The 50,697-nt window shown below is 69.1% G+C and carries 40 protein-coding genes; 27 read left to right on the top strand and 13 right to left on the bottom strand.

Features of this window, described 5'->3' with window-relative positions; all coding sequences use genetic code 11:
* Positions 1-335 precede the first annotated feature (335 nt).
* Positions 336-629 (bottom strand): GIY-YIG nuclease family protein, encoded by a 294-nt coding sequence (locus AC1DCG_RS16740; RefSeq protein WP_477028660.1) that lies wholly within the window; start codon positions 627-629, stop codon positions 336-338.
* Positions 630-1,281: 652 nt separating this feature from the next.
* On the opposite strand from AC1DCG_RS16740, the gene AC1DCG_RS16735 reads away from it, so the two are divergent.
* Positions 1,282-2,091, top strand: a complete 810-nt coding sequence (locus AC1DCG_RS16735; RefSeq protein WP_477028658.1) for a hypothetical protein — start codon at positions 1,282-1,284, stop codon at positions 2,089-2,091.
* 78 nt (positions 2,092-2,169) lie between these two features.
* On the opposite strand, the gene lpdA is transcribed toward AC1DCG_RS16735, so the two are convergent.
* Entirely contained in the window at positions 2,170-3,573 is a 1,404-nt protein-coding gene (lpdA, locus tag AC1DCG_RS16730) for a dihydrolipoyl dehydrogenase (RefSeq protein WP_477036753.1), read from the bottom strand.
* Between the two features lie 431 nt (positions 3,574-4,004).
* On the opposite strand from lpdA, the gene AC1DCG_RS16725 reads away from it, so the two are divergent.
* Both AC1DCG_RS16725 and AC1DCG_RS16720 read left to right on the top strand, forming a co-directional pair.
* Positions 4,005-5,450: a S10 family peptidase gene (locus AC1DCG_RS16725; RefSeq protein ID WP_165262659.1), complete on the top strand. Its 1,446-nt coding sequence runs from the start codon at positions 4,005-4,007 to the stop codon at positions 5,448-5,450.
* A 206-nt stretch (positions 5,451-5,656) separates the two neighbouring features.
* Positions 5,657-8,059: a TonB-dependent receptor gene (locus AC1DCG_RS16720; protein ID WP_477028656.1), complete on the top strand. Its 2,403-nt coding sequence runs from the start codon at positions 5,657-5,659 to the stop codon at positions 8,057-8,059.
* 64 nt (positions 8,060-8,123) lie between these two features.
* Here AC1DCG_RS16720 and AC1DCG_RS16715 read toward each other — a convergent pair whose 3' ends face one another.
* Together AC1DCG_RS16715 and AC1DCG_RS16710 are read right to left on the bottom strand one after the other, a co-directional pair.
* Positions 8,124-8,873, bottom strand: a complete 750-nt coding sequence (locus tag AC1DCG_RS16715) for an SDR family oxidoreductase (protein ID WP_477036752.1) — start codon at positions 8,871-8,873, stop codon at positions 8,124-8,126.
* Positions 8,874-8,947: 74 nt separating this feature from the next.
* Entirely contained in the window at positions 8,948-9,574 is a 627-nt protein-coding gene (locus AC1DCG_RS16710; RefSeq protein ID WP_477028654.1) for a helix-turn-helix domain-containing protein, read from the bottom strand.
* A 233-nt stretch (positions 9,575-9,807) separates the two neighbouring features.
* Between AC1DCG_RS16710 and AC1DCG_RS16705 the strand changes: the two genes are divergently transcribed.
* Complete coding sequence (locus AC1DCG_RS16705; RefSeq protein WP_477041569.1) at positions 9,808-10,362, top strand: redoxin family protein; 555 nt, start codon at positions 9,808-9,810, stop codon at positions 10,360-10,362.
* 172 nt (positions 10,363-10,534) lie between these two features.
* Here the strand turns inward: AC1DCG_RS16705 and ppk2 are convergent, their stop codons facing one another.
* Positions 10,535-11,311, bottom strand: a complete 777-nt coding sequence (gene ppk2, locus AC1DCG_RS16700) for a polyphosphate kinase 2 (protein WP_477028652.1) — start codon at positions 11,309-11,311, stop codon at positions 10,535-10,537.
* Between the two features lie 63 nt (positions 11,312-11,374).
* Between ppk2 and AC1DCG_RS16695 the strand changes: the two genes are divergently transcribed.
* Both AC1DCG_RS16695 and AC1DCG_RS16690 read left to right on the top strand, forming a co-directional pair.
* Positions 11,375-12,091: a 16S rRNA (uracil(1498)-N(3))-methyltransferase gene (locus AC1DCG_RS16695; RefSeq protein WP_477028651.1), complete on the top strand. Its 717-nt coding sequence runs from the start codon at positions 11,375-11,377 to the stop codon at positions 12,089-12,091.
* 158 nt (positions 12,092-12,249) lie between these two features.
* Positions 12,250-13,611, top strand: coding sequence for a glutamate--cysteine ligase (locus tag AC1DCG_RS16690; RefSeq protein ID WP_165262591.1), 1,362 nt, complete (start codon positions 12,250-12,252; stop codon positions 13,609-13,611).
* Between the two features lie 37 nt (positions 13,612-13,648).
* Here the strand turns inward: AC1DCG_RS16690 and AC1DCG_RS16685 are convergent, their stop codons facing one another.
* Both AC1DCG_RS16685 and gloB read right to left on the bottom strand, forming a co-directional pair.
* Positions 13,649-14,101, bottom strand: a complete 453-nt coding sequence (locus tag AC1DCG_RS16685; protein ID WP_477028650.1) for a cupin domain-containing protein — start codon at positions 14,099-14,101, stop codon at positions 13,649-13,651.
* 5 nt (positions 14,102-14,106) lie between these two features.
* Positions 14,107-14,853, bottom strand: coding sequence for a hydroxyacylglutathione hydrolase (gloB, locus tag AC1DCG_RS16680; RefSeq protein WP_477028649.1), 747 nt, complete (start codon positions 14,851-14,853; stop codon positions 14,107-14,109).
* A 90-nt stretch (positions 14,854-14,943) separates the two neighbouring features.
* Here gloB and AC1DCG_RS16675 point away from each other — a divergent pair, with 90 nt between their 5' ends.
* From AC1DCG_RS16675 to AC1DCG_RS16660, 4 genes are all read left to right on the top strand, one after another.
* Positions 14,944-15,759 carry a class I SAM-dependent methyltransferase gene (locus AC1DCG_RS16675; RefSeq protein WP_165262597.1) on the top strand — a complete coding sequence of 272 codons (816 nt, stop codon included), beginning with the start codon at positions 14,944-14,946 and terminating at the stop codon, positions 15,757-15,759.
* A 28-nt stretch (positions 15,760-15,787) separates the two neighbouring features.
* On the top strand, positions 15,788-16,132 hold the full coding sequence (locus AC1DCG_RS16670) for a P-II family nitrogen regulator (protein ID WP_058348648.1): 345 nt from the start codon (positions 15,788-15,790) through the stop codon (positions 16,130-16,132).
* Between the two features lie 103 nt (positions 16,133-16,235).
* Entirely contained in the window at positions 16,236-17,744 is a 1,509-nt protein-coding gene (locus tag AC1DCG_RS16665; RefSeq protein ID WP_477028648.1) for a phospholipase D-like domain-containing protein, read from the top strand.
* A 102-nt stretch (positions 17,745-17,846) separates the two neighbouring features.
* Entirely contained in the window at positions 17,847-19,214 is a 1,368-nt protein-coding gene (locus AC1DCG_RS16660; protein ID WP_477041568.1) for a hypothetical protein, read from the top strand.
* Between the two features lie 16 nt (positions 19,215-19,230).
* Here AC1DCG_RS16660 and AC1DCG_RS16655 read toward each other — a convergent pair whose 3' ends face one another.
* From AC1DCG_RS16655 to metX, 3 genes are all read right to left on the bottom strand, one after another.
* Positions 19,231-19,977 (bottom strand): endonuclease/exonuclease/phosphatase family protein, encoded by a 747-nt coding sequence (locus tag AC1DCG_RS16655; RefSeq protein ID WP_165262603.1) that lies wholly within the window; start codon positions 19,975-19,977, stop codon positions 19,231-19,233.
* Positions 19,974-20,636, bottom strand: coding sequence for a methionine biosynthesis protein MetW (gene metW / locus AC1DCG_RS16650; RefSeq protein WP_477028646.1), 663 nt, complete (start codon positions 20,634-20,636; stop codon positions 19,974-19,976). The genes AC1DCG_RS16655 and metW overlap by 4 nt, the downstream gene beginning before the upstream one ends.
* A 148-nt stretch (positions 20,637-20,784) precedes the next feature.
* Positions 20,785-21,942 (bottom strand): homoserine O-acetyltransferase MetX, encoded by a 1,158-nt coding sequence (metX, locus tag AC1DCG_RS16645; protein WP_477028645.1) that lies wholly within the window; start codon positions 21,940-21,942, stop codon positions 20,785-20,787.
* Positions 21,943-22,077: 135 nt separating this feature from the next.
* On the opposite strand from metX, the gene AC1DCG_RS16640 reads away from it, so the two are divergent.
* From AC1DCG_RS16640 to AC1DCG_RS16620, 5 genes are read left to right on the top strand one after another with little or no spacing between them, the layout of a single operon-like run.
* The gene (locus AC1DCG_RS16640; protein WP_477028644.1) at positions 22,078-22,590 is read left to right on the top strand and encodes a SixA phosphatase family protein; all 513 of its coding nucleotides are present in this window, start codon (positions 22,078-22,080) and stop codon (positions 22,588-22,590) included.
* Positions 22,587-22,925 carry a DUF952 domain-containing protein gene (locus AC1DCG_RS16635; protein WP_477028643.1) on the top strand — a complete coding sequence of 113 codons (339 nt, stop codon included), beginning with the start codon at positions 22,587-22,589 and terminating at the stop codon, positions 22,923-22,925. The genes AC1DCG_RS16640 and AC1DCG_RS16635 overlap by 4 nt, the downstream gene beginning before the upstream one ends.
* Positions 22,925-23,992 (top strand): quinone-dependent dihydroorotate dehydrogenase, encoded by a 1,068-nt coding sequence (locus AC1DCG_RS16630; protein ID WP_477028642.1) that lies wholly within the window; start codon positions 22,925-22,927, stop codon positions 23,990-23,992. Before AC1DCG_RS16635 ends, AC1DCG_RS16630 begins: the two co-directional genes overlap by 1 nt.
* A complete protein-coding gene (locus tag AC1DCG_RS16625; RefSeq protein WP_477041567.1) occupies positions 23,989-24,723 on the top strand; it encodes a TVP38/TMEM64 family protein in 735 nt (244 codons plus the stop codon). The genes AC1DCG_RS16630 and AC1DCG_RS16625 overlap by 4 nt, the downstream gene beginning before the upstream one ends.
* Positions 24,724-24,732: 9 nt before the next feature.
* A complete protein-coding gene (locus AC1DCG_RS16620) occupies positions 24,733-26,232 on the top strand; it encodes a sensor histidine kinase (protein ID WP_165262617.1) in 1,500 nt (499 codons plus the stop codon).
* 341 nt (positions 26,233-26,573) lie between these two features.
* On the opposite strand, the gene AC1DCG_RS16615 is transcribed toward AC1DCG_RS16620, so the two are convergent.
* Positions 26,574-26,768 carry a hypothetical protein gene (locus tag AC1DCG_RS16615; protein ID WP_165262619.1) on the bottom strand — a complete coding sequence of 65 codons (195 nt, stop codon included), beginning with the start codon at positions 26,766-26,768 and terminating at the stop codon, positions 26,574-26,576.
* Positions 26,769-27,071: 303 nt separating this feature from the next.
* Between AC1DCG_RS16615 and polA the strand changes: the two genes are divergently transcribed.
* Together polA and AC1DCG_RS16605 are read left to right on the top strand one after the other, a co-directional pair.
* On the top strand, positions 27,072-29,978 hold the full coding sequence (polA, locus tag AC1DCG_RS16610; RefSeq protein ID WP_477028688.1) for a DNA polymerase I: 2,907 nt from the start codon (positions 27,072-27,074) through the stop codon (positions 29,976-29,978).
* A 315-nt stretch (positions 29,979-30,293) separates the two neighbouring features.
* Complete coding sequence (locus AC1DCG_RS16605) at positions 30,294-32,234, top strand: methyl-accepting chemotaxis protein (protein ID WP_477028640.1); 1,941 nt, start codon at positions 30,294-30,296, stop codon at positions 32,232-32,234.
* Between the two features lie 103 nt (positions 32,235-32,337).
* Here the strand turns inward: AC1DCG_RS16605 and AC1DCG_RS16600 are convergent, their stop codons facing one another.
* Positions 32,338-33,078 carry a LytTR family DNA-binding domain-containing protein gene (locus AC1DCG_RS16600; RefSeq protein ID WP_477028639.1) on the bottom strand — a complete coding sequence of 247 codons (741 nt, stop codon included), beginning with the start codon at positions 33,076-33,078 and terminating at the stop codon, positions 32,338-32,340.
* Positions 33,079-33,216: 138 nt separating this feature from the next.
* Here AC1DCG_RS16600 and AC1DCG_RS16595 point away from each other — a divergent pair, with 138 nt between their 5' ends.
* From AC1DCG_RS16595 to AC1DCG_RS16570, 6 genes are all read left to right on the top strand, one after another.
* Positions 33,217-33,741, top strand: a complete 525-nt coding sequence (locus AC1DCG_RS16595) for a DUF2306 domain-containing protein (protein WP_477028638.1) — start codon at positions 33,217-33,219, stop codon at positions 33,739-33,741.
* Between the two features lie 53 nt (positions 33,742-33,794).
* The gene (locus AC1DCG_RS16590) at positions 33,795-34,262 is read left to right on the top strand and encodes a DUF2141 domain-containing protein (protein WP_477028637.1); all 468 of its coding nucleotides are present in this window, start codon (positions 33,795-33,797) and stop codon (positions 34,260-34,262) included.
* A gap of 89 nt (positions 34,263-34,351) precedes the next feature.
* Complete coding sequence (locus AC1DCG_RS16585; RefSeq protein WP_477028636.1) at positions 34,352-35,050, top strand: TetR/AcrR family transcriptional regulator; 699 nt, start codon at positions 34,352-34,354, stop codon at positions 35,048-35,050.
* A 185-nt stretch (positions 35,051-35,235) separates the two neighbouring features.
* The gene (locus AC1DCG_RS16580) at positions 35,236-37,476 is read left to right on the top strand and encodes a TonB-dependent receptor (protein ID WP_165262629.1); all 2,241 of its coding nucleotides are present in this window, start codon (positions 35,236-35,238) and stop codon (positions 37,474-37,476) included.
* A gap of 89 nt (positions 37,477-37,565) precedes the next feature.
* The gene (locus AC1DCG_RS16575; RefSeq protein ID WP_477028635.1) at positions 37,566-38,900 is read left to right on the top strand and encodes a spinster family MFS transporter; all 1,335 of its coding nucleotides are present in this window, start codon (positions 37,566-37,568) and stop codon (positions 38,898-38,900) included.
* A gap of 288 nt (positions 38,901-39,188) precedes the next feature.
* A complete protein-coding gene (locus tag AC1DCG_RS16570; RefSeq protein ID WP_477036748.1) occupies positions 39,189-42,545 on the top strand; it encodes a trifunctional glycoside hydrolase family 18/polysaccharide deacetylase/glycosyltransferase family 2 protein in 3,357 nt (1,118 codons plus the stop codon).
* A gap of 180 nt (positions 42,546-42,725) precedes the next feature.
* On the opposite strand, the gene AC1DCG_RS16565 is transcribed toward AC1DCG_RS16570, so the two are convergent.
* Positions 42,726-44,408, bottom strand: a complete 1,683-nt coding sequence (locus AC1DCG_RS16565) for a methyl-accepting chemotaxis protein (protein ID WP_477028633.1) — start codon at positions 44,406-44,408, stop codon at positions 42,726-42,728.
* Positions 44,409-44,950: 542 nt separating this feature from the next.
* Here AC1DCG_RS16565 and sucC point away from each other — a divergent pair.
* The 4 genes from sucC to AC1DCG_RS16545 all read left to right on the top strand — a co-directional run.
* Positions 44,951-46,150 carry an ADP-forming succinate--CoA ligase subunit beta gene (sucC, locus tag AC1DCG_RS16560; protein ID WP_165262637.1) on the top strand — a complete coding sequence of 400 codons (1,200 nt, stop codon included), beginning with the start codon at positions 44,951-44,953 and terminating at the stop codon, positions 46,148-46,150.
* 2 nt (positions 46,151-46,152) lie between these two features.
* A complete protein-coding gene (sucD, locus tag AC1DCG_RS16555; RefSeq protein WP_058348626.1) occupies positions 46,153-47,037 on the top strand; it encodes a succinate--CoA ligase subunit alpha in 885 nt (294 codons plus the stop codon).
* A 274-nt stretch (positions 47,038-47,311) separates the two neighbouring features.
* Complete coding sequence (locus AC1DCG_RS16550; RefSeq protein ID WP_477028632.1) at positions 47,312-50,275, top strand: 2-oxoglutarate dehydrogenase E1 component; 2,964 nt, start codon at positions 47,312-47,314, stop codon at positions 50,273-50,275.
* 107 nt (positions 50,276-50,382) lie between these two features.
* Positions 50,383-50,697 (top strand): biotin/lipoyl-containing protein (locus AC1DCG_RS16545; protein ID WP_477041566.1); only part of this gene is annotated, 315 nt, incomplete at its 3' end.

Below are 50,697 nucleotides of genomic sequence, written 5' to 3'. Positions count from 1 at the left end.
CGCCGCCCCCGGTGTCGCGTCCGGCTCCGGCCGCCGCCAAGCCGGCCGTGTCGCTGGCCGGCGCCGACAGCCGCCCGGGCGTCAATCCGGTCCGCTCGGCCCAGGCCAAGCTCGCCGCCTTCGCCTCGTCGGCCCCGGCCGCCAGCAGCGACGACTGGGAAGAATTCTGATCGCGTAACACGCCCCGCGTATCGGGGGCGTATCCTCCCTGAACTTAAGACCCCGCCGGTGAAAGCCGGCGGGGTTTTTGTTTGCTCAAGCTCGCACACCTAGTCTCGTCATCCCGGCCGAAGCGCAGCGTAGAGCCGGGACCCAGGGGCCAGGCGCAGGACCGTTCAGCAGTTCAGAGTCTCGTACAGATCAAGCCATTGCGGGTTCATCGCCTCGATCAGCTCCAGCTTCCATGCCCGCCGCCAGCGCTTGATCAGCTTTTCGCGCCGGATCGCCGCGCCGATCTCGTCGTGAACCTCGTACCAGACGAGCCGGGTCACCCCGTACTTGCGGGTGAAGCCCGACGCCAGCATCTCGCGATGCTCCCAGATCCGGCGCGACAGGTCGTTGGTGACGCCCACATAGAGCGTGCCGTTGCGATCGCTAGCCAGGATGTAGACATAGGAAACGCGCTCCATTTCGCCCCCTAAATTTGGAACAAAACAGAAATACGGAGGCGTTGCGGGCGCAATGCCGGCGGCCCCTGGGTCCCGGCTCTCCGCGCTTCGCGCTCCGGCCGGGATGACGAACTAAATTAGCTTGGGAACGAGCCTATCGGCTCGCCTTCATCGGCGCGTCCACCGCGCAGCCGTCAATGGTCCGCAGGACGGCGTAGCGGCCCTTGGGGCGGGGCTCCCTGGCCAGCGGACGGAGGGGATCGACCCGTTCCTTCTTTTCCAGCGTGAAGGTCGTCTCGCCGCCAGGGCAGCCGCGTTTCACGACGGGGAGCGCATTAGCCCCGACCGCGCGGGGCGGATCGACGGGCGCCGCCTGCACCGCAGCGGCCAGCAGCGGGTGGACAAGAGCATGGCGGGTCTCCGTTGCCGAACTCCGCCACTCTACGTCCGATTGCCTGGATGCGTCTTCAACTTACCGGATCGGCTGACGGCGAGACGCGGCGGTGTGCGGCCTGATTTCGACCAGGCGTCTCAAACTGAGCCGTCCCCCGCCGATGCTGTTGCGTCGCTAAGGCCGTGGCGCAATTTGAGATTGATTGGAGGGCCGACACACGCTGGCCGCCCGCCGATCCGCGCCATTCACTGACCACGCCATGCACTGGGGGAAACGCCAATGACGACCGGGACCACGACCGACAACCTCTTCGCCGACATCGCCGCCATCAGTTACGTTCTGAGCGACACCTGGATGGGCAACGCCCAGGTCGGGGTCTGGAACTCCGAAATCTCGGTCATGGGCAAGTCGATATCGGTTCAGCAGCCGAACAGCACCGACATCTACGACTACTTCCTGATCGAGCTGGTCGGCCAGAGCTCGCTGACCGTCAACCAGGGCAACCGCCCGCCCGCCGGCTACGGCCTCAACATCGACTTCATCACGCCCAACGAACCGCCGCCGCCCGTGGAACTGATCCTCAGCTCGCCCGACACGACGGTGACCACGACGACCTACACCGACGGCATCAGCTACACCTTCAACGGAAGCATCGGCTTCTCGCCGTCCGGCCCCAGCGTCTCGATCGGCAGCTCGCAGACGATTACCAACACCACCACCAGCTCGATCGCCAGCCTCGAGGTTCTCAACCTCTCGGGCGTGGCCGGCAGCGTCGCCGGTTCCTGGGAATACATCATCGCGGCGAAGTCGCTGGAGTCGCAGGGCGCGACGCCTCTGCTGGGCCAGGTGCTGGTGCGCCGGCCGCACTCGTCGGAGCCGCTCAGGGTCAACGTCGAGGTCTCTGTCTTTTTCAGCAACAAGCACCTGCCCACCGGCCTGGACTGGAGCGGCGTCAGCCAATACTTCACCGGCTACCAGGGCGACCACATGTCGCCGCTGACGAAGGGCAACGCCAGCGTCGCCATGCTGTACACCCGCATGCTCGACGCCCCGCCGCTGCCGCTTGCGGTCGCCCAGGCCGTCGGCTGAACAACAAAAAGCCCCGCCGTCGCCGGCGGGGCTTTCCGATCTCCAGGGCGATGCCTGGCCTGTCAGGCCTGCCCGTCCTTAGGCCTGCATCGTCCAGCCTTCGACGCCCATGGCCGCCTGGCGCAGGGCTTCCGAGCGGGTCGGGTGCGGGTGGCAGGTGCGGGCGACGTCTTCCGACGAACCGCCGAACTCCATGGCCACGCAGATTTCGGCGATCATGTCGCCGACGTTGGGACCCACGGCGTGGGCGCCCAGGATGCGGTCGGTCTTGGCGTCGGCCAGCACCTTCACGAAGCCGTCGGTCTCGTGGTTGATCTTGGCGCGGCTGTTGGCCAGGAACGGGAACTTGCCGACCTTGTAGGCGACGCCCGCGGCCTTCAGTTCGTCTTCCGTCTTACCGACGGTGGCGACTTCCGGCTTGGTGTAGATGACGCCCGGGATGATGTCGTAGTTCACGTGGCCGGCCTTGCCAGCGATCAGCTCGATACAGGCCACGGCCTCGTCCTCGGCCTTGTGGGCCAGCATCGGACCCGAGGTCACGTCGCCGATCACCCAGATGCCGTCGACGCCGGTCTTGTAGTGGTCGTTGGCGATGATCCCGCGCTTGTCGGGGGTGATGCCCACGGTTTCCAGGCCCAGGCCTTGCGTGAACGGGCGACGGCCGATGGCCACCAGCACGTAGTCGGCCTGCAGGGTCTCGGCGGGACCGCCGGCGACCGGCTCCAGCGTCAGTTCGGCCTGCTTGCCCTTGTCGGCCGCGCCGGTGACCTTGGCGCCCAGCTTGAACTTAAAGCCCTGCTTGGTGAGGATCTTCTGGAAGGCGGTGGCCACTTCAGTGTCGGTGCCCGGGACGATGCGGTCCAGGTACTCGACGACGGTGACTTCGGCGCCCAGGCGACGCCACACCGAACCCAGCTCCAGGCCGATGACGCCGGCGCCGACCACGATCAGGCTCTTGGGAACCGACGGCAGCGACAGGGCGCCGGTCGAGTCGACGATGCGGCCGGCGTTGTCGATGGTCACGCCCGGCAGCGGGGTGGGCTCCGAACCCGTGGCGATGACGATGTTCTTGGTCTCGAGAACGCGTTCGCTGCCGTCTTCGGCCTTCACGACGACCTTGCCCGGCCCGTCGATGCGGCCCCAGCCCTTCACGTACTCGACCTTGTTCTTCTTCATGATGAACTCGACGCCCTTGGTCAGGGCTTCGACGCTCTCGGCCTTCTGGGCCATCATCTGGTCGAGGTTCAGCTTCGGCTTCACTTCGATGCCGAGCTTGGCGAACTCGCCGCCGGCGGCGGCTTCATAGTATTCCGAGGCGTGCAGCAGGGCCTTCGAGGGCATGCAGCCGACGTTCAGGCAGGTGCCGCCGAGCTTGCCGCGACCTTCGACAATGGCCGTCTTCAGGCCCAGCTGGCCGGCGCGGGTCGCCGCGTTGTAGCCGCCGGGGCCGCCCCCGATGATGACGACGTCGTATTGGGCCATGGGATCTTCGCCTTGCAGCAACGCGCCAGGAACGGCGCCGGACAGAATATGGTGTCGGCAAGACGCTTTGGCAGGCCTTGCCGAGGCGGGGCTACTCCTAGTGCGGCGGGGGACAAAACGGAACCCGTTTTTCGCCCTTATGCGTGATCCAGAAAGGGAAATTCCGCCTTGCAGCCCGCGTCTTGCACAGGCGCGCCCTGCTCGGCCGGCGGGCACGTTCTTGCCGCCCGCCCACTTTTCCGCGTCGTCCTTGCCGACAGCTTGGCCATGCTCTAGCCATTTCGTCCTTCACCGGAGCCCGCCATGCCGCGCGCGCTCCAAATTCAAGACGGCAAGGCGCCCCGGTTCAGGTCGAACCGGGCGGCGCTCGGGAGGCGACATTGCTCAGCACTTGGAAGTCGTGGACCGCGGGGGCGGCCCTCGCGATCGGCATGATGGCCGGCGGAAACGTCATGGCCCAGGAAGCCAAGCCCGCGCCTGAAAAGGCCCCGGCCGCCGAACTGCCGGCCTTCCCGGCCGACAAGTCGGTCAAGCAGACCACCGTCCTGGCCGGCAAGACGCTGTCCTACACCGCCACCGTCGGCTCGCTGCCGGTGCGCGACGAGAAGGGCAAGAAGATCGCCGAGGTGGTGTTCACCGCCTACACGCTGGACGGCCCGCGCGATCCCAACCGTCCGGTGACCTTCGGCTTCAACGGCGGCCCCGGCGCGGCCTCGGTCTATCTGAACTTCGCGCTGGGTCCCAAGCGCGTGCAGTTCGGCGCCGAGGGCGACAGCCCCTCGGCCCCCACCCGCCTGCAGGACAATCCGGCCAGCTGGATGGACTTCACCGACATGGTGTTCATCGACGCCGTCGGCACCGGCTTCTCGCGCAGCCTGACGACGCCCGAAGAGACCAAGAAGCGCTTCTACGGCGTCAAGCAGGACATCGACTACCTGTCGCGCATCGTCTTCGACTGGCTGGTCAAGAACGAGCGCCTGCAGTCGCCCAAGTACATCGTCGGCGAAAGCTACGGCGGCTTCCGCGGCCCGCGCCTGACCTACACCCTGCAGACCGACTACGGCGTCGGGATCAACGGCCTGGTTCTCGTCTCGCCGCTGCTGTCGAGCGCCGGCCGCACCGCCCAGGAGATCTCGCCCCTGCCGTCGATGTGGACCCTGCCGTCGATCGCCGCCGCCAAGCTGGAGCGCGACGGCAAGCTGACCCCGGCCGCCATCAAGGAGGTCGAGGACTACACCCGCGGCGAATACATGGTCGACCTGATGAAGGGCAGCGACCCGGCCGCGCTGGACCGCCTGACCACCAAGGTCTCGGCCATGACGGGCCTGGACCCCACCTATGTGCGCCGCGCCGGCGGGCGTCTGGAGACCCAGTCGTTCCTGCGCGAGGTGTTCCGCCAGACCGGCCGCCTGGGCAGCCGCTACGACAGCAACGTCACCTCGCTGGACCCCTTCCCGTTCGCCCCCGAACAGGAAATCAACGACCCGATCCTCGACTCGATCATCGCGCCGACCACCAGCGCCATCGTCGACTTCACCACCCGCACCGTCGGCTGGAAGGTCGAGGGTCGCTACGACGCGCTGTCGGGCGAGGTGAACCAGGCCTGGGACCGCGGCCGCGGCCCCGACACCGAGTCGGTCACTGACCTGCGCAAGTCGGTCTCGGTCGACCCCAAGCTGAAGGTGCTGATCGTCCACGGCTACAACGACCTGTCGTGCCCGTTCTTCGCCTCGCGCCTGGTGGTCGACGCCATGCCGGCCACGGCCAACGGCCGCGTGACGCTGTCGAACTATCCCGGCGGCCACATGTTCTACAGCCGCCCCGACAGCGGCGCGGCCTTCCGCGCCGACGTCAAGAAGCTGTACGGCGCCAACTAAGGCAACGATTTCTCACGACTTCGGAAGGCCGTCCCGGGAAACCGGGGCGGCCTTTTGCTTGTCCGCTCCGCGAGCAGGCCCGCATCCCGCCCCGCAGAAAAACTGGCCGGTCGCGGAGCCATTCTCCATTTCACCGATAGGAATAGGTAGATATCACCGCAGCCCAATCGCCGAATGGCGTTATCTCGAATTGAGGGGGCTCTCTGATGATCGCACTTTCGGCCAAGCGGCTCGGCCGCGCCGCCCTGCTGGGCGCGCTTCTGTCCACCACCGCGGGCCTGGCCCTGGCGGCCGAGGCGCCCGCCGCGCCGCTCGCCGCGCCCCCGGCCGATCCGGCGGCCGACCCGAGCGCCAACGACGACGCCAGCCTGGTCGGGCAGATCTTCGTCACCGCCCGCCGCCGTGAGGAAAGCGCCCAGGAGGTGCCGATCGCCCTGACGGTGACCTCGGCCGAGACCCTGACCCAGACCGGCGTCAACAGCATCGTCGCCCTGACCCAGCTGGTGCCGACCCTGCAGGTGCTGTCGCCCAACCCCCGCAACACCGCCCTGACCATCCGCGGCCTGGGCGCGTCCTACGGCCTGGCCAACGACGGCCTGGAGCAGGGCGTCGGCATCTATGTCGACCAGGTCTACAACTCGCGTCCGGGCGCTGCGACGCTCGACTTCATCGACATCCGCCAGATCGAGGTGCTGCGCGGCCCGCAGGGCACGCTGTTCGGCAAGAACACCACCGCCGGCGCGCTGAACATCACCACCCTGGACGCCACCCAGGACTTCGAGGCCGACGTCGAGGCCAGCTACGGCAGCCTCAACTTCCGCCAGTTCAAGGCCACGGTCGCCGGCGGCCTGATCAACGACAAGCTGGCCGCCCGCCTGTCGTTCGTCGGCACCTGGCGCGACGGCGACCTCTACAATCCCAAGAGCAACAGCTACCAGAACGCCCGGGCCAGCACCGGCTATCGCGGCCAGCTGAAGTTCACGCCGAACGACAAGCTGACGGTCAGGGTCTACGGCGACTACGCCGTCCAGCAGCCCGAGTGCTGCACCCAGGTCTACGTCACCGTCGGCACGACCCTGAAGCCCGTCGCCCAGCAGTACGCGGCCCTGGCCGCCGGCAAGAACTACACGGTCGCCAGCAAGAACCCCTACGACCGCATCTCCGACATCGACGACCCGATCCAGGCCGACCAGTGGGTCAACGGCCTGTCGGCCGTCGCCGACTACGACTTCGGCCCGGTCACCCTGACCTCGGTCACCGCCCACCGCGAATGGGACTGGGAGCCGCGCAACGACCGCGACTACACCGCGCTGGACGTCACCCGCCGCTCCAACAACCCCTCGCACCAGAAGCAGTTCAGCCAGGAGTTCCGCCTGTCCAACAACGGCGGCGGCCCGATCGACTGGACGGCCGGCCTCTACTATTTCGACCAGAACGTCACGACCCACGGCGTCACCGAGTACGGTTCGGACGCCTCCTACTGGCTGCTGCCCGCCACCAACACCCCGGCCTCGCTGCTCGAGGGCTACACGGTGTTCAACGACAGCACGATCGACACCACCAGCTACGCCGCCTTCGGCCAGCCGACCTGGAAGGTCAACGACCGCCTCAGCGTCACGCCCGGCGTTCGCTACACCCAGGAAAAGAAGGACGGGACCTACATCCAGACCACCACGGGCGGCTCGGTCACGACCGACACCGTGCTGCTCAACCGTCGCCTGGGCATCGCCCGGCCGCAGAACTTCACCGCCAAGACCGACGACGGCGCGTGGTCGGGCCAGATCGCCGTGGTCTACAAGCTGACCAAGGACGTCAACGCCTACGCCACCGTCTCCAGCGGCAACAAGTCGGGCGGCATCAACATGACGGCCCTGCCGCTGACCAGCGCCGGCACGCCCTCGCTGGCGGCCGCGGTGATCCGTCCCGAAAAGGTCACCACCGTCGACGTCGGCCTGAAGACCCAGTGGTTCGAGAACCTGGTCACCGCCAACCTCGCCGCCTTCGCCACCGACGTGAAGGACTTCCAGGCCAACGTCGTCGACAGCGGCCCCGGGGCCCTGCGCGGCTACCTGGCCAATGTCGAGAAGGTGGAGGTGCGCGGCGTCGAGCTGGACGCCTCGACCCGCTCGATCGGCGGCTTCAAGTTCTACGGCAACCTGGCCTACACCGACGGCAAGTACGCCAGCTTCAAGAACGGCCCCTGCCCGCTGGAGAAGATCGGCACGTCCACCGCCGCCTGCGACCTGTCGGGCAAGGAACTGCCGGGCCTGTCGAAGTGGGCCGGTTCGGCCGGCGCCGAGTACCGCACCAAGACCAGCCTCGGCCGCCTGACCGGCGAGGCCTATGCCGGCGTCGACGCCAGCTTCCGCTCGGCCTACTACGCCGACAGCTCGGACTCGCAGTACACCCGCATCAAGGCCTACGAGATCGTCAACCTGCGCGCCGGCTTCCAGTCGGACAGCGGCTGGGAGGCCTTCGTGTCGGTGCGCAACGCCTTCGACGCCGAGTACCTGCAGAACATCACCGTGGTCTCGGGCAATTCGGGCCTGGTCGTCGGCACCCCGGGCGACGCCCGCGCGGTCGCCTTCACCCTGCGCGCCAGCTACTAGGCGCCAGGCGCGAAACCGGAACAGGGGGCGGCCTCTCGCGAGGTCGCCCCTTTTTCTTTGGCCCCTACTTCACCGCCGCATTGCCGCCGTCGGCATAGAGGGCCGAGCCGGCGACGAAGCTGGCCATGGGGCTGGCCAGGAACAGCGCGGCGCTGGCGATCTCGTCGGGGTCGGCGATGCGCTTGAGGGCATGCAGGCCCGCGGCCCATTCCTTCTGCGCCGCATCGCCGCCCATCGGCGTATCGGTTCCGCCCGGCAGCAGGGCGTTGGCGCGGATCCCCTGCGCGGCGTAGTCGGCGGTCAGCCCCTTCACCAGGCCCATCAGCCCGGCCTTGGAGGCGCCGTAGGCGGCCATGCCGGGAATGCCGACGCTGGTCCCCACGAAGGTCGAGACGAAAACCAAGCTGCCGCCGCCGCGCGCCAGCATGGCCGGAACCTGGGCGCGCGCGCCCAGGAATGCCGAGGTCAGGTTGGCGGCCAGCACGGCGTTCCAGTCGTCCAGCGCGATGTCGGCGAGCGACGCGTAGGGGCCGACGGCCCCGGCGTTGTTGATGGCGATATCCAGGCCGCCGAACCGCTCGACGGCGGCGGCGACCAGGGCCTCGTGGGTGGCGGGGTCGACGACGTCGCCGGCGACCGCATGGACCTGTCCGCCGCGACCGCGGATCTCTTCGGCGACGACCTCCAGGGCGTGGCCGCCCCGGGCGTTGATCACCACCGCCGCGCCCTCGGCGGCCAGCCGCAGGGCGGTGGCCCGACCGATCCCCGACGACGCGCCGGTGACGATCGCGACCTTGCTGTTCAACATCGACATGCTTGCCTCCTGATTGGGAGGCCAAGGTCTAGGAAAAGGCGGCGCGGGGCGGCCACCCGGATCCTGCTGTCGCCTCAGGCGTAGGCCGGATCGGCGGCATTGATGTCGGCCGGCGCCGCGCCGCGCAGGTTCTGGCGGCGCCAGGCATTGGGGCTGATGTCGAAGGCCCGGCGGAAGCGGTTCGACAGGTGGGCCTGGTCGGAGAAACCGCAAGCAATGGCGATCCGGCCCAGCGGCTCGGCCGAGTCCAGCATCATGGTGCGGGCCTGCTCCAGGCGCAGATTGAGGATGTGGTCGCGCGGGGCCATGCCGTAGCTGGCGGCGAAGGCGCGCGAGAAGTGGCTGACGCTGAGCTTGGCGATGGCGGCCAGATCCGTCACCCGCACCGAGCCGTCGAGATTGGCGGCCAGGTGGGCGTCGATGCGGCGCATCTGCCAGGGCGCCAGGCCCCCGCGGTCCAGCTCGCCTGGCGCGGCGGCTTCCAAGAGGCGCAGGCCCTCGTGCTGGACCAGGGCCATGGCTTCCTGGATGCGGCGCTCGGCCTGGCCGCGGTCCTCGCGGGCGGTGCGCTGGGCGTCGCGCAGCAGGTCGGCGATGCGCTTGGGCAGGGCGCTGGCCTGAACGTCCTCGCGAGGGGCGAAGCTGCGCGAGGTTTCACCGATCTGGGCGGCGCGGGCGGTCATCGTCTGGGTGGCGAACATGGTCTGAAATCTCCCCTGGCGGGCCCGGCGGCCGCGGCGTCGAAGGAGAGAATGGCGGGGCTTGAATGATCGCGAAATGGAAATGATGGAAAGCTATCTTTTCCGATTACTGCATCATAATCGTGAGGTCTTGGACATTCCGGTCGTCGATTTCACAGCCGGCTTGTCCCAATCGCGGCCTGGGCCGGCGCGGCGGGGCGCCCATCTATCGGCGGCAAGCCACGAGGCCATCCATGACGCCCCCGATGACGACCAAGCCCCCGCCCCTGACCACCAGCCGCTGGTTCAACAGCAGGACCCCGCTCGACCTGCCCGCCCTCGCCGGCCGGGTGGTGGCGGTCTACGCCTTCCAGATGCTGTGCCCCGGCTGCGTGGCCAACGCCCTGCCCCAGGCCCAGCGCCTGCGCGAAGCCTTCGCCGAGGCAGACCTGGCGGTGATCGGCCTGCACACGGTGTTCGAGCACCACGAGGCCAGCACCCCGGCGGCGCTGGAGGCCTTCCTGCACGAGTACCGCATCAAGTTCCCGGTCGGGATCGACGCCCCCGACCCTAACGGCGGCCCGATCCCGCAGACCATGRCCGCCTACGCCCTGCAGGGCACGCCCAGCCTGCTGCTGTTCGACCGCCAGGGCCGCCTCGTGCACAAGCTGTTCGGCCATCCGCCCGACCTGACCCTGGGCGCGGCCGTCCAGGCCCTGGTGCAGTCGGGGGCGGTCGCGACGCCCGCAGGATCGGCCGATGCGGCGGATGGCTGCGCGGACGGCGTCTGCGCCGCGCCGGTGGGCTGAGCCGGTTTCCGCTTCATCGTTTTCATTGTCATCCCGGTCGCAGCGAAGCGGAGCGCCGGGATCTCCCACAGCTGATGAACCCGCGGGCGTGGGAGGTCCCGGCTCTACGGACCGCTGGCGCGCTCCTCCGGCCGGGATGACACATTCCTCGCGGTCCCCAAGGAAGCGCCCCCTACCGCGCCAGCCGCCCGTCGCTCAGCGCCGCCGGCTCGAAGCGGAAGATCACCTCGGGATCGGGCTCGGGCACGCCCTTGAGGATCTTCTTGCCCGCCGCGCCCGACGGCGCGGCCGCGTGCAGCAGCCAGCGGATGATGTTCAGCCGGGCGGCCTTCTTGTGGTCGGCGCGCACGCACACCCAGGGCGCGGCCTCGGTGTGGGTGCGGGTCAGCATGTCGTCGCGGGCGGCGGTGTAGTCGTCCCACTTCTCCTGGGCGACGGCGTCCAGCGAGCTGGTCTTGAAGGCCTTCAGCGGATCATCGCGCCGGGCCTTCAGCCGCAGGCCTTGCGTCTCCTTGTCGATGTCGAGCCAGAACTTCGACAGCCGCATGCCGTTCTCGACCAGCATCCGTTCGAAGCCGGGCACGTCGCGCAGGAACTGCTCCTGCTGGGCCGGCGTCGAAAAGCCCATCACCCGCTCGACCCCGGCGCGGTTGTACCAGGAGCGGTTGAAGATCACCGCCTCGCCGCAGGCCGGCAGCCATTCCACATAGCGCTGGAAGTACCACTCGCTGGCCTCGCGGTCGCTGGGCTTGGGCAGGGCCGCCACGATGGTCTGGCGGCGGTGCAGGTGCTCGGTGATGCGGGCGATGGCCCCGTCCTTGCCCGCCGCGTCGCGGCCTTCGAAGATCGCCAGAAGCTTCCACTGCTTGTCGATGGCGTGCTTCTGCAGGGCGATCAGCGCCACCTGCAGGTCGCGCAGTTCCTCGTCGTAGTCGCGGGTCCTGGTCATGCCCACTCCTTGCTGCTGGCCGGAGCCTACCCCCGAAACCGAAACCTGGGCTAGAAGGAGCGCATGATCCGTCTTTTCGTGCCCCAGCCGCTGTCCAAGGACGCCGGAATCGCTCCGACCCAGGAGCAGTCGCGCTATCTCGTCCAGGTCATGCGCCTTGGCGTCGGCGACGTGATCCTGGTGTTCAACGGGACCGACGGCGAGTGGCGCGCCAGCCTGGTCGACGCCGGCAAGCGCGGCTGCCTCCTGAAGGCCGAGGAACAGACCCGCGAGCAGACCACCCCGCCCGACCTTGATCTGGTCGTCGCCATGGTCAAGCGCGGCCGGGTCGAGACCATCGTCGAGAAGGCCGCCGAGCTGGGCGCCCGCCGCGTGCGCCTGACGGTCACCCGCCGCACCAATGTCGACTACATGAAGCTGGCCCGCCTGGACGCCATCGCCATGGAGGCCGCCGAGCAGACCGGACGCCTGGACGTGCCGGCGATCCTGGATCCCGAGAAGCTCGACAAGATCCTCGACGGCTGGGACGAGAGCCGGCGCCTGGTGTTCTGCGACGAGGGCGGCGACGCCAGACCCGCCATCGAGGCCCTGGCCGGCACGGGCGGCCCCGCCGCCATCCTGATCGGCCCCGAAGGCGGCTTCGCCCCCGAGGAGCGCGAACGCCTGCGCTCCCTGCCCTTCGTCACCCCCGTGTCGCTGGGCCCGCGCATCCTGCGCGCCGACACCGCCGCCATCAGCGCCATGACCCTGTGGCAGGCCGCGGCGGGGGACTGGCGCTAGGTCTCCCTCTCCCCTGAGACCGAACGGTAACGCTAATTGTAGCGGACCCTCTTGAGGTCGGCTAAGACAGCGCCCAACTGCGCTCCACGCGTTTCGTGGCGGTCGGGGGGAATTGGGCCCCTCCCCTCCTGTGGCGTTCGATTTTAGGGGAGACGGCGATGGCCGACACCGCCAGCCTGGATCAGCGCCCGCTGACCCTCGAAGACCTGACCGCCTATTTCGCCAAGGGTTGCAAGCCGAGATCGGCCTTCCGCGTCGGCGCCGAGCACGAGAAGTTCGGCTTCTATCTCGGCTCCCATGCGCCGGTGCCCTACGAGGGCGACAAGGGCGTGCACGCCCTGCTCGTGGGCCTGCAGCGCTTCGGCTGGAAGCCGGTGATGGAGGGCGATGTGATCATCGGCCTCGAGCGCAACGGCGCCAATGTCAGCCTGGAGCCCGGCGGCCAGTTCGAGCTTTCCGGCGCCCCGCTGCTGACCATGCACGACATCTGCGAGGAGACCGGCGGCCACCTCGACGAGGTCAAGGCCGTGGCCGACGAGCTGGGCCTGGGCTTCCTGGGGGTAGGCTTCTCGCCGCAGTGGAAGCGCGAGGAGGTGCCGGTCATGCCCAAGGGCCGGTACGTGATCATGCGCAACTACATGCCCAAGGTCGGCAATCTGGGCCTCGACATGATGCTGCGCACCTGCACGGTGCAGGCCAATCTCGACTTCGAGAGCGAAGCCGACATGGTCGCCAAGTTCCGCATGAGCCTGGCCCTGCAGCCGATCGCCACGGCGCTGTTCGCCAATTCTCCGTTCACGGAAGGCAAGCCCAACGGCTTCCTCTCCGCCCGCGCCAACGTCTGGACCGACACCGATCCCAACCGCACGGGCCTGCTCGACTTCGTGTTCCAGGACGGCTTCGGCTTCGAGCGCTACGCCCAGTACATGCTGGACGTGCCGATGTACTTCGCCAAGCGCGGCGATCGCTACATCGACCTGGCCGGCCGCTCGTTCCGTGACTTCATCGACGGCAAGATCGAGGAAGTCGGCGGCGAGCGCGCCAGCCTCAAGGACTGGGCCGACCACGCCACCACGGCGTTCCCCGAGGTGCGCCTGAAGACCTATCTGGAAATGCGCGGCGCCGACGCGGGTCCGTGGAGCCGCCTGTGCGCCCTGCCGGCCCTGTGGACCGGCGTGTTCTACGACGACGCGGCCCTGGCTGCGGCCTGGGACCTGGCCAAGGACTGGACGGTCGAAGACCGCGAGGGCCTGCGCCGCGACGTGCCCAAGCTGGGCCTCAAGGCGCAGGTCGCCGGCCGCAGCGTGCAGGACGTCGCCAAGGACTTCGTCGCCATCGCCAAGCAGGGCCTGAAGGCCCGCGCCCAGCTGAACGGCGGCTTCCTGGACGAGACGATCTATCTGGGCGAACTGGAAGAGATCGCCGACAGCGGCGTCACCCCCGCCGAACGCCTGCTGGAGAAGTTCCACGGCCCGTGGGGCGGCGACATCGGCAAACTGTTCGACGAAGGCGCCTACTGAGAAGGAAGGCCCCCTCCCCCGAGGGGGGGTCTCTAGCCTAGACCTTGGGCCGCCAGTCTTCCGGCGCCAGTTCGAAGCCCTCGAACCGGAAGCCCGGCGCGACGGTGCAGCCAACCAGGGTCCAGGCCCCCAGCGACACGGCCGTCTGCCACCAGCCGACCGGCACCACCACCTGCGGGCGGCAGCCGGCGCGCAGGTCCGGACCCAGGGTGTGGGGCGTCGCGCCGACGCCGTCGGGCGGCGACAGGGTCAGGCGGATCGGGGCGCCGGCGTACCAGTGCCAGACCTCGACCGCGTCGATGCGATGCCAAGCCGACATCTGCTCGGCTTCCAGGAGGTAGTAGATCGCCGTCGAGGCCGGGCGGCCTTCGGCGTTCGGCGCGTCCTCGAACATGCGCACGTACCAGCCGCCCTCGGGGTGGGGCTGCATGCCCAGCAGTCGCACGATCTCCTTCGCGCCCAGATCGCCCGAAATCCCCGCAACGCTCATCGAACTCATCCCTTGAAACTGTCCTTGGCCGCGCGGATCTCGGCGAACGCCTGGGCGGGCGCAAGGCCCGGCCGCAACGCCGGGGCGCGCAGGAACGGATTGGTGGCCTTCTCCAGGCCGATGGTGGTGGGCACGGTGGCCTCGCCGCGCTCGCGGGCGGCGAACACCTGGTCGGCCCGCGCCCTCAACGCCGGATCGTCGTCGACCGACAGGGCGAAGCGGGCGTTGGAGGCGGTGTACTCGTGGGCGCAGTAGACGACGGTGTCGTCGGGCAGGGCCGCCAGCCGCGACAGCGAGGCCCACATCTGCTCGGGATCGCCCTCGAACATCCGGCCGCAGCCGAGGGCGAACAGGGTGTCGCCGACAAAGGCCACGCCGCCCTCGGCGTCGTAATAGGCAAGATGGCCCAAGGTGTGGCCCCCGCTGTCGATCACCGTCAGCTGGGTCTCGCCCAGCAGAACGGTCTCGCCCGGGCGCGCCTCGTGGTGCACTGGCGCGATGCGCGTCACCTCCTGCGGACCGATGATGGTCGCGCCGGTGGCGGCGTAGAGCTTCTCGTTGCCGCCCGCGTGGTCGGGGTGCCAGTGGGTGTTGAGGATGAAGTCGAGCTCCCAGCCCAACTTTTCCAGCTGCAGCAGGATGGCGTCGGCGTCCGGCGTGTCGATGCAGGCGGTCTTGCCGCTCGCCAGGTCGCGCACGAGAAAGCCGTAATTGTCGGAGAGGCAGGGAAACTGGTGGATTTGCAGCGGCATGCGATCGGCCTCGGTCACGGACTGGGTCGGCGGGCGTGACGCGGAGGATTCGCCCGCCTACATAGATGGCCTCGACGCCACGGAGAGACAATGCGCCGCGACGTGCTCGACCTCAGAGCCTTCTACGCCGCCCCGCTGGGCCGGGTGGCGCGGGAGATGCTCGGCCGCAAGGTGGCCGAGGCCTGGGGCGACGCCAACGGCCTGGACGTGCTGGGCCTGGGCTACGCCACGCCCTTCCTCGACGAGTGCCGCGCCAAGGCCCGCCGGGTGGTGGCCGCCATGCCGGCCACCCAAGGGGTAGAAGTCTGGCCCGTGGGCGAGCGCAACCAGGCCGCCCTGGTCGAAGAGACCGCCCTGCCCTTTCCCAACGCCATGTTCGACCGGATCCTGGCCGTCCACGCGCTGGAAGAGGCCGACGATCCGCTGGCCGTGCTGCGCGAGCTGTGGCGGGTGATGGCCCCGTCCGGCCGCCTGATCGTCGCCGTGGCCTCGCGCGACGGCGTCTGGGCCCGCGCCGAGGGCACCCCGTTCGGCCACGGCCGCCCGTTCAGCCGCGGCCAGCTGGAAAGCCTGCTGCGCGAAGCCGACCTGGAGCCCGCCGGCTGGACCCGGGCGCTCTATGCGCCGCCCGCCGGCTTCACCGTCGGCTGGGCCGAGGGCTTCGAGCAGGTCGGCGCGCGCCTCTGGCCGCGCTTCGCCGGCCTGATCCTGATGGAAGCGGTCAAGCAGACCTTCGCGGTCAAGCCGCGCGGCAGCCGGGCTCGCGCCCGGGTGTTCGCCCCGGTCATGCCGCCCGCGCCGGCCGGCGTGGCGCCTGTTCGAAAGGCGCCGGGAACCGTAAGGACCGGAATACTATTGGAAGCTGTGGCGCCAGGGCCTAGCCTTGAGTCGCCGACACAGCCGTAAACCGGCCGCGTAAAGGGGAATTCGCGCCATGAAGATGATCGTCGCCGTTATCAAGCCCAGCCGCCTGGACGCCGTGCTGGAGGCGGTCACCGAGGCGGGCGCGTCGGGCCTGACGGTGACCGAGGTGCGCGGCTACGGCCGCCAGAAGGGCAAGACCGAAGTCTATCGCGGCGCCGAGTACGAGGTGAAGCTGCTGCCGAAGGTGAAGCTGGAGATCGCCGTGCCCACCGACGTGGCCGACGCGGTCATCGAGGCCCTGCAGCGCACCGCCAACACCGGCAAGATCGGCGACGGCAAGGTGTTCGTCCTCGACCTGGAACAGGCCCTGCGCATCCGCACGGGCGAGCGCGACGCGGCCGCCATCGCCGGCTGATCCGCCGCGACGCGCGGTCGGATGATTTGGGACAAGCCGCGGCCACAAGCGGAGCCTTACACTGCCCCGTGCGTTTCAGTGGCAGTACGGGCGTAGGGGCGACATGGCCGAGATCGAAACCGTCTTCACGCCCGGCTCGACCTGCTGGCGGGTCGAGACCGCCGAACGCCTGGCGCTGTTCATCGACAACGACGAGGCCTTCGACGCCCTGAAGGCCCTGCTGCTGTCGGCCAAGCACTCGATCTGGATCCTGGCCTGGGTGTTCGATCCGCTCACGCGGCTGGACCCCGACCGGGTGAAGAGGAGCCGCGACCCCGTCCACGCCGACCGCATCGGCCTGTTGCTGCGGCGGCAGGCGGCGCTGAACCCGGCGCTGGACGTGCGGGTGCTGGCCTGGGACATGCCGTTCCCGATCGCCGCCTCGCAGCTGTTCGGCCCGCAGCGGGGCGCGGCCTTCTTCGCCGGCTCCAAGGTCAAGTACCGGCTGGACAACACCCTGCCGGCCAGCGCCAGCCACCACCAGAAGGTGGTCGTGGTCGACGGCGTCACGGCCCTGGTCAGCGGCGGCGACATCGGCGTCGACCGCTGGGACACCACCGCCCACCTCGACAACGACCCGCGCCGGCGCCTGCCGACCGGCCACCATTATCCGGCCCGCCACGAGGTCGCCGCCCTGGTCGACGGGCCGGTCGCCGGCGCCTTGGCGCAGCTGTTCGCCGAGCGCTGGCGCAAGGCCACCGGCGAGACCCTGGATCCGCCCGAGCGCCCGCTGACCACGCCCTGGCCCGAACACCTGGCGCCGCTGCTGCGCCGCCTGCCGGTGGCCATCGCCCGCACCCAGCCGCACTGGCGCCGCGACGCCGAGATCAACGAGTGCCTGCTGCTGCACCTGGAGATGATCCGCACGGCCCAGTGGCTGATCTATATCGAAAACCAGTACCTGACCTCGCCGATCGTGGTCGAAGCCCTGGCCGAGCGCCTGGCCGAACCCGACGGCCCCGAGGTGGTGACGGTGGGCCCCGCGCGCAGCCCCAGCTATTTCGACCAGGTCACCATGGACAGCGCCCGCACCGCGGCGATCAACCGCCTGCGCGAGGTCGACGTCCACGGCCGCTTCTTCGCCTTCAGCGCCCGCACGCCCAAGGGCGCGCCGATCATCGTCCATTCCAAGGTGGCGGTCGCCGACGACCGGGTGCTGCGCCTGGGCTCGGCCAACCTCAACAACCGCTCGATCGGCCTCGACACCGAGTGCGACATCGGCTTCGAGTCCCGCGACGAGGACCAGCGCCTGGCCATCGCCGCGTTCCTGGGCCGGCTGATCGGCCACTTCCTGGGGGTCGAGACGGAAAGCGTGCTGGAGGCCTTCATCGAGCACGGCGGCCTTGGCCCCGCCATCGAGGCCCTGGACGGCAAGTCCGGCCCGCGCCGGCTGGAGCCGGTGGGCGTCATGCCGCTGAAGGGGATGAAGAAGTTCGTCGCCGACTGGAGCCTGGGCGACGCGATCGCCCCCGACGACGCCTGGCGCCCCTGGGGCCGCCGCAAGCGCCTCAAGCACGACCTGGCCAGGCTGACGGCGCCGCCGCCGGAGCCGCCAGAGCACCTGCAGCTTTAGGCGGCGCCGCCGCAAATGCCCTCATGGGTGCATAATTAGTTCAATTCAACCCTTCCGGGACCATGTAAGCTCAAGCTTGCAAAATCTGCCAGGGAGGGACCGATGCGACTGTCGGCTAGTGCCTGTGGCGTTCTGGTTGCGGCCTCGATTTCCGGCTGCACCACTGTTCCGGACAAGCCTTATCACCCCGTGGCCTGCGGCTCTAAGGACTGCACGCCCGAGGAACTGGATCTGGCTACCGGCTCCAGGACCGTTCAAGTCCGGGGCGACGGCTGGCTCACCCAGCCTTGCGCTCGCTCGGCCTACTTTCCGATGACCTACGACCAGGCATGGCTCGAGGTGAAGGAAGACGGCTATCTCGCCGTGCCGGCCCAGTTGCGGGCGATCGAGCGACGTATCCAGAGGGCCCATGCGAGCGGTGTTCCCGTGCTGCTTGCGGCCTATGTGCACGGCTGGAACGGCAACGCCGACGAGCGCCCCTTGAAGGACTGCCAGGCGCAGTCCGGACAGGTGAACCTGTTCTACGCCCAGATGGGACGCGTGACCGACACGGTCCAACGCCTGCACGACTCCAAGCTGATCGCTCGCAAGCCGCTGGTTATCGGCGTCTGGGTCGGCTGGCGAGGCCGCGATTATCGCGACCCGATCGGGCTGTCGGCGCYCGCGTCGCTTCTAAGCCGGGGCCGGACGGCAAACGCCATCGGCGTCCAGCGCGGCTACGACGGAGAGGGCCGCCCGTCCCTGCACGCCGCCCTGGACGAGCTTTCGAAGACGCTCAACGACCCCGCCTATCCCGAAGACAGGATGATGCTGTCGGGCCTTTCCTTCGGCGGCAGGATCATCACGCGTCTCTACCGAGATCGCCTCGAAGCCGGCGACACCACGCCTTTGGGCAAGAACAGCCTGATCGTGACGTTCAACGCGGCGGTGGGATCTGACTGCTACGAAAAGGCCCTCCAGGCCGACGCCAGCAAGGTTCCCGTCACGCCCCCGCGCTGGATCAACGTCACCAGCCGCGCCGACAGGGCTCGCCGGATCTACTACCGCATCGGCACCCTGCTGATGAAGGATGGGGATTTCTGCGATCCGTCGAGCCGGCTTCGCCGGGTCGCCATCGGCTTCGACGACGCCCAGAAGACCCACGAACTCACCTTCGTGAGCTACGCCAAGGACGTCGACGCCCCGCTCGCCAATCAGGGACCCGTGAACTGGTCGTCGACCGAGCCCGCGCACGCGCCGATCTATTACAGCCGGTGGGACGGCGTGAGCTACAGCCTCAAAAGTCGCATGTACGACATGCGCTTCCAGCGCAAAGCGCTGAACGCCGGCGCCCTGTGGGTGGTCGATACCGACCACACGGCGATCGCCAGCGCCGGGTCGCACTACAGCATCAACGACCTGCACAGCAACGTGTTCGCCACCAACCTCACGCGGCTCCTGATCACCTCGCTCTACGACCCCGGACGCTGAGCACGGGGCCTGCGCTTCACTCCCCCTCGATCTCCAGGTCGACCACTAGCGGCAGGTGGTCCGACGCCACCCTGGCCAGGGCGTCGTAGGGGGAGAACACGTTCACCGTGCGCAGGCCCTTGGTCAGGAACACGTGGTCGATGCGCATGAACGGGAAGGTCGAGGGGAAGGTCGCGGTCGGGGCCTTGCCCCAGCCGGCGGAGACGCTCTGGGCGTCGCGGGCGGCGGCCTTCAGCAGGCGGTAGGTGGCCGAATAGGGCGTGGCGTTGAAGTCGCCCAGCAGCACGCCGGGCGCCTTCCAGCGGTCGGACGACATCCAGCCCTCGCCGACCAGGGCGGCGGCCTGGCGCTTCTGCTCCTGCGGGATCAGGCCAAGGTGGGTGTTGATGATCTGCACCGGCGTGCCGCCGACCATCACCTCGATCCACAGCGCCCCGCGCGGCTCCAGCCCCGGCACGGCGCGGTAGAACGGCAGCGGGCCCGACTTGATCAGCTTCTCGGGCAGGTGGGTGAGGATGGCGTCGCCATAGAGCTCTTCCTCCACCGTCATGGCCGGGTGGAAGTGGAAGCCCATCTTCAGGAGTTCGGCCAAGCGATGGGCCTGGTCGACATGGCCGGTGCGCAGCCGGCCGACGTCGAGTTCCTGCAGGGCCACGACGTCGGGCTCGTGGGCAGAGATCACCTCGGCCACGCGTTCCACGTCGAGCCTGCGGTCGCCGCCCACGCAACGGTGGACGTTGTAGGTCATCAGCCGCAGCTTCATGGGATCAGAAGATCGCCTGAAACGGCGCTGGGTTCCACACGCTCTGCGGGCGCCCCGCGGCTGAGCAGGAAAAGACAGGTCTCCGAGCGCCAGTTCTCCAGCGCCCTGGTCGGGTCGATCGGGCGCGCCGGGCCGCTTCCGGCGAAGGCGGCGCTGGAATCCACCCGCACGCCCAGGTCCTGCGTCAGGGCCATGAAGTCGGCCAGGGTGCACAGGTGGATGTTGGGCGTCGACCACCAGGGCATGGGCAGGGCCTTGGTCTCAGGCATCCGCCCCCGGCTGATCAGCGACCAGCGCACCCGCCAGTGGCCGAAATTGGGGAACGAGACGATGGCGCGGTCGGCGATGCGCAAGAGCTCGTCCAGCACGTGGCGCGGATTGCGGGTGGCCTGAAGGGTCTGCGACAGCACCGCGTAGTCGAAGGTCTTGTCGGGGAAGTGGTCGAGGTCCTGGTCGGCGTCGCCCTGCACCACCGACAGCCCCCGCGCCATGCAGGCGGCCACGCCGTGGGCGCTGATCTCCAGCCCCCGGCCGTCGACCTCCTTCTCGCGGGTCAGCAGCTCCAGCAGCGCGCCCTCGCCGCAGCCCACGTCGAGCACGCGCGCGCCGGGACGCACCAGGCGCAGAATCTCGCGGAAGTCCTCGCGGATGAGGGTCAAAGGAACCTCCCCTTCTGGGGGAGGCGGCCGAAGGCCGGAGGGGGGCCGTTTTCAGCGTCCGAGGCGGCGGATCGCCCTTGCGGCTCTCCCCCCACCGATCGCTGCGCGATCGCCTCCCCCACAGGGGGAGGTCCCTTGAAAAACGTCCTCATCGCCCGATCCCCCTCTCGCGCTCCACCGAGGCCATGAACCCCGTCAGGGCCGCGTCCATGACCGGCTCGTCCAGCAGGAAGGCGTCGTGGCCCTTGTCGCTGTCGATCTCGGCGAAGGCCGCGCGGCAGCCGGCGGCGGTCAGGGCGCGGACGATGTGGCGGCTCTCGGCGGTCGGATAAAGCCAGTCGCTGGTGAAGCTCAGAACGCAGAACCGCACGTCGCGCGCGGCCTTGAAGGCGTTGGCCAGCACCCCGCCGTGCGGCGCGGCCAGGTCGAAATAGTCCATGGCCCGGGTGATGTAGAGATAGGAGTTGGCGTCGAACCGGTCGACGAAGGCCGCCCCCTGGTGGCGCAGGTAGCTCTCGACCTGGAAGTCGGCGTCGAAGCCCCAGGACAGGCCGTCGCGCTGCAGTTCGCGCCCGAACTTGCGCTGCAGGGCCGGCTCGGAAACATAGGTGATGTGAGCGGCCATGCGGGCCACGGCCAGGCCCTTCTCCGGCCGCGCGCCCTGGGCCGCGTAGGCCCCGCCGCGCCACTCCGGATCGGCCATGATCGCCTGGCGCCCCACCTCGTGGAAGGCGATGTTCTGGGCCGAGTGACGCGAGGTCGAGGCCACGACGACGGCGCTGAACACCCGCTGGGGGTAGTCGACAGCCCACTGCTGCACCTGCATGCCGCCCATCGAGCCGCCGACCACCGCCAGCAGGGTGTCGACCCCCAGGGCGTCGATCAGCATGGCCTGGGCCCGCACCATGTCGGCGATGGTGATGATCGGGAACGACAGGCCCCAGGCCTGCCCGGTGGCCGGATTTATCGAGGCCGGCCCCGTCGAGCCCATGCAGCCGCCGATGACGTTGGAGCAGATGATGAAGTGCCGGGCCGGATCGATCGGCTTGCCGTGGCCCACGAGGCGCGTCCACCAGCCGGGCTTGCCGGTGGCCGGATGGGTCGAGGCCACATACTGGTCGCCGGTCAGGGCGTGGCAGATCAGGACGGCGTTGGTCCCGTCCTCGTTCAGCGAGCCGTAGGTCTGGTAGGCCACCTCCAGCCCGCTGATCTTCGCGCCGGAATCCAGCACCAGCGGCCGGTCGGCGGGGAAGCGCCAGACACCGCCGCCGAGCGGCGCGGAAACGTCCAGATCAAGGTCGGCCATGTCGCCTTGGACCGCCTGTCGACGAAGGTGTCAACCATGCGCTTTGCGCCCGGCCCCGCGCCCCTTAAGAGGAGATCGTCGCCACGGCGTTTCTCGCCATTTGCCCAGCTTTAAAACCGCTTTATGGAGTGCGCCATGGACCGTCTGATCCTGATGCGCCACGGCAAGGCCGAGCGGCACGCCGCCCAGGGCGGCGACTTCGAGCGCGCGCTCGCCGAGCGCGGCCGCCAGGACGTGGCGCTGATCGCCTCGGCGCTGGCCGCCGAAGGCCTCGCGCCCGACCTCGTCCTGGTCTCGGCCGCCCGCCGCACCCGCGAGACCTGGGAGGCCGCCGCCGGCGCCTTTCCGGGCGCGACCGCCGAGGTGCTGCGCAACCTCTATCACGCCGAGGCCCAGGAGGTTCTGGCCGCCGTGCGGGAGGCCGACGCTCCGGCCGGCACGGTGATGGTGGTGGGCCACAATCCGGGCCTGCACGACCTGTCGCTGCGCCTGGCCATGGGAGCGCCCGCCGACGCCGGCGAAATGACCAAGCTGCGCGGCCGCTTCCCCACCGCCACGGCGGCGGTCTTCGACATCGATGCGTCCGGCGCCCCGCGGCTGGCGCGCGTCTTCTACGCATCCGAACACGGCGGGCACGGCGGCGAATGACCCTGGTCTACAAGATCCTTCCGAAGACGCTCTGGGACGAGGCCAAGGCGGCCGGCCGCTTTACCGGCGCCCCCATCGACCACGCCGACGGCTACATCCACCTTTCCGGCGCCGACCAGGCCCAGGAGACCGCCGCGCTCTATTTCAGGAGCCAGGAAGACCTGCTGCTGGTCGGCTTCGACGCCGACGCGCTCGGCCCCGAGCTGAAGTGGGAGGCCTCGCGCGGCGGGGCGTTGTTCCCGCACCTCTTCCGCAGCCTCGATCCGTCCGAAGCGGTGTCGGAAAAGCCTCTGTCCCTAGACGCCGACGGCGTTCCCCAACTGGGTCTCGCCTGATGAGCCTGCACGACATCGCCGCCCGCGCCCTGCACGCGCTGGATCCCGAGGACGCCCACGGCTGGGCGATCCGCGGCCTGAAGTGGGGCCTGGGCCCGCGCGACGGCGGCGTCGACGACCCGATCCTGGCCACCAGCGTCGCGGGCCTGCAACTGGCCAACTGCGTGGGCCTGGCCGCCGGTTTCGACAAGAACGCCGAGGTTCCCGACGCCATGCTGGCCGCCGGCTTCGGCTTCGTGGAGGCCGGCACGGTCACGCCGCTGGCCCAGGCCGGCAACCCGCGCCCGCGTCTGTTCCGCCTGGCCGACGACCAGGCGGTGGTCAACCGCATGGGCTTCAACAACGAGGGGCTGGAGCCCTTCGCCGCGCGCCTGGCCGCCCGCAAGCACGCCCACGCCGACCGCCTGGGCGTGTTCGGCGCCAATATCGGGGCCAACAAGGACGCCGAAGACCGCATCGGCGACTACGTCACGGGCCTGACCCGCCTGTGGGGCCTGTCGGACTACTTCACCGTCAACATCTCCTCGCCCAACACGCCGGGCCTGCGCGCCCTGCAGACCAAGGCGGCGCTGGAGGAACTGCTGGGCCGCCTGGCGCAGGCCCGCGCCGAGCTGAAGAAGGGCGGCGCCGACTATCCGATCTTCCTCAAGGTCGCCCCCGACCTGGAAGAGGGCGAGGTCGAGGCCATCGTCGAGACCGTGCTGGCCTGCGGCCTGAACGGCGTCATCGTCTCCAACACCACCATCGCCCGCCCCGACAGCCTGAAGTCGGCGCAGAAGGCCGAGGGCGGCGGCCTGTCGGGCGCGCCGCTGCTGGTCGCCTCGACCCGCGTGCTGGCCGAGTTCCACGCCGCCGCCAAGGGCCGCGTGGCGCTGATCGGGGCCGGCGGGGTGGCCAGCGGCGCCGACGCCCTGGCCAAGATCAAGGCCGGCGCCTGCGCGGTGCAGCTCTATTCGGCCCTGGTCTATGGCGGCCCGGGTCTGGTGGTCCGCATCAAGAAGGAGCTGGCCGCCCGCCTGCGCGCCGAGGGCTTCGCCAGCGTTTCGGACGCGATCGGGACCGCATGAACCCTGACCAGAGCCTGGCCTGGCTGCGACGCTTCGGACCGCTGGCGGTCCTGGCGCTGCTGCTCGTGGCGGCTCTGGCCTCGGGCCTGACCGGCAAGCTGTCGCTCGAGACCCTGCAGGCCCAGGGCGAGGCCCTGCAGGCCTTCGCCCACCATCATCCGCTGCAGTGCGCGGTGCTGTTCGTGCTGCTGTACGTGCTGGTGGTGTCGATCTCGCTGCCCGGGGCGCTGATCCTGTCGCTGAGCTCGGGCTTCCTGTTCGGGCCGTGGGGCGGGTTCCTGGCCCTGACCGGCGTGACCGGCGGCTCGACCGTTGTCTACGCGGCCTGCCGCACGGCCTTCGGCGACTTCCTGCGCCGCCGGCCCGGCGCGCTGCTGACCCGCATCGAGGAAGGGTTCAAGGCCGACGCCTTCTCCTACCTTCTGACCCTGCGGCTGATCCCGGCCTTCCCGCTGMTGCTGGTCAACGTGGCCTCGGGCCTGATGAAGATCCCGCTGCGMACCTACCTGCTGGCCTCGGTGCTGGGCATGGCGCCCAGCTCGTTCGTCTATGCCGGGATCGGTTCGGGCCTGGGCCATCTGTTCGCCGAGGGCGATCCGGTGACCATCGCCACCCTGGCCTCGCCGCGCATCTACCTGCCGATCATCGGCCTGGGCGTCCTGGCCCTGTTGCCCCCGCTTTGGAAGGCCGCGCGCAGGCGCCGCGTTGCCCCCGCCGCCGACGTGAAGTAACCCAGACGAATGGCCGAACCGGTCACGCCGCCCGCCGCTCCCGACAAGCCGCCCGGAAGACGCCTTCCGTGGCCCGGCGGCCTCTCGGCGCGCCTGCTGCTGCTGACCGCCCTGTTCGTGTTCCTGGCCGGCGCCTTCATCCTGCCGCCGGCCCTGGCCGACCTCGAAAAGCAGTGGCTGCTCGACCGGGTGCGGGCCGCCGAACTGGCCTCGACCATCGCCGACGCCGACCCCGAGCGCCGGGTCACCGACCAGGTCTCCCAGCGCCTGCTCGACCAGGCGGGCGTCGTGATCGTGGCCCTGCAGGTCGACGGCGCCCGGCGCCTGGTGCTGCCCACCGAGCCGCGCGCCATCGAACAGCCCTACCTCGTCGACCTGCGCGGCCAGAACCCCGGCTCGTGGCTGGCCGCCCCGTTCTTCACCCTGAAGAGCAAGCCCGGCAGCCTGGTGCGGGTGATGGCCGAGCCGCGCTTCCGCCAGGAAGCCGAGTTCGTCGAGATCGTGCTGCCCGACGCCCCGCTGAAGGCCCACCTGATCTCCAACTTCTGGCGGCTGGCGGGCGTGACCCTGTTCGCCGCCGGCCTGGCCGGGGGTCTGATCTATCTGTCGCTGAACTTCCTGCTGGTGCGGCCGATGCAGCGCATCACCAAGGCCATGGAGCGTTTCCGCGCCGATCCCGAGGATCCCGAGGCCCGGGTGGTGGTGTCGCGCCGCCGCGACGAGATCGGCCGCGCCGAGGCCGAGCTCGACGCCATGCAGACCGACCTGCGCACCGCCCTGCAGGCCAAGGCCCGCCTGGCCGCGCTGGGCGAGGCGGTGGCCAAGATCAATCACGACCTGCGCAACATGCTGACCAGCGCCCAGATGGCTTCGGACCGCCTGGCCGCGCTGGGCGATCCCAAGGTGGCCCAGGCCCTGCCGCGCCTGGAACGGGCGCTGGACCGCGCCATCACCCTGGCCAGCGACGTCATGGCCTACGGCAAGTCCAAGGAGCCGGCCCCGGTGGTCCGCACGGTGGGCCTGCGCGCGGCCCTGGAGATGGCGGCCGAGGATTCCGGCCTCACCCCGCAGGGCGTGGCGCTGGAGACGGTGATCGATCCGCGCGAGCAGATCCAGGCCGACCCCGACCAGTTGCACCGCATCCTGACCAACCTGCTGCGCAACGCCCGCGAGGCCATCGAGGGCGCGCCCGACCGCAGCGGCAAGGGCCGGGTGTTCGTGGAACTGCGCCGCGCCGACGGCATGAGCCATCTGCGGCTTTCGGACGACGGCCCCGGCGTGCCGGCGCGGGCGCGGGCCAACCTGTTCCAGCCGTTCGTGGGCTCGGTGCGTCGCGGCGGCACGGGCCTTGGCCTGGCCATCGCCCGCGAACTGGCCCAGGGCCACGGCGGGGATCTTGCGCTGGTGGAGACCGGCCCCGGCGGCTCGGTGTTCGACCTGACCCTGGCGGGCGCCCCCGAACCCGCGCCGGCGCCCGAAGAGAACGAGCCGGCGAAGTCGAAGCCTTAGGCCGGATCGACATTCAATCGCTTGCCCCGATTTTTCACCGAGCCTCCCCGCGAAGGCGGGGACCCAAGCCGAGGTCGCCGATAGTCCACGGCCGCGCCCAAGCCCGAACGTCAGCTTGGATCCCCGCCTTCGCGGGGAAAATCGGCCTATTGGGGGCCGCAGTTGGATGAATGTCGATCCGCCCTAGGGCTCCACGCCCCTATCCGCCCGTCATTCCCGCCCTTGTGGCGGGAAGCCCTGGTTCCGCTCGCACGTGACGCTCGAAGCGTCACCCGACCCGCCCTTGTGGCTGACAGAGGGCTTCCCGCCACAAGGGCGGGAATGACGGGAGGTCTAAAGACTCAGACCACGTACTGCTTGGGCAGGGGCGCGCCCTGCTCGGCCGGCGCCAGCGGCGCGCGCAGTTCGACGGGCTCGCTGGTCAGCGTGTCGGGCGCGGGCGGCGGGGCCAGGATCCCGGTCGCCAGAACGCCGGCGACCACAAGGCTGCAACTTCCCAGGCCAAGGCCCAGGGCTATGGTCTTCTTCAAGGTCATGTTCAAAAAAGTATCCGCGTCGGGGAGGGCGCTTTTACTCACCAGGAACCAAGCCTCTGATGGGCCCTGAGGTTCCCAGGGCTCGCCAGAAGGATTGCGTCCGTCTCACGAGCGGACGTGCTTTTGCCTGTAAACCATCCACAGGTCCAGCATGGGGCGCCTTAAGGGCGATCTCGCCTCATTTGGGCGAACAGCGGTTGCAAAGCGGCGCTGTGGAGCTCGCAGCCGCCCCGCGTCAGCAACCGTTCGCGGCGTGCTTGGCGAGGGTTCCGGCGCAAGCCCGATCCCCTTATGTTCGCCGCCATGACCGACGCCGCCGCGCCCGAATCCGCCCAGACCCGTCCGCTGACCCAGGACGGCCCCGCCCTGCGCCTGTTCCTGGTGGACGGCTCGGCCTATCTGTTCCGCGCCTATCACGCCCTGCCGCCCCTGACCCGCAAGAGCGACGGCCTGCCCGTCGGCGCGGTGCAGGGCTTCTGCAACATGCTGTGGAAGCTGATGCGCGACATGCAGGGCGACGCCCCCACGCACCTGGCGGTGATCTGGGACCACTCGGAAAAGACGTTCCGCAACAAGCTGTACGATCAGTACAAGGCCCACCGTCCGCCGCCGCCGGAAGACCTGATCCCGCAGTTCCCGCTGGTGCGCGACGCCACCCGAGCCTTCGGCGTGCCGGCCATCGAGCTGCCCGGCTACGAGGCCGACGACCTGATCGCGGCCTATGCCTGCGCGGCCCGCGACGCCGGCGGCGAGGCCGTCATCGTCTCGTCCGACAAGGACCTGATGCAGCTGGTCGGCGACAGCGTCTCGATGTTCGATCCCATGAAGGGCGTGCGCATCGGCCGGGCCGAGGTGTTCGAGAAGTTCGGCGTCTATCCCGAGCAGGTGGTCGACGTGCAGTCGCTGTGCGGCGACAGCGTCGACAACGTGCCCGGCGCCCCCGGTATCGGCATCAAGACCGCCGCCCAGCTGATCACCGAGTACGGCGACCTCGACACGCTGCTGGCCCGCGCCGGCGAGATCAAGCAGCCCAAGCGCCGCGAGACCCTGATCAACTTCGCCGACCAGATCCGCCTGTCCAAGGCCCTGGTCACGCTGGACTGCGACACCCCCCTGCCCGAGCCGCTGGACGACCTGGTGGTGCGCGAGCCCGATAAGGCCGTGCTGGCCGCCTTCCTCGACGAGATGGAGTTCAGGACGCTCGCCCGCCGGGTGGGCGACGGCAACGCCGCGGCCGCGCCGCGCACGCTGGACGCGCGCCCGTCGGACAGGGCCGTCACCGCGCCGGTGACCAGCGTGTCCTACGTCTCGGCCGCCGCCCGCGCCGCGGCCAATCCGGTAGCCGAGCCGGTCGCCATCGACACCGCGTCTTACGTCTGCGTGCGCGACCTGCCGACGCTGCAGGTCTGGATCGACAAGGCCCGGGCCAAGGGCGTGGTGGCCTTCGACACCGAGACCGACGCCCTGTCGTCGGCCAATGCGGGCCTGTGCGGCGTGTCTCTGGCCATCGCGCCGGGCGAGGCCTGCTACATCCCCGTCGGCCACGAGGAGAAGGCGCAGGACGGGGGCCTGGCCTTCGAAGCCCCGGCCAAGCTGGAGCAGATCTCCGAGGAAGAGGCCCTGGCCGCGCTGAAACCGCTGCTGGAAGACCCGTCGGTGCTGAAGGTCGCCCAGAACGCCAAGTACGACATCGCCGTGATGGCCCGCCGGGGGATCAAGGTCGGCCCGATCGAAGACACCATGCTGATCAGCTACGTGCTGGAGGCGGGCCTGCATGGCCACGGCATGGACGAGCTGTCGGAGCTGTGGCTGGGCCACAAGCCCATTCCGTTCAAGGAAGTGGCCGGCACGGGCAAGAGCCAGATCAGCTTCAAGCACGTGGCGCTGGACAAGGCCACGGCCTACGCCGCCGAAGACGCCGACGTCACCCTGCGCCTCTACAACGTCCTGCGCCCGCGCCTGGCGGCCGAAGGCCTGCTGACCGTCTACGAGACCCTGGAGCGTCCGCTGCCCGCCGTGCTGGCGACCATGGAGAACGACGGCGTCCGCGTCGATCCCGAGACCCTGCGCCGCCTGTCGAACGAGTTCTCGCTGCGCATGGCCGAGTTCGAGGAGCAGGCGCAAAAGCTGGCCGGCCGCCCGTTCAACCTGGGCAGCCCCAAGCAGATCGGCGACGTGCTGTTCGGCGAGCTGAACATGAAGGGCGGCAAGAAGACCGCCACCGGCCAGTGGTCGACCGATAGCGACGTGCTGGAAAGCCTGGCGGGCGAGCACGAGCTGCCGCGCGTGCTGCTCGACTGGCGTCAGCTTTCCAAGCTCAAGGGCACCTATACCGAGAACCTGATCGCCGCCATCAGCGAGCGCACGGGCCGGGTGCACACCTCCTACGCCCTGGCCGCCACGACGACCGGCCGCCTGTCGTCGTCGGACCCCAACCTGCAGAACATCCCGGTGCGCACCGAGGAAGGCCGCAAGATCCGCAAGGCGTTCGTGGCCGAGCCGGGCAAGGTGCTGATCAGCGCCGACTACAGCCAGATCGAGCTGCGCCTGCTGGCCCATATCGGCCAGATCCCGCAGCTGCAGCAGGCCTTCCGCGACGGGCTCGACATCCACGCCATGACGGCCTCGGAGATGTTCGACACCCCGATCGAGGGCATGGACCCGCTGATCCGCCGCCGGGCCAAGGCCATCAACTTCGGCATCGTCTACGGCATCAGCGCCTTTGGCCTGGCCAACCAGCTGGGCATCGGCCAGGGCGAGGCCGGGGCCTACATCAAGACCTATTTCGAGCGCTTCCCCGGCATCCAGGCCTATATGGACGCCACCAAGGCCTTCGTGCGCGAGCACGGCTACGTCACCACGATCTTCGGCCGCAAGATCAACATCCCCGACATCCACGCCAAGTCGGTGGGCCAGCGTCAGTTCTCTGAACGCGCCGCCATCAACGCCCCGATCCAGGGCGCGGCGGCCGACGTCATGCGCCGGGCCATGGTGCGCATGCCCGGCGCGCTGGAGGACGCGGGCCTGTCGGCGCGCATGCTGCTGCAGGTGCACGACGAACTGGTGTTCGAGGCCCCCGAGCATGAAGCCGAGGCCGTCTGCGCCGTGGCCCGCGGCGTCATGGAGGGGGCCGCCGAGCCCGCCGTGGCGCTTTCGATCCCCCTGACGGTCGAGGCCCGCGCCGCGCTCAACTGGGACGAGGCGCACTAGAACCGAGCCTCGCTGGCCGGTCCGACACCGCCAGATCCGCCTCAGGGCGAAATATTTTCGGGCTGAATTTTTGTCGCACCCCGCTCCGCCTCAGGTGGAGCGGGCTTGCCGCCATCTGCGGTAACCCCTTACGCAGCGCAACCTTGGGAAGTTGGGAGCGCTCCGTCGCCGACCGACGGCATGTAACGGCGGTCGTCGGGTGCGACATTCCGCCACGGTACGGTTAATCCCGTGGAAACCGCGATCTCGCCAGAGCTTGCAGCGAGGACGTGTGCGGTCGCGCATATCGTCGGGGCAGATATCCGGAGGCGGGTCGTGCGTTTTGGTGACTTGAAGATTCCCCAGAAGCTGATGGTCGTGTTCGGCGTGATGCTGGCCGCCATCATGGCCATGGGCGTTACGCTGTTCATCAACCAGCAGGCCTACAAGGGCTCGGTGCAGCGCACGGCCGTGGCGCACGCCAGCCTGCGCGCCGCCGACACGGCCGCCTTCCGCCTGACCCGCCAGGAGAACTCATTGCGCGGCTTCCTGCTGTCGGGCGACGCCTACTACGTCGACCGCCTGGAGAACGCCCACAAGCCGAAGTTCGTGGCCGCCCTCGACGAGCTGCGCAAGCTGGCCGGCAAGGACGAGGCCGACCTCGCCCGCATCGCCGCCGTCGACGCGGCCTACGCCGCCTACCGCGCCCAGGCCATCGAGCCGGCCGAGAAGCTGGGCGCCGATCCGGCCACCCGCGCCCAGGCCATCGACCTGGTCAAGCACGACGGCGTCGCCGACAAGGCCGTCGAGCCGGTCGAGAACGCCATCGAAGCCATCACCACCGACGCCGAGGCCGTCGTCGCCGCCGAGACCGCCGCCCAGGCCGCCGCCTCGCTGCGCAGCACGCTGGTCCTGGCCCTCGGCATCGCCGTCACCCTGGCCGTCGCCGTCGGCGGAGGCCTGATGCTGACCGGCGGCATCGCCGCCCCGGTCGCGGCCATGACCACCGCCATGCGCCGCCTGGCCTCGGGCGACAACAGCGTCGCCGTGCCGGCCTCGGGCCGCAAGGACGAGATCGGCGAGATGGCCGGCGCCGTCGCCACCTTCAAGGACGCCGCCATCCACAAGCTGCGCCTGGAAGAGGAAGCCGCCGCCGCCGCCGCCCGCACCGAGCGCGAACGGACCGAGCGCGAAGCCGAGAAGGCCGCCGAGGCCGAGGTCGACCGCATCGCCATCCACGCCCTGGCCGAAGCGCTCGGCTCGCTGGCCGACGGCGACCTGACCTACCGCATCGACGCCGAGTTCGCCCCCAAGGCCCAGCAGCTGAAGACCGACTTCAACGCCGCCGCCAGCCGTCTGCAGGACGCCCTGCGCGGCATCAACGGCGCCACCGGCGGCATCCGCGCCGGTTCGGAAGAGATCGCCCAGGCCTCCGACGACCTGTCGCGCCGCACCGAACAGCAGGCCGCCAGCCTGGAAGAGACCGCCGCCGCCCTCGACGAGATTACCGCCACCGTCCGCAAGACCGCCGCCGGCGCCAAGGAGGCCTCCAGCGTGGTCGCCGCCGCCCGCGCCGACGCCGAACGTTCGGGCGCGATCGTCAGCCAGGCCGTCAGCGCCATGGCCGGCATCGAGCAGTCCTCGGGCCAGATCGGCAACATCATCGGGGTGATCGACGAGATCGCCTTCCAGACCAACCTTCTGGCCCTGAACGCGGGCGTCGAGGCGGCTCGCGCCGGCGACGCCGGCAAGGGCTTCGCGGTCGTCGCGCAAGAGGTGCGGGCCCTGGCCCAGCGCTCGGCCGAAGCGGCCAAGGAGATCAAGACCCTGATCTCGACCTCGACCCAGCAGGTCGGTTCGGGCGTGTCGCTGGTCGGCCAGACCGGCGAGGCTCTGCAGCGCATCGTCGACCAGGTGGCCACCATCGACGCCCTGGTCACCGAGATCGCCGCCTCGGCCACCGAGCAGTCGACGGGCCTGCACCAGGTCAACACCGCGGTGAACCAGATGGACCAGGTCGTCCAGCAGAACGCCGCCATGGTGGAAGAGGCCACCGCCGCCACCCACTCGCTGAAGGGCGAGACGGGCGAGCTGGCCGCCCTGGTCGGCCGCTTCAAGGTCGGCGGCGACGGCGCCGCCCGCGCCTCGACCCCGGCCGCCCCGCGCGCCAACCCGGTGCACGCCGCCCAGGCCCGCGCCCAGACCTTCGTCCGTCCAGGTCGCCCCGGCGGCTCGGCCGCCCTGGCGACCAAGGTCGACGAGTGGGAAGAGTTCTGAGCCGAACGGTTCAGCCAGTAACGGAAAGGGCGGCTCGCAAGGGCCGCCCTTTTTCGTTGCACGCCGCGCCCCTCCGTATCGCCAAGCAGCGGGGACGCGCCCCCTAGAACCAGCCCGCCTCGCGCAGGGCCTTGGCGTAGGCGCGGCTGACGGGGGCCTCGGCGCCGTTGGCCAGGGTCAGCACGGCTCGGCCGTCGCCGCGCCTGGCGTCCGCCACCGCCGCGCGGGCCACCCACCAGGAGCGGTGGGTCTGGGCGCCCTCGATGCCCTCCAGTTCGGCGACGGCGTCGGATAGGCGCATCAGGATCAGGTCCTCGCCCCTGGAGGTGTGCAGGCGCAGATAGTGGTCCTGGGCCTCGACGGCGTAGAGGGTCGCGCCGCGCAGCCTGGGCGGCAGGCGATCGAGAAAGCGCGGCGGCGCAGCCTCGGGAGCGCCGGCATGGGTCTCGATCGGCCGACGGGCGGCCAGGAAATTCAACGCCGTGATCGCCGCGGTGATCACCAGCACCGGCAGGAAGAAGCGCCCCAGGGTCTCCAGGCGCGGCAGGCCGCCGAACATCAGGCTCGACACCGCCCAGACGTACAGCGTGCCGGGCAGCGCCACGCCCAGGGTGATGACCGCCCCGCCGACGAACGGCCGCCGCTCGGTCAGGCCGCTGTTCTGCACGATCCCGCCGACCACCGCGCCGGCCGCCGCGCCCGACCAGCACAGCACCAGCCAGTAGACGAGCCGCATCCACAGCGGCGCATCGCCCGTGCCGAAGGCGCCGACGAAGGCCAGGAACAGGCCGGCGATCCCCGCCACCAGCACGCCGCGCCCGTGCCGCGCCGCCAGGGTCGCCATTCGCGAAGCGTGAACGGCGGGCGGCGGCGACTGGCGAAGCGAAGCCGGCTGCTCACGTAACGGCGATTGAGACACGGCCCGGGCGGCTCCTATCGGTTCGTCGGCGGCGACGCACCCCGACGCCGCACGGAGATCAAGATGTCCCAGCCCGACCTGTCAATGCACGACGCCGCCGCCCGCCGCTTTCGCCGCCGGGGCCTGGCCGGCGTGCTCGTCGCCACCGCGCTCGCCGCCGCGCCGATCCTGATGCTCAAGAGCGCCCCTCACCTGCCGGACCTGTCGCTGGTGGCGGCCGCGCCGCTGAAGATCCAGATCCACATCGCCGCCGCCCTGACCGCGCTGGCCATCGGCACGGTGCTGATGATCGGCGTGAAGGGCACGGCCCTGCACCGCACCCTCGGCTGGACCTGGGTGGCGGCCATGGCCACGACGGCGGTCAGCTCGCTGTTCATCCGCGAGATGAACCACGGCGCGATGAGCTGGATCCACCTACTGTCGGGCTGGACGATCATCGCCCTGCCGATGGCCGTCTACGCCGCCCGCCGCCACAACGTCCACCTGCACCGGCGCTTCATGACCGGCCTGTTCGTGGGCGGACTGATCGTCGCCGGCGGCTTCACCTTCCTGCCCGGCCGCCTGCTGTGGCGCGTGTTCTTCGGTTGAGCGCGTTGTCGTTTCACAGTCTGTTGCCCTCGCGCCCTTCAAGGACCCTCTTCATGCGTCTCGCCGTCTTCCTCGCCGCCGCCCTGACGGCCGTTCCGGCCGCCGGCCTCTGCCAGGACATTCCCCTCGTCGCCGCTCCGCCCGCCGCCGCCGCGCCCCGGGGCGAGGCCGGCCTGACCCTGAGCTTTCCCACGCTGAAGGCCCATACCGGCGCGCTGCACGTGGCCGTCTACGACAGCGCCCAGGCCTGGAAGGGCGGCGCGGCGGTCGCGTCGGTGAACGTTCCGGCCGCCGAAACCACGCCGAGCGTGCGCCTGGACCTGCCGGCCGGGACCTACGCCGTCCGCGTGTTCCACGACGTCGACGGCGACGGCCGCCTGGGAACCAACGGCTTTGGCATCCCGGTCGAGCCCTACGGCTTTTCCAACGACGCCAAGGGCATGATGGGCCCGCCGTCCTTCGAGGCCGCCGCCTTCACCGTCGCGCCGGGCGAGAACGCCCAGGCCCTGAGCCTGCAGTGAGGCCCGGCCCGAACGGCCCCGCTCTTGCCAGGGCGCCGCGCACGGGCCTATCCGAGGAACAACGATAGTTCGGGAGGGGCCCGCTCGACATGACCGCCGCCAAGACCCGCGCCCGTTCCGGCGGGCGGGGCCGCCCTTCCAAGGCCACGGGCCTGGACCTCAAGGAGACCATCCTCGACTCCGCCGAGGGCCTGTTCGCGCGGCACGGATTCCACGGGGTGACCACCCGCCAGGTGGCGTCGGAGGCCGGCGTCGACACGGCCCTGATCCACTACTATTTCGGCGCCAAGCGCGAACTGTTCGACGCGGTGTTCCTGCGCCGGGCCGAGATCCTCAACCAGGCCCGCAGCGTCTCGATGAACGCCTATGTGGAGACCTTCGGCGAGCGCATGACGGCGGAAGGTGTGATCACCGCCTTCATCGATCCGCTGCTGCGCATCTCGCAGGAGGGCGGCGGCGGCTGGAAGAGCTATTTCGCCCTGGTCGCCCAGGTGAACAACACCCCGGCCTGGGGCGGCGAGACCATGGCCCGGTTCTTCGACCCCGTCGTCCACCAGTTGGTCGACACGCTGAAGATCGTTCGTCCCGACGCCGAATATCGCGACCTCTACTGGTGCTACCAGTTCCTGACCGGCTCGATGATGCTGGCCCTGTCGGAGACCGGCCGCATCGACTCGCTGTCCGAAGGCCTCTGCCATTCCAGCGACCTGGAGGCCGTCCGCGCCCGCCTGTTCGCCTATTGCGCGGCCGGCTTCGAGGCCGTCATCGCCAAGCAGAGCAAGGCCTGATCCGTACACCGATCACACTTTTCACCACCTGGTGAAAAAAGGCTGGCGCAATCCCTCAACCTAGGTGACAGTGAAGTCGAATTCTCGCGACGGTGAAATCGTGCGGGAAACGCTGGAAACGAGACCGCCAAAGACGGTCCGGCCGGCGTGAGGGACGAAACGCATCTAGGTAAGAGGGGCTGTCCATGAAAACGATGTGGAAGGCTGCGCTGCTGGCTGGCGCGGCGTGGGGCGCTGCGAGCAATCTCGCGGTTGCACAGGAACAGGCGACCACGACCAGCGAAACGGGCGTCGGCGTCGAGGAAGTCGTCGTCACCGCCCGCCGCCGCGAAGAAACGCTGAAGGACGTGCCCGTGGCCGTCTCGGCCTACAGCGCCGGCGCGCTGGAGCGGATCGGCGCCTCCGACATCACCAGCCTGCAGCAGTCGACCCCGAACCTGACCCTGCAGGTGGCTCGCGGCTCGAACTCGACCCTGATCTCGTTCATCCGCGGCGTCGGCCAGCAGGACCCGCTGTGGGGCTTCGAGCCCGGCGTGGGCCTCTATGTCGACGACGTCTACATCGCCCGCCCGCAGGGCGCGGTGCTCGACGTGTTCGACATCGAGCGCATCGAAGTGCTGCGCGGCCCGCAGGGCACGCTGTATGGCCGCAACACCATCGGCGGCGCGGTGAAGTACGTGACCCGCAAGATCGGTCCCGATCCCGAGGTCCGGATCAAGGGCACGGTCGGCAACTACAACGAGCGCGACGGCCTGATCTCGGTGAAGGCCCCGATCAACGACAAGCTGGCGGTCAGCTTCGCCGCCGCCAAGTTCGACCACGACGGCTACGGCAAGAACCTCAACACCGGCGCCGAGCACTACGACAAGGACGTCGCCACCGGTCGCGTCAGCGTCGAGTACACCCCGAGCGACGCCCTGTTCTTCCGGCTGTCGGCCGACACCACGCGCGACGAGTCCAACCCGCGCCACGGCCACCGCGAAGTGCGCGCGCTGAACATCCTGGGCCAGCCGATCGCCGGCGGCGAGGTGCTGCCCGACGTCTACGACACCCGCGCCGGCTCGGGCGACAGCAACCTCGTCAAGAATAGCGGCGTGTCGCTGCTGGGCCAGTGGACGATCAACGACCTGATCACCGTCAAGTCGATCACCGCCTACCGCTCGGGCAGCACCGAGGGCACGATCGACTTCGACGAACTGCCGGGCGCCTATCTCGACATCCCGGGCCGCTACAACGACCACCAGTTCAGCCAGGAATTCCAGGCGCTGTTCACCGGCGACCGCTGGCAGGGCGTGGCCGGCGTCTATTACATGAACGCCACCGCCGCCGGCGCCTTCGACACCGTGGTCAGCCAGATCAACACGACCATCGCCACCGCCGGCAACGTCGACACCGAAAGCTATTCGGCCTTCGCCGACGTCAGCTACGACCTGACCGAGCGCCTGTCGGTCTCGGTCGGCGGCCGCCTGACCCGCGACGAGAAGTACGGCCGGGTCTATCGCCAGAACTTCACCGGCATCCGCAGCCCGCTGTTCGGCAACAACGCCGCCGTTCCGGGCCTGCTGCGCTCGAGCTTCACCAACAAGAAGACCTTCTCGAAGTTCACCCCGCGCCTCAGCGCCAAGTACGAGATCAGCGACGACCTGAACGCCTATGTCTCCTACAGCCAGGGCTTCAAGTCGGGCGGCTTCGACATGCGCTCCGACCAGATCCTGACGCCCAACTCGGCCGAGGGCTACGAGCCCGAGACCGTCGACTCGTTCGAAGGCGGCCTGAAGGGCTACTTCTTCGACCGTCGCCTGAGCCTGAACACCGCGGTGTTCTACTCCAAGTACAAGGACATGCAGGTCACCCAGCAGACCCCGGTCGGCGCCTCGATCGCCAGCCAGGTGCTGAACGTCGGCCGCGCCCACATGTCGGGCTTCGAGGTCGAGGGCGTCGCCAAGCTGGCCCACTGGGTCAGCGCCAACGTCTCGCTGGGCTACATCAAGGCCGAGTTCGACGAGTACCGGGCGCTGGACCTGACCTCGACGCCGCCGGTGGTGCGCGACTTCTCCGACTCGCGGGTGTTCCAGAACACCCCCAAGTGGACGGGCAATTTCGGCCTGAACTTCAGCCACGACCTGGGCGACAACGGCTCGATCACCTTCACCCCGACGGCCTCGTACCGTTCGTCCTACCACATGTTCGAGATCCCCTCGGCGCTCGATCAGGGGGCCTACTGGCTCTATGACGCCAGCCTGATCTGGACCTCGGCGCAGGGCCGCTACAAGGCCGCCCTGACCGGCAAGAACCTGGGCGACGAGCGCTATCGCATCGGCGGCTACAACTTCCCGCAGTCGGCGGCCGTGTTCTACGGCAACTCCGTCAGCGCCTTCTACGGCCCGCCGCGCACGGTGACGGCGTCGTTCGAAGTGAAGTTCTAGGCGAACGCCTCGGGCGACGGCTTGCTGCAACAGGCCGTCGCCCTTTTCTTATCCGGGCTAAATAAAGCCGAGTTTGATTCCCTGGGGGCATGGCGATGGACGACGGTCGCAAACCTGACGAGGCCGCGCCGGCCCCGAGCTATCGCTACGTGGTGCTGGCCACGCTGATCCTCGTCTACACGCTGAACTTCCTCGACCGGCAGATCCTCGGGATCCTGGCCAAGCCGATCAAGGACGAGTTCGGTCTCACCGACGGCCAGTTCGGCCTGATGGGCGGCCTGGCCTTCGCCCTGCTCTACACCACCCTGGCCATCCCCATCGCCTGGCTGGCCGACCGCTTCAGCCGCGTGTGGATCATGACCGCCGCCCTGACCGTGTGGAGCGGCTTCACCGCCCTGTGCGGCTTCGCCGGCGGCTTCTGGCAGCTGTTCTTCTCGCGCATGGGCGTCGGCGTCGGCGAGGCCGGCGGCGTGGCCCCGGCCTATTCGCTGATCGCCGACTACTTCCCCAAGAGCCAGCGGGCGCGGGCGCTGGCCGCCTACGCCTTCGGCATCCCGCTGGGCTCGGGCCTGGGCACCCTGGTCGGGGGCCTCTTGGCCGCCACCTACGGCTGGCGCACCGCCTTCATCGTCGTGGGCCTGCTGGGCGTGGTGCTGGCGCCGGTCTTCCGGGCGATCGTCAAGGACCCCCAGCGCGGCGGCGCCGACCGCATCGAAAGCGGCGCGCCCCCGGCCCCGGCCGCACCGCCCCCGCCGTTCGGCGACGCGGTGCGCCTGCTGGCGGCCAAGCCGTCGTTCTGGCTGCTGTCGTTCGGGGCGGCCGCCTCGTCGGTGTGCGGCTACGGCGTGGCCGCCTGGCTGCCCAGCTTCTTCATGCGCAGCCTGGGCCTCACCCTGTCGCAGACCGCCTGGTACTATTCCGGCATCGCCCTGTTCGGCGGCCTTCTGGGCATCTGGCTGGGCGGCGTGGTCGCCGACAAGCTGGGGGCCAAGTCCAAGTCGGGCTATCCGATCACGCCGGCCATCGCCTTCTTGATCTCGGTGCCCTGCTTCCTGCTGGCCATGAACAGCGGCGCGCTGTTCGGGGGCCTGGGCAAGAGCGCCGCCATGACCGCGGCCTTCCTGATCTTCCTGATCCCCACGGGCCTGAACCTGGCGTGGCTGGGCCCCATCACCGCCGCCGTCCAGCACCTGGCCCCCGCCCCGATGCGCACCACCGCCTCGGCCCTGTTCCTGCTGATCAACAACCTCTTGGGCATCGCCGTCGGCATCTACTATTTCGGCCTGGTCTCCGACCTCCTCAAGCCGGTGTTCGGCGCGGAGTCGCTGCGCTGGTCGATCTACACCGGCATGGCCTTCTACCTGGTGGCGGCCGGCCTGTTCTTCCTGGCCAGCAAGCGGCTGGAGAAGGACTGGGTGGACTAATCCGCCGCCTCTCAATTCCGCCCGTCATTCCCGCCCTTGTGGCGGGAACCCCTCTGTCAGCCGCAAGGGCGAGAGGGGCGGACTGCTGAGCAGTCCGCTTGCGCCTCTTGGGGGAGCGGAACCAGGGCTTCCCGCCACAAGGGCGGGAATGACGGGATGTGAAGGAGCCTGCACAGCCAAAAAGTCGCAGTCGCTTCAAGGCCGTTCAAGCGCCACCGTTCGGACATGATCGAGGATCATTGCGCCGCCGAAACCGTGTTATCAGCGGTATGAACGGGGCACGGCGCGATGAGCGGCGACGATCGGCACATCTTCCATGATCCCACCGGCAAGCGGCGGCGCAGGTTCACCCTGGCGGCGGGCATAGGCCTGTCGCTGGTCGCGGCGATCGTCGCCGGCTTCCTGGCCACCCTGGCCTTCGCGCCTCGCCTGCCGGCGGTGACGCTGAAGGACCCACACGTGCTGTCGGCCCTGCACGAAGAGACGGTCCATCGCCTCAAGCCCGGCAAGCCGCCGGCCTGGCGCGCCCTGCCCGCCCCCAAGACCCCGACGGCCGCGGGCGCGGCCAAGCCGCTGAGCGTCGGCTTCTACGTGCCCTGGGACGAGGACAGCCGCGAGTCCCTGCGCCGCCACATCGGACAGCTGGACGTGGTCTCGCCCCAGTGGGTTGCGCTGAACGGTCCCAAGGGCCAGATCGCGGTCGACGACGACCCCGTGGGCACGGCCCGCATCGCCGCGGCCACCAACCACCCCACCGTGCTGCCGCTGGTCCACAACTCGGCCGACGCCCGGTTCGACGGCCCGATGGCCGACGCCCTGCTGGCCGATCCGGCCGCCCGCAAGGCGCTGATCGCCAACCTGGTCGCCCTGGCCCAGCGCCGGGGCTTCGGCGGCTATATCTTCGACCTTGAGGCCCTGTCGCCCAAGGGCCTGGCCAACTATCCGCTGCTGCTGGACGAGGCCCGCGCGGCTTTCAAGGCCTCGGGCCGCGAGGTCTGGGTCACCGCGCCCTTCGACGAGCAGGGCTGGCCGCTCAAGCGCCTGCAGCAGTCGGCCGACACCATCGTGCTGATGGCCTACGACCAGCACTACGGCGGCGGCGATCCGGGCCCCAACGCCGGCCAGGACTGGTACGAGGCCGAACTCGACAAGCGCTTCTCCGCCCTCGACCCGGCCCGCACGGTGCTGGCGCTGGGCGCCTACGGCTACGACTGGACGCTGAAGCCCGACGGCGCGGCGGCCGGCGGCGACGCGGCCACCTTCCACGAGGCGATCCGCAACGCCCAGGACGCCGGCGCGGCGATCCGCATGGACGACGACGCCCTGAACCCAACCTACGCCTACGCCGCCGACAACGGCGACAAGCACGTCGTCTGGTTCCTCGACGCGGCCACGCTGTTCAATCAGGTCAAGGCCAGCGACCCGTTCAAGCCGCGCGGCTATGGCCTGTGGCGCATGGGCGGCGAGGATCCCGGGGTGTGGAGCGTGCTGGGCCAGCCCTACGGCAAGGGAACGGCCGGCGGCCTGGCCCGCATCCCGGCCGGCCAGAGCGTGGATTTCGACGGCGGCGGCGAGGTGCTGCGCGTCTCGTCCCTGCCCACGCCCGGCAAGCGCTCGCTGGAGTTCGACCCCGACACCGGCCTGATCTCGGGCGAGACCTATGACGTGCTGCCCAGCTCCTACGTCATCGAGCGCTACGGCCAGAAGCCGGGCCTGGTGGCCCTGACCTTCGACGACGGCCCCGACCCGCGCTGGACGCCGAAGATCCTCGACATCCTCAAGGCCAAGAACGCGCCCGCGACCTTCTTCGTCATCGGCCAGAACATGCAGAAGCATCCGGGCCTGGTCGAGCGCGAGATCCGCGAGGGCCACGACGTCGGCGGCCACACCTGGACCCACCCCAACATCGGCGAGACGCCGCTGCCCCAGACCCAGGTCGAGCTGAACGCCACCCAGCGCCTGTTCGAGGTGGTCACCGGCCGCTCGATGCGCCTGTTCCGCCCGCCGTTCTTCGGCGACGCCGAGCCCTCGACCCCGCGCGAGGTCGATCCGCTGGTGATCGCCCAAACCCTCGGCTACCTGATCGTCGGCCTGCGGATCGACACCGACGACTGGCAGAAGCCGCCGCCGCAGGTGATCATCGACCGCGCGCTGGACCGGCTGGACCACCCCGGCGCCAATCCCGGCCAGGTGGTGCTGCTGCACGACGCCGGCGGCAACCGCGAGAACACGATCAAGGCCCTGCCCGGCCTGATCGACGGCATCCGCGCCCGCGGCTACCGGCTGGTGACGGTCGGCGAACTGGCCGGCATGACGCCCGAACAGGTGATGCCGAAAAGCGAGCGCGATCCCGTCGGACTGGCGCTGGACCGCCTGGGCTTCGGCTTCTTCCGGGGACTGAACGCCCTGCTGGCCGGGCTCTTCATCACCGCCATCGCCCTTGGGGTGGCGCGCCTGGTCTTCCTGGCCTGCCTGGCGCTGGTCCACAAGGCGACCGAACGCACGCCCGAAGACCTGGACGCCGCAGCCGGCCCGCTGGTCAGCGTGCTGATCCCCTGCTTCAACGAGGAGAAGGTGATCGCCGCCTCGGTGGCGCGGATCCTGGAGAGCGACTGGAAGAACATCGAGGTGCTGGTCCTCGACGACGGCTCCAAGGACCGCACGGCCCAGGAGGTGCGCGACCACTTCGAGGGCGATCCGCGCGTGACGCTGCTGTCGTTCGAGAACGGCGGCAAGGCGCGGGCCGTCAACCGGGGCCTGGCCGTGGCCAGGGGCGAGTACGTCGTGGCCCTGGACGCCGACACCCTGTTCCCGCCCGAGACGATCGGGCGCCTCGCCCGCTGGTTCGCCGACCCGAAGATCGGGGCCGTGGCCGGCAACGCCATCGTCGGCAACCGCCTCAACATCGTCACCCGCTGGCAGGCCCTGGAATACGTCACCGCCCAGAACCTGGAGCGGCGGGCGCTGGCCGCCCTGGGCGCGGTGACCGTGGTGCCGGGCGCGGTCGGGGCCTGGCGCAAGAGCGTGCTCGACGCCCTGGGCGGCTATCCCTCCGACACCCTGGCCGAGGACCAGGACCTGACCATCGCCTGCCAGCGCGCCGGCTGGAAGGTGGCCTTCGACCCCGAGGCCCGGGCCTATACCGAGGCGCCCGACACGGTGGCGGGCCTGCTCAAGCAGCGCTTCCGCTGGTCGTTCGGCACCCTGCAGTGCGTGTGGAAGCACCGCGCGGCGCTGTTCAACGCCAAGACCCCGGTGCTGGGCTTCGTGGCCCTGCCGCAGATCTGGCTGTTCCAGATCCTGCTGGCCGTGGCCGCGCCGCTGGTCGACCTGGCCGTGATCTGGAGCCTGGTCTCGGGCCTCTACGCGGCGGTCGCCCACCCGCTGGAATGGCGGCCCGACGACATGGTGCGGGGCCTGCTCTACTGGGCGGTGTTCATCCTCGTCGACCTGTCGGCCGGCGCCCTGGGCATGGCCCTGGAGAAACGCGCGCCGTGGGCGGACCTGCCCTATCTGCCGGTGCAGCGCTTCGGCTATCGCCAGCTGATGTACTACGTGGTGGTCAAGTCGGTGCTGACCGCCGTGCGCGGCGGCCGGGTCGGCTGGGGCAAGCTGGAACGCCGGGCGACGGCGGCGGTCAAATGAAACACCTCTCCCGGAGGGAGAGGGAGGGGCCCATGCGCAGCATGGGAGGGTGAGGGGTTTTGGCCTTTCCGGACGGGCTGTGACTGAGGGGTGATGGGACCGCCGACGGTGTACCCCCTCACCCTCCCACGCCTAACGGCGCGGGCCCCTCCCTCTCCCCTTGGGAGAGGTTTTCCGGGGTTAAGCCCGCCGGCGCTGGATTTGGGCCGGGGCCGACGTGGCGCTGCTGACCTCGAACTGCGAGACCAGCTGCGCCAGTTCGCCGGCCTCCAGCTTCAGGCTGGCCGAGGCGACGGTGGCTTCCTCGACCATGGCCGAGTTGCGCTGGGTGACCTCGTCCATGCGATTGACGGCGGTGTTGACCTCCGACAGGCCCGTGGCCTGCTCGCGCGAGGACTGGGCGATCTCCAGGATCAGGCCGTCGATCTTGCCGACCTTGTCGACGATGGTGGCCAGGGCCTCGCCGGTCTCGCCGACCAGCCGCACGCCGCGGCCGACCTGCGAGGTGCTCCGGGCGATCAGGGCCTTGATCTCCTTGGCGGCCTCGGCCGAGCGCTGGGCCAGGGCCCGCACCTCGGAAGCCACGACCGCGAAACCCTTGCCCGCGTCGCCGGCCCGGGCGGCCTCGACGCCCGCGTTCAGGGCCAGCAGGTTGGTCTGGAAGGCGATCTCGTCGATCACGCCGATGATGCTGGTGATCTTGCCCGAGCTCTCCTCGATCTCGCCCATCGCCGCCACGGCCTCGCTGACGATCTCGCCCGAGCGGGTGGCGTCGATGCGGGCGGCGGAAGCCACCTGCGAGACCTCGCGCGCGCCCTCGGCGCTGCGATTGACGGTGGCGGTGATCTGGTCGAGAGCGGCGGCCGCCTCCTCCAGGTTCGAGGCCTGGATCTCGGTGCGGCGCGACAGGTCGTCGGCGGCGATCGAGATCTCCTGCGCGCCGGCCCCGACGCTCTGGGTGGCCGAGGCCACCACGCCCATGGCGCCGTCCAGCGCCGACATGGCGCTGTTGAAGTCGTCGCGCACCTTGGCGAACTGCGCATCGACCGGCTTTTCGATGCGGTAGGTCAGGTCGTTGCGGGCCAGGTGATCCAGGCCCGTGGCGATGGCGTTGACCGCGTCGACGCGGCCGGTGACGACGGTGGCGAACTTCACGACCTTGGCGATGCGGCGCTTGTGGTCGAAGATCGGGTTGTACGAGGCCTGGATCCAGACCTCGCGTCCGCCCTTGCCCAGGCGCTTGAACTCGGCGGCGACGAACTCGCCGGCGTTCAGCCGCGCCCAGAAGGCGGCGTAGCCCGGCGCATTGGCCTCGGCCGGCTCGACGAACATCCGGTGGTGGCGGCCCTGGATCTCGGTCAGCGAGTAGCCGAGGGCGTCGAGGAAGTTCTGGTTGGCGGTCAGGATCTCGCCGGCCGGGGTGAACTCGATCACCGCCTGGGCCCGGCCGATGGCCTCCATCTTGCCATGCTGCTCGGCGGCGCGGCGCTTCTGCTCGGTGATGTCGGTGGCGATCTTGACGATGCGGGTCACCGCGCCGCGCGCATTGCGGATCGGGTTGTACGAGGCCTGGATCCAGACCTCGCGGCCGCCCTTGCCCACCCGCAGGTACTCGCGGGCGTCGAACTCGCCGCGGCCGAGCTTGGCCCAGAAGGCCGCATAGTCGCTGCTGGCCGCGTAGTCGGGCTCGACGAACAGGCTGTGGTGCTGGCCGACGATCTCGGCCAGGTCGTAGCCCATGGCCGTGCAGAAGTTCGCGTTGGCGGTCAGGATCCGGCCCTTGGGGTCGAACTCGATGGTCGCCAGCGAGCGATCGAGGGCCTCCAGGGTCAGGGCGGCCTGAACTTGCGAGCGGTTGAACATGGAGCGTCTTCCGTTGCCTGACCGGGGTTTTCCCCAGGGTGCGTACGGCAAGGAGAAGCTTCGGGACGGTCAATAAATGATTGATACTTTCAAGCCTTGACGTCGCACCGAGTATATCCTGCCTCTCCTTGGCGATTTTGCACAAAATGAATCGTATTTAAGTCGTTGTTTTTCCAAGTTCGGCCGCACGACGCTCGCCGACCGCAGCAATACTTCGTCACGAACTGCGGCATATCCGCCGGCTGGCCGGCCAGGCGCAACCGCAGTGCACAAACGGCCAACTCTCGCGATTAAAGTGAGCGGTAACAGGGTTCTTTGAGGTCCCTTGCGCCCCCGAACGCCTTGCCAGCCTGGGGCTGTGGACGATTTGCGAAAAGATCAGGCTTTTCGATCGCCCGGCCCAGGAAGGGGGCGCCGTTGTCCAATCGGACAACGGATCGAAAATATGGGGGCGCCTTATCGTCCAAGTGCGGTTGCGCCTGCGAAATCACGCTCCTATAACGCCGCCACATTCAAGAACCGTCGCGGAAGACCGGTCCCTCATGAACATTCACGAGCATCAAGCCAAAGCCGTCCTCGCGGAGTTCGGCGCCCCCGTCCCGCGCGGCTACGCGGCGTTCACCGTCGACGAAGCCGTCGCCGCCGCCGAGAAGCTGGGCGGTCCGGTCTTCGTCGTGAAGAGCCAGATCCACGCCGGCGGCCGCGGCAAGGGCAAGTTCGAGGGCCTCGGCCCCGACGCCAAGGGCGGCGTCCGCGTCGTCAAGTCGGTCGAAGACGTCAAGACCAACGCCGCCGAAATGCTCGGCCGCGTGCTGGTGACGCACCAGACCGGCCCCAAGGGCAAGCAGGTGAACCGCCTCTACATCGAGGAAGGCGCCGCGATCGCCAAGGAATTCTACCTGTCGCTGCTGGTCGACCGTGAAACCTCGATGGTTTCGGTCGTCGCCTCGACCGAAGGCGGCATGGACATCGAAGACGTGGCCCACGCCACGCCGGAAAAGATCCACTCGTTCTCGATCGACCCCGCCACCGGCGTGTGGCCGACCCACCAGCGCGCGCTGGCCAAGGCCCTGGGCCTGACCGGCGGCCTAGCCAAGGAAGCCGCCGTGCTGCTGACGCAGCTCTACACGGCGTTCCTGGCCAAGGACATGGCGATGCTGGAGATCAACCCGCTGATCGTCACCGCCGACGACCACCTGCGCGTCCTGGACGCCAAGCTGTCGTTCGACGGCAACTCGCTGTTCCGTCACCCGGACATCCGCGCCCTGCGCGACGAGAGCGAAGAAGACCCCAAGGAAATCGAAGCCTCGAAGTACGACCTGGCCTACATCGCCCTCGACGGCGAAATCGGCTGCATGGTCAACGGCGCCGGCCTGGCCATGGCCACCATGGACATCATCAAGCTGTACGGCGCCGAGCCGGCCAACTTCCTCGATGTCGGCGGCGGCGCTTCGAAGGAGAAGGTCACCGCGGCCTTCAAGATCATCACCGCCGATCCGGCCGTGAAGGGCATCCTGGTCAACATCTTCGGCGGCATCATGCGCTGCGACATCATCGCGGAAGGCGTCATCGCCGCCGTGAAGGAAGTCGGCCTGACCGTCCCGCTCGTCGTTCGCTTGGAAGGCACCAACGTCGAACTGGGTAAGAAAATCATCTCGGAAAGCGGCCTGAACGTCATCGCCGCCAACGATCTGTCTGACGGCGCCGAGAAGATCGTCGCGGCCGTGAAGGGTGCTCGCTAATCATGTCGATCCTCATCGGTTCTGAAACCAAGGTCATCACCCAGGGCTTCACCGGCGCCCAGGGCACGTTCCACTCGGAACAAGCCATCGCCTACGGCACCAAGATGGTCGGCGGCGTCACCCCCGGTAAGGGCGGCCAGACGCACATCGGCCTGCCGGTGTTCGACACCGTCGGCGAAGCCAAGGAAGCCACCGGCGCTGACGCCTCGGTGATCTACGTCCCGCCGCCCTTCGCGGCCGACTCGATCCTGGAAGCCATCGACGCGGAAATCCCGCTGATCGTCTGCATCACCGAAGGCATCCCGGTGCTGGACATGGTGCGCGTGAAGAAGGCCCTGCAAGGTTCGAAGTCGCGCCTGATCGGCCCGAACTGCCCGGGCGTCCTGACCCCGAACCAGTGCAAGATCGGCATCATGCCGGGTTCGATCTTCTCGGAAGGCTCGGTCGGCGTCGTGTCGCGTTCGGGCACCCTGACCTATGAAGCCGTGTTCCAGACCACCAACGCCGGCCTGGGCCAGACCACGGCCGTCGGCATCGGCGGCGACCCGGTCAAGGGCACCGAGTTCATCGACGTGCTGGAACTGTTCCTGGCCGACGAAGCCACCAAGTCGATCGTCATGATCGGTGAAATCGGCGGCTCGGCCGAAGAAGAAGCGGCCCAGTTCCTGAAGGACGAAGCCAAGCGCGGCCGCAAGAAGCCCATGGTCGGCTTCATCGCCGGTCGCACGGCTCCTCCGGGCCGTCACATGGGTCACGCCGGCGCCATCATCTCGGGCGGCAAGGGCGGCGCCGAGGACAAGATCGCTGCGATGGAAGAAGCGGGCATCCGCGTCTCGCCGTCGCCGGCGAAGCTGGGCGAGACCCTGCTCGAAGTCCTCAAGGGCTAAAAGACTACCGAAACCCCGCCTCGCGCGGGGCCCAGGTTTTTTGCGACCGCCAGTCGACGATCCGAAAAAATCACCTGGGCCCCGCCGCATGGCGCGGGCGACGGGTGATTGAGAGACTATATTTACGGGACCGGTGTCTAACCGGTCCCGTAAACGGATCCGAAGCGCAGCGGCCGAAAATGGATAGCGGCCAACCGGTCGTCGCGCTTCATGTTTGAAACGAGCTCGTGATCCCGCCGGATGGCCTCGGCGGGCGAGCATCGAGGCGAAGACGATGGCGGACGACGCAGGCATCATCAATCAGGTCTTGACCGAGACCTCCTTCCTCTACGGCGCGAACGCCGCATTCGTTGAGGACCTCTACGCCCAGTGGGCGGAGAACCCCGGGTCGGTCGAGCCCTCTTGGAACGCCTTCTTCTCCTCGCTGGCCGAGCAGGCCGATCAGGTCAAGCGCGCCGCCAAGGACCCGGCCTGGACGCCCAAGAGCGTCCCCACCGCCCGTCCCGACTGGCTTTCGGCGCTTGACGGCCAGTGGGCCAGCGTCGCTCCCGCCGTCGAAGCCAAGATCTCCAAGGCCGTCGAGGCCAAGGCTCCCGGCGCTTCCGCCGAAGCCGTCCGCGCCGCCACGCTGGACAGCCTGCGCGCCATCATGATGATCCGGGCCTACCGGATGCGCGGCCACCTCGCCGCCAACCTCGACCCGCTGGGCCTGGATCCCGCCAAGGACGCCAGCGAGCTCGACCCGGCCACCTACGGCTTCGCCGAAGCCGACTACGACCGTCCGATCTTCCTCGACTTCGTGCTGGGTCTGGAAACCGCCACGATCCGCGAGATCCTGTCGATCCTGCGCCGCACCTACTGCGGCAACGTCGGCGTCCAGTACATGCACATCTCCGACCCGGCCGAGAAGGCCTGGCTGCAGGAGCGCATCGAAGGCCGCGACAAGGAAATCACCTTCACCAAGGAAGGCAAGGTCGCCATCCTCAAGAAGCTGGTCGAGGCCGAGGGCTTCGAGCGCTTCCTGCACAAGCGTTTCCCCGGCACCAAGCGCTTCGGCCTCGACGGCGGCGAAGCCATGGTCCCGGCCATGGAACAGATCATCAAGCGCGGCGGTTCGCTGGGCGTGAAGGACATCGTCCTGGGCATGCCGCACCGCGGCCGCCTGAACGTGCTGGCCGCCGTGATGGGCAAGCCCTACCACGTGATCTTCCACGAATTCCAAGGCGGCTCGTCGGTGCCCTCGGACGTCGAGGGTTCGGGCGACGTGAAGTACCACATGGGCGCTTCGTCGGACCGTGAGTTCGACGACAACAAGGTCCACCTGTCGCTGACCGCCAACCCCTCGCACCTGGAAATCGTCAACCCGGTCGTGATCGGCAAGGCCCGCGCCAAGCAGGCCTTCACCCTGCGCGAACAGCCGGACGCCGGCCGCGGCCACGTGCTGCCGCTGCTGCTGCACGGCGACGCGGCCTTCGCCGGCCAGGGCGTCGTGGCCGAGTGCTTCACCCTGTCGGGCCTGAAGGGCTACCGCACGGGCGGCACCATCCACTTCATCGTCAACAACCAGATCGGCTTCACCACCAGCCCGCGCTACTCGCGCAGCTCGCCCTACCCGAGCGACATGGCCCTGATGGTCGAGGCCCCGATCTTCCACGTGAACGGCGACGATCCCGAAGCCGTGGTGTTCGCGGCCAAGGTCGCCACCGAATATCGCCAGATGTTCGGCAAGGACGTGGTCATCGACATGGTCTGCTACCGTCGCTTCGGCCACAACGAAGGCGACGATCCGACCATGACGTCGCCGCTGATGTACGCGAAGATCAAGGGCCACCCCTCGACGCGCGAACTGTACGCCAACCGCCTGATCGCCGAGGGCCAGATCAGCCAGGCCGAGTCCGACGCCTGGGTCGGCGAGTTCGAGACCTTCCTCGACAAGGAATTCGAAGCCGGCAAGAGCTACAAGGCCAACAAGGCCGACTGGCTCGACGGCAAGTGGAAGGGCCTGGCCCAGCCGGGCGACGAAGAGCGCCGCGGCAAGACCGACGTGCCGCTCGCCAAGCTGCAGGAACTGGCCGCCAAGATCACGGCCATCCCGGAACGCATCGACGCCCACAAGACTGTGCGCCGCGCGATCGAGAACCGTCGTGACGCCTTCACCAAGGGCGAGGGCCTCGACTGGGGCGCCGCCGAGCACATGGCGTTCGCCACCCTGCTCGACGAAGGCTTCCCGGTCCGCCTGTCGGGCCAGGATTCGGTCCGCGGCACCTTCACCCAGCGCCACTCCGACGTCATCGACCAGAAGACCGAAGAGCACTACACGCCGCTGAACAACATCCGCGCCGGCCAGGCCAACTACGAAGTCATCGACTCGGCCCTGTCGGAAGAGGCGGTTCTGGGCTTCGAGTACGGCTTTTCGCTGGCCGACCCGAACACCCTGACCCTGTGGGAAGGCCAGTTCGGCGACTTCGTGAACGGCGCCCAGGTGGTGATCGACCAGTTCATCAGCTCGGGCGAACGCAAGTGGCTGCGGATGAGCGGTCTGGTGATGCTGCTGCCGCACGGCTACGAAGGCCAGGGCCCCGAGCACAGCTCGGCGCGCCTCGAGCGCTTCCTGCAGTCGTGCGCGGAAGACAACATGCAGGTCGTCAACTGCACCACGCCGGCCAACTACTTCCACGCCCTGCGTCGCCAGATGCACCGTGAGTACCGCAAGCCGCTGATCGTGATGTCGCCCAAGAGCCTGCTGCGCCACAAGCGCGCCGTCTCGAACCTATCGGACCTGGCCGAAGGCACCGCCTTCCACCGCGTGATGGTGGACGGCGCCGAAGCCGGCTGCGACGTCGGCGGGATCACGCTGAAGAGCGACGATCAGATCAAGCGCGTCATCATGTGCTCGGGCAAGGTCTACTTCGACCTCGTGGACCAGCGCGCCAAGAGCGGCCGCGACGACGTCTACATCCTGCGCCTGGAGCAGTTCTATCCGTGGCCGATGAAGTCGGTCATGGGCGTCCTGAACCGATTCAAGAACGCCGAACTGGTGTGGGTGCAGGAAGAGCCGAAGAACATGGGCGGCTGGACCTTCGTCGATCCGTGGATCGAGCTGACCCTCGACAAGATGGACATCAAGGCCAAGCGGGCCCGCTACGTGGGCCGTCCGGCCAGCGCCTCGACCGCCGCCGGCCTGATGAGCCGCCACCTCAAGGAGCTCGAAGCCTTCCTCACCGAAGCCTTCGCCTAAGAGCACCAACCTTCAAGCCGCCGCGTCCTCGGACTTGTTCGATGGGCGCGGCGGCCTAAGTTCGTTTAGACCCCGACCGCCAGATCAAAGAGACATCGGAACCTGACATGGCCGACATCATGACCCCCGCCCTGGGCGAATCCGTCACCGAAGCGACGGTCGCCCGCTGGACCAAGAAGGCCGGGGAGGCCGTGAAGAAGGACGAGCTGCTCGTCGAGCTGGAAACCGACAAGGTCAGCCTCGAAGTCGTCTCGCCGGCCGACGGCGTCCTGGCCGCGATCAGCGCCGAAGAAGGCGCCACCGTCGTTCCGGGCACGGTCCTGGGCGTGGTGACCGAAGGCGCGACCGCCTCGGCCGCTCCGGCCGCCGCCGCTCCGGCTCCGGCCGCTGCTCCGGCCCCCGCCCCGGCTCCGGCGCCCGCC

Source organism: Caulobacter sp. 10L414 (assembly GCF_056395525.1).
The sequence above is the reverse complement of the archived record's forward strand: the minus strand, read 5'-3'. Positions and strand labels throughout refer to the sequence as shown.

Excerpts from the sequence above, each read along its gene's own strand:
- AC1DCG_RS16740 (WP_477028660.1), bottom strand. The coding sequence starts at position 629 with ATGGAGCGCGTTTCCTATGTCTACATCCTGGCTAGCGATCGCAACGGC.
- AC1DCG_RS16735 (WP_477028658.1), top strand. The coding sequence starts at position 1,282 with ATGACGACCGGGACCACGACCGACAACCTCTTCGCCGACATCGCCGCC.
- lpdA (WP_477036753.1), bottom strand. The coding sequence starts at position 3,573 with ATGGCCCAATACGACGTCGTCATCATCGGGGGCGGCCCCGGCGGCTAC.
- AC1DCG_RS16725 (WP_165262659.1), top strand. The coding sequence starts at position 4,005 with ATGATGGCCGGCGGAAACGTCATGGCCCAGGAAGCCAAGCCCGCGCCT.
- AC1DCG_RS16720 (WP_477028656.1), top strand. The coding sequence starts at position 5,657 with ATGATCGCACTTTCGGCCAAGCGGCTCGGCCGCGCCGCCCTGCTGGGC.
- AC1DCG_RS16715 (WP_477036752.1), bottom strand. The coding sequence starts at position 8,873 with ATGTCGATGTTGAACAGCAAGGTCGCGATCGTCACCGGCGCGTCGTCG.
- AC1DCG_RS16710 (WP_477028654.1), bottom strand. The coding sequence starts at position 9,574 with ATGTTCGCCACCCAGACGATGACCGCCCGCGCCGCCCAGATCGGTGAA.
- ppk2 (WP_477028652.1), bottom strand. The coding sequence starts at position 11,311 with ATGACCAGGACCCGCGACTACGACGAGGAACTGCGCGACCTGCAGGTG.
- AC1DCG_RS16695 (WP_477028651.1), top strand. The coding sequence starts at position 11,375 with ATGATCCGTCTTTTCGTGCCCCAGCCGCTGTCCAAGGACGCCGGAATC.
- AC1DCG_RS16690 (WP_165262591.1), top strand. The coding sequence starts at position 12,250 with ATGGCCGACACCGCCAGCCTGGATCAGCGCCCGCTGACCCTCGAAGAC.
- AC1DCG_RS16685 (WP_477028650.1), bottom strand. The coding sequence starts at position 14,101 with ATGAGCGTTGCGGGGATTTCGGGCGATCTGGGCGCGAAGGAGATCGTG.
- gloB (WP_477028649.1), bottom strand. The coding sequence starts at position 14,853 with ATGCCGCTGCAAATCCACCAGTTTCCCTGCCTCTCCGACAATTACGGC.
- AC1DCG_RS16675 (WP_165262597.1), top strand. The coding sequence starts at position 14,944 with ATGCGCCGCGACGTGCTCGACCTCAGAGCCTTCTACGCCGCCCCGCTG.
- AC1DCG_RS16670 (WP_058348648.1), top strand. The coding sequence starts at position 15,788 with ATGAAGATGATCGTCGCCGTTATCAAGCCCAGCCGCCTGGACGCCGTG.
- AC1DCG_RS16665 (WP_477028648.1), top strand. The coding sequence starts at position 16,236 with ATGGCCGAGATCGAAACCGTCTTCACGCCCGGCTCGACCTGCTGGCGG.
- AC1DCG_RS16655 (WP_165262603.1), bottom strand. The coding sequence starts at position 19,977 with ATGAAGCTGCGGCTGATGACCTACAACGTCCACCGTTGCGTGGGCGGC.
- metX (WP_477028645.1), bottom strand. The coding sequence starts at position 21,942 with ATGGCCGACCTTGATCTGGACGTTTCCGCGCCGCTCGGCGGCGGTGTC.
- AC1DCG_RS16640 (WP_477028644.1), top strand. The coding sequence starts at position 22,078 with ATGGACCGTCTGATCCTGATGCGCCACGGCAAGGCCGAGCGGCACGCC.
- AC1DCG_RS16635 (WP_477028643.1), top strand. The coding sequence starts at position 22,587 with ATGACCCTGGTCTACAAGATCCTTCCGAAGACGCTCTGGGACGAGGCC.
- AC1DCG_RS16630 (WP_477028642.1), top strand. The coding sequence starts at position 22,925 with ATGAGCCTGCACGACATCGCCGCCCGCGCCCTGCACGCGCTGGATCCC.
- AC1DCG_RS16620 (WP_165262617.1), top strand. The coding sequence starts at position 24,733 with ATGGCCGAACCGGTCACGCCGCCCGCCGCTCCCGACAAGCCGCCCGGA.
- AC1DCG_RS16615 (WP_165262619.1), bottom strand. The coding sequence starts at position 26,768 with ATGACCTTGAAGAAGACCATAGCCCTGGGCCTTGGCCTGGGAAGTTGC.
- polA (WP_477028688.1), top strand. The coding sequence starts at position 27,072 with ATGACCGACGCCGCCGCGCCCGAATCCGCCCAGACCCGTCCGCTGACC.
- AC1DCG_RS16600 (WP_477028639.1), bottom strand. The coding sequence starts at position 33,078 with ATGGCGACCCTGGCGGCGCGGCACGGGCGCGGCGTGCTGGTGGCGGGG.
- AC1DCG_RS16595 (WP_477028638.1), top strand. The coding sequence starts at position 33,217 with ATGTCCCAGCCCGACCTGTCAATGCACGACGCCGCCGCCCGCCGCTTT.
- AC1DCG_RS16590 (WP_477028637.1), top strand. The coding sequence starts at position 33,795 with ATGCGTCTCGCCGTCTTCCTCGCCGCCGCCCTGACGGCCGTTCCGGCC.
- AC1DCG_RS16585 (WP_477028636.1), top strand. The coding sequence starts at position 34,352 with ATGACCGCCGCCAAGACCCGCGCCCGTTCCGGCGGGCGGGGCCGCCCT.
- AC1DCG_RS16580 (WP_165262629.1), top strand. The coding sequence starts at position 35,236 with ATGAAAACGATGTGGAAGGCTGCGCTGCTGGCTGGCGCGGCGTGGGGC.
- AC1DCG_RS16575 (WP_477028635.1), top strand. The coding sequence starts at position 37,566 with ATGGCGATGGACGACGGTCGCAAACCTGACGAGGCCGCGCCGGCCCCG.
- AC1DCG_RS16570 (WP_477036748.1), top strand. The coding sequence starts at position 39,189 with ATGAGCGGCGACGATCGGCACATCTTCCATGATCCCACCGGCAAGCGG.
- AC1DCG_RS16565 (WP_477028633.1), bottom strand. The coding sequence starts at position 44,408 with ATGTTCAACCGCTCGCAAGTTCAGGCCGCCCTGACCCTGGAGGCCCTC.
- sucC (WP_165262637.1), top strand. The coding sequence starts at position 44,951 with ATGAACATTCACGAGCATCAAGCCAAAGCCGTCCTCGCGGAGTTCGGC.
- sucD (WP_058348626.1), top strand. The coding sequence starts at position 46,153 with ATGTCGATCCTCATCGGTTCTGAAACCAAGGTCATCACCCAGGGCTTC.
- AC1DCG_RS16550 (WP_477028632.1), top strand. The coding sequence starts at position 47,312 with ATGGCGGACGACGCAGGCATCATCAATCAGGTCTTGACCGAGACCTCC.